This is a genomic window from Psychrobacter sp. NC44 (assembly GCF_904846655.1).
Lineage (GTDB): Bacteria > Pseudomonadota > Gammaproteobacteria > Pseudomonadales > Moraxellaceae > Psychrobacter.
The window spans coordinates 57,672-100,404 of the sequence record NZ_CAJHBN010000013.1; the positions used below are offsets into that span (position 1 = coordinate 57,672).

At 43.0% G+C, this 42,733-nt stretch carries 37 protein-coding genes (1 of these 37 running past the window's edge); 15 read left to right on the plus strand and 22 right to left on the minus strand.

The annotated features are described in order from the left end of the window. Both JMX95_RS10265 and JMX95_RS10270 read left to right on the plus strand, forming a co-directional pair. Nucleotides 1–1,005: the 3' portion of an acyl-CoA dehydrogenase C-terminal domain-containing protein gene (locus tag JMX95_RS10265; RefSeq protein WP_201560765.1), read on the plus strand. The gene continues 816 nt to the left of window position 1, outside the view; only the last 1,005 of its 1,821 coding nucleotides appear in the window; its start codon lies off the left edge, out of view; it ends in the stop codon at nt 1,003–1,005. Between the two features lie 191 nt (nt 1,006–1,196). Next, nucleotides 1,197–1,679 carry a hypothetical protein gene (locus JMX95_RS10270; protein WP_109590695.1) on the plus strand — a complete coding sequence of 161 codons (483 nt, stop codon included), beginning with the start codon at nt 1,197–1,199 and terminating at the stop codon, nt 1,677–1,679. A gap of 37 nt (nt 1,680–1,716) precedes the next feature. Here JMX95_RS10270 and JMX95_RS10275 read toward each other — a convergent pair whose 3' ends face one another. Both JMX95_RS10275 and ybaK read right to left on the minus strand, forming a co-directional pair. Next, nucleotides 1,717–2,091 carry a 5-carboxymethyl-2-hydroxymuconate Delta-isomerase gene (locus JMX95_RS10275; RefSeq protein ID WP_109590693.1) on the minus strand — a complete coding sequence of 125 codons (375 nt, stop codon included), beginning with the start codon at nt 2,089–2,091 and terminating at the stop codon, nt 1,717–1,719. 87 nt (nt 2,092–2,178) lie between these two features. Then, the gene (ybaK, locus tag JMX95_RS10280; protein ID WP_109590691.1) at nt 2,179–2,667 is read right to left on the minus strand and encodes a Cys-tRNA(Pro) deacylase; all 489 of its coding nucleotides are present in this window, start codon (nt 2,665–2,667) and stop codon (nt 2,179–2,181) included. A gap of 258 nt (nt 2,668–2,925) precedes the next feature. On the opposite strand from ybaK, the gene plsB reads away from it, so the two are divergent. After that, nucleotides 2,926–5,724: a glycerol-3-phosphate 1-O-acyltransferase PlsB gene (gene plsB, locus JMX95_RS10285; protein WP_109590689.1), complete on the plus strand. Its 2,799-nt coding sequence runs from the start codon at nt 2,926–2,928 to the stop codon at nt 5,722–5,724. Nucleotides 5,725–5,870: 146 nt separating this feature from the next. Here the strand turns inward: plsB and ettA are convergent, their stop codons facing one another. After that, a complete protein-coding gene (ettA, locus tag JMX95_RS10290; protein WP_045443195.1) occupies nt 5,871–7,532 on the minus strand; it encodes an energy-dependent translational throttle protein EttA in 1,662 nt (553 codons plus the stop codon). A 437-nt stretch (nt 7,533–7,969) separates the two neighbouring features. Between ettA and JMX95_RS10295 the strand changes: the two genes are divergently transcribed. The 4 genes from JMX95_RS10295 (at nt 7,970) to JMX95_RS10310 (ending at nt 11,878) form a co-directional block, all read left to right on the plus strand. Continuing rightward, entirely contained in the window at nt 7,970–9,193 is a 1,224-nt protein-coding gene (locus JMX95_RS10295; RefSeq protein WP_109590764.1) for a flavin reductase family protein, read from the plus strand. Nucleotides 9,194–9,343: 150 nt separating this feature from the next. Further along, nucleotides 9,344–10,693 (plus strand): fatty acid desaturase family protein, encoded by a 1,350-nt coding sequence (locus JMX95_RS10300; RefSeq protein ID WP_109590687.1) that lies wholly within the window; start codon nt 9,344–9,346, stop codon nt 10,691–10,693. Nucleotides 10,694–10,915: 222 nt separating this feature from the next. Continuing rightward, nucleotides 10,916–11,209 carry a GNAT family N-acetyltransferase gene (locus JMX95_RS10305; RefSeq protein WP_109590685.1) on the plus strand — a complete coding sequence of 98 codons (294 nt, stop codon included), beginning with the start codon at nt 10,916–10,918 and terminating at the stop codon, nt 11,207–11,209. Nucleotides 11,210–11,584: 375 nt separating this feature from the next. Further along, nucleotides 11,585–11,878: a 4a-hydroxytetrahydrobiopterin dehydratase gene (locus tag JMX95_RS10310; RefSeq protein WP_201560766.1), complete on the plus strand. Its 294-nt coding sequence runs from the start codon at nt 11,585–11,587 to the stop codon at nt 11,876–11,878. A gap of 113 nt (nt 11,879–11,991) precedes the next feature. On the opposite strand, the gene JMX95_RS10315 is transcribed toward JMX95_RS10310, so the two are convergent. Further along, complete coding sequence (locus JMX95_RS10315) at nt 11,992–12,147, minus strand: DUF1328 domain-containing protein (RefSeq protein ID WP_021814049.1); 156 nt, start codon at nt 12,145–12,147, stop codon at nt 11,992–11,994. Between the two features lie 571 nt (nt 12,148–12,718). Here JMX95_RS10315 and JMX95_RS10320 point away from each other — a divergent pair. The 3 genes from JMX95_RS10320 (at nt 12,719) to JMX95_RS10330 (ending at nt 16,175) form a co-directional block, all read left to right on the plus strand. Continuing rightward, nucleotides 12,719–14,011, plus strand: coding sequence for a saccharopine dehydrogenase family protein (locus JMX95_RS10320; RefSeq protein ID WP_109590682.1), 1,293 nt, complete (start codon nt 12,719–12,721; stop codon nt 14,009–14,011). Between the two features lie 474 nt (nt 14,012–14,485). After that, nucleotides 14,486–15,325, plus strand: a complete 840-nt coding sequence (locus tag JMX95_RS10325; RefSeq protein WP_109590680.1) for a hypothetical protein — start codon at nt 14,486–14,488, stop codon at nt 15,323–15,325. Nucleotides 15,326–15,779: 454 nt separating this feature from the next. After that, the gene (locus JMX95_RS10330) at nt 15,780–16,175 is read left to right on the plus strand and encodes a hypothetical protein (RefSeq protein WP_109590678.1); all 396 of its coding nucleotides are present in this window, start codon (nt 15,780–15,782) and stop codon (nt 16,173–16,175) included. A 175-nt stretch (nt 16,176–16,350) separates the two neighbouring features. Here JMX95_RS10330 and JMX95_RS10335 read toward each other — a convergent pair whose 3' ends face one another. Then, nucleotides 16,351–18,900, minus strand: a complete 2,550-nt coding sequence (locus tag JMX95_RS10335; protein WP_109590676.1) for a Tex family protein — start codon at nt 18,898–18,900, stop codon at nt 16,351–16,353. A 511-nt stretch (nt 18,901–19,411) separates the two neighbouring features. On the opposite strand from JMX95_RS10335, the gene ompR reads away from it, so the two are divergent. Next, nucleotides 19,412–20,170 carry a two-component system response regulator OmpR gene (gene ompR / locus JMX95_RS10340; RefSeq protein WP_055123637.1) on the plus strand — a complete coding sequence of 253 codons (759 nt, stop codon included), beginning with the start codon at nt 19,412–19,414 and terminating at the stop codon, nt 20,168–20,170. A gap of 122 nt (nt 20,171–20,292) precedes the next feature. Continuing rightward, nucleotides 20,293–21,528 carry a CobW family GTP-binding protein gene (locus tag JMX95_RS10345; RefSeq protein WP_201554980.1) on the plus strand — a complete coding sequence of 412 codons (1,236 nt, stop codon included), beginning with the start codon at nt 20,293–20,295 and terminating at the stop codon, nt 21,526–21,528. 62 nt (nt 21,529–21,590) lie between these two features. Here the strand turns inward: JMX95_RS10345 and JMX95_RS10350 are convergent, their stop codons facing one another. The 4 genes from JMX95_RS10350 to ubiG form a co-directional block, all read right to left on the minus strand. Further along, nucleotides 21,591–21,857, minus strand: a complete 267-nt coding sequence (locus JMX95_RS10350) for a DksA/TraR family C4-type zinc finger protein (RefSeq protein ID WP_045443167.1) — start codon at nt 21,855–21,857, stop codon at nt 21,591–21,593. Nucleotides 21,858–22,018: 161 nt separating this feature from the next. Continuing rightward, a complete protein-coding gene (locus JMX95_RS10355; protein WP_109590762.1) occupies nt 22,019–22,855 on the minus strand; it encodes a YciK family oxidoreductase in 837 nt (278 codons plus the stop codon). 99 nt (nt 22,856–22,954) lie between these two features. Continuing rightward, complete coding sequence (locus JMX95_RS10360; protein ID WP_109590670.1) at nt 22,955–23,665, minus strand: HAD family hydrolase; 711 nt, start codon at nt 23,663–23,665, stop codon at nt 22,955–22,957. 75 nt (nt 23,666–23,740) lie between these two features. After that, nucleotides 23,741–24,580, minus strand: a complete 840-nt coding sequence (gene ubiG, locus JMX95_RS10365) for a bifunctional 2-polyprenyl-6-hydroxyphenol methylase/3-demethylubiquinol 3-O-methyltransferase UbiG (protein ID WP_109590668.1) — start codon at nt 24,578–24,580, stop codon at nt 23,741–23,743. A 449-nt stretch (nt 24,581–25,029) separates the two neighbouring features. Between ubiG and JMX95_RS10370 the strand changes: the two genes are divergently transcribed. Then, nucleotides 25,030–25,650, plus strand: a complete 621-nt coding sequence (locus tag JMX95_RS10370) for a thiol:disulfide interchange protein DsbA/DsbL (RefSeq protein WP_109590666.1) — start codon at nt 25,030–25,032, stop codon at nt 25,648–25,650. A 201-nt stretch (nt 25,651–25,851) separates the two neighbouring features. Here the strand turns inward: JMX95_RS10370 and yjgA are convergent, their stop codons facing one another. The 8 genes from yjgA to mazG form a co-directional block, all read right to left on the minus strand. After that, nucleotides 25,852–26,370, minus strand: coding sequence for a ribosome biogenesis factor YjgA (yjgA, locus tag JMX95_RS10375; RefSeq protein WP_045443152.1), 519 nt, complete (start codon nt 26,368–26,370; stop codon nt 25,852–25,854). Between the two features lie 100 nt (nt 26,371–26,470). Beyond that, nucleotides 26,471–27,436, minus strand: coding sequence for an RNase adapter RapZ (gene rapZ / locus JMX95_RS10380; protein ID WP_201560767.1), 966 nt, complete (start codon nt 27,434–27,436; stop codon nt 26,471–26,473). 42 nt (nt 27,437–27,478) lie between these two features. Continuing rightward, a complete protein-coding gene (gene panC, locus JMX95_RS10385) occupies nt 27,479–28,387 on the minus strand; it encodes a pantoate--beta-alanine ligase (protein WP_201560768.1) in 909 nt (302 codons plus the stop codon). A 41-nt stretch (nt 28,388–28,428) separates the two neighbouring features. Beyond that, nucleotides 28,429–29,229: a 3-methyl-2-oxobutanoate hydroxymethyltransferase gene (gene panB / locus JMX95_RS10390; protein ID WP_201560769.1), complete on the minus strand. Its 801-nt coding sequence runs from the start codon at nt 29,227–29,229 to the stop codon at nt 28,429–28,431. A gap of 149 nt (nt 29,230–29,378) precedes the next feature. Continuing rightward, the gene (gene folK / locus JMX95_RS10395; RefSeq protein WP_201560770.1) at nt 29,379–29,900 is read right to left on the minus strand and encodes a 2-amino-4-hydroxy-6-hydroxymethyldihydropteridine diphosphokinase; all 522 of its coding nucleotides are present in this window, start codon (nt 29,898–29,900) and stop codon (nt 29,379–29,381) included. After that, nucleotides 29,893–32,106: a polynucleotide adenylyltransferase PcnB gene (gene pcnB / locus JMX95_RS10400; RefSeq protein WP_201560771.1), complete on the minus strand. Its 2,214-nt coding sequence runs from the start codon at nt 32,104–32,106 to the stop codon at nt 29,893–29,895. Before pcnB ends, folK begins: the two co-directional genes overlap by 8 nt. A 166-nt stretch (nt 32,107–32,272) precedes the next feature. Beyond that, on the minus strand, nt 32,273–32,572 hold the full coding sequence (locus JMX95_RS10405) for a ComEA family DNA-binding protein (protein WP_227676043.1): 300 nt from the start codon (nt 32,570–32,572) through the stop codon (nt 32,273–32,275). A 71-nt stretch (nt 32,573–32,643) separates the two neighbouring features. Next, entirely contained in the window at nt 32,644–33,525 is an 882-nt protein-coding gene (gene mazG, locus JMX95_RS10410; RefSeq protein ID WP_201560773.1) for a nucleoside triphosphate pyrophosphohydrolase, read from the minus strand. A gap of 131 nt (nt 33,526–33,656) precedes the next feature. On the opposite strand from mazG, the gene JMX95_RS10415 reads away from it, so the two are divergent. Continuing rightward, the gene (locus JMX95_RS10415) at nt 33,657–35,144 is read left to right on the plus strand and encodes a phosphomannomutase CpsG (RefSeq protein ID WP_227676044.1); all 1,488 of its coding nucleotides are present in this window, start codon (nt 33,657–33,659) and stop codon (nt 35,142–35,144) included. 100 nt (nt 35,145–35,244) lie between these two features. On the opposite strand, the gene JMX95_RS10420 is transcribed toward JMX95_RS10415, so the two are convergent. The 4 genes from JMX95_RS10420 to galE all read right to left on the minus strand — a co-directional run bounded on the left by JMX95_RS10420 (nt 35,245) and on the right by galE (nt 40,362). Beyond that, a complete protein-coding gene (locus tag JMX95_RS10420; protein ID WP_413786835.1) occupies nt 35,245–36,627 on the minus strand; it encodes a UDP-glucose/GDP-mannose dehydrogenase family protein in 1,383 nt (460 codons plus the stop codon). Nucleotides 36,628–36,706: 79 nt separating this feature from the next. Then, the gene (gene pgi / locus JMX95_RS10425; RefSeq protein ID WP_201560775.1) at nt 36,707–38,374 is read right to left on the minus strand and encodes a glucose-6-phosphate isomerase; all 1,668 of its coding nucleotides are present in this window, start codon (nt 38,372–38,374) and stop codon (nt 36,707–36,709) included. Between the two features lie 3 nt (nt 38,375–38,377). Beyond that, nucleotides 38,378–39,262 carry a UTP--glucose-1-phosphate uridylyltransferase gene (locus JMX95_RS10430; RefSeq protein ID WP_201560776.1) on the minus strand — a complete coding sequence of 295 codons (885 nt, stop codon included), beginning with the start codon at nt 39,260–39,262 and terminating at the stop codon, nt 38,378–38,380. Nucleotides 39,263–39,315: 53 nt separating this feature from the next. Beyond that, entirely contained in the window at nt 39,316–40,362 is a 1,047-nt protein-coding gene (galE, locus tag JMX95_RS10435; protein WP_201560777.1) for a UDP-glucose 4-epimerase GalE, read from the minus strand. 168 nt (nt 40,363–40,530) lie between these two features. Between galE and JMX95_RS10440 the strand changes: the two genes are divergently transcribed. Then, nucleotides 40,531–41,511 carry a hypothetical protein gene (locus JMX95_RS10440; protein ID WP_201560778.1) on the plus strand — a complete coding sequence of 327 codons (981 nt, stop codon included), beginning with the start codon at nt 40,531–40,533 and terminating at the stop codon, nt 41,509–41,511. 66 nt (nt 41,512–41,577) lie between these two features. Here JMX95_RS10440 and JMX95_RS10445 read toward each other — a convergent pair whose 3' ends face one another. After that, nucleotides 41,578–42,672, minus strand: a complete 1,095-nt coding sequence (locus tag JMX95_RS10445; RefSeq protein WP_201560779.1) for a hypothetical protein — start codon at nt 42,670–42,672, stop codon at nt 41,578–41,580. Nucleotides 42,673–42,733: the final 61 nt, after the last annotated feature.

Below are 42,733 nucleotides of genomic sequence, written 5' to 3' on the forward strand. Positions count from 1 at the left end.
GCCGTTGGTTACTTAATTGGTGAGCCGAACAAAGGTCTAAAAGCCATGTTCACCTTTATGAACACAGCCCGTATCGGTACAGGCATCCAAGGTCTAGCACACACTGAACTGTCATTCCAAAACGCGCTGCCATATGCAAAAGATCGCCGTTCTATGCGTACCTTATCAGGCACAAAAGAGCCTGAAAAAGTTGCTGATGCTATCATCAACCATGCTGACGTACGTCGTATGCTATTGACCCAAAAAGCCTTTGCTGAAGGCGGTCGTTCGATGATTTATCATTCTGCGCGCTATGCCGATAAAATGGCACAAGGTATCATCAATGGCGATGATGAAGAGTTTGAAAAATGGGATGACAAATTGGGTTTCTACACACCAATCCTAAAAGGCTTCCTAACTGAGCTAGGTATCGAAGCGGCCAAACACGGTCAGCAAGTATATGGTGGTCATGGTTATATCAAAGAATGGGGCATGGAGCTAATCGCTCGTGATGCTCGTATCGCCACCATGTACGAAGGTACAACTGGTATTCAAGCATTGGATTTACTCGGTCGTAAAGTGATCTTGCAGTCTAAAGGCAAAATCATCCGTGATTACACCTCAAGCATCATGAAATGGTGTGGCGAGTATGCACTTGATAAAGACATGCGTAAATTCGTTTGGGCGCTCACCAAACTATGTGCTGAGTGGAACACACTAACTGTCCGCTTAATGCTAATGGCACGTAAAGATCGTGAAATCATCTCTGCTGCATCAGACGATTTCTTGATGTACTCAGGCTATGTGATGATGGGTTATCATTGGGCGCGTATGGCAGCGGTCGCTTATGACAAGCTAGAAAATGGCGGCGCTGAATCACCAGAATTCTACAAAGCTAAGATCCAAACGGCTGAATTCTACTTTGATAAGTTGTTACCACGTACCTCAGGGCATGCCGAAGCCATGGTTGCACCAAGTGACAGCATGACAGCAATGAAGATTGAGAACTTTGCTTTTCTAGACTAAGTTTTTTAGACTAAGATAGCATCACAATTAAGCAGTAATTAATAAGAAAAGCGCCTAGCATGTAGGCGCTTTTTTATGCTTAACTAAAAGTACAGACGTTCTCATTAAAGCCTATCGATAATAAATATACATCATAGATGAGAGATAACGAGTAACTCATTATAGATAAATAGCCATTTTAGGAGCCAATCATGTTACCCAGTGATCATCAAAAAACTTCTTTAGCCTCATTATCTATACGAGTGCTACTGCTCAGTACGGCACTGATCAGTTTTAGCGCAACTAGTGCTACGGAGCTGGCTAAAAACCCTGACACTCCTATTAAATTTGCCCAAGGCGCGATCAGTAGTACGGTCACTGGCAAATTAAGCCCCAATGAAGATGAGCGCTGGTATCGCTTTGATGCCACTAGCTGGCAATATGCCGTTATTAATATTGCACCACTTACTGGTACGCCTGAGACAGCCAATGTCGGCGTATTACATATGCCAAATGGTACGCAAGATGGCAGCAAAGGCGGTATCGTGTATCAAGGCTGCCTACCTGCAACCGGAGAATATCGCTTACGTATTGCCCGCAACTTGATGGCGACTGAAGGCAAAACGGCTGGTTATAGGGTTGAGATAATAATATTACCCACGTATGCCAGTAAATCGCTATGTGAATACTTATAGCGATTGATGAATCGTCGTTTCGGACGATATCAGCATTTTAGCTACCCAGCATTTTTTTATGATACACCGCGCTAATTTCTTCAACTTCCACACATATCTGTAAGGCTGCTCGCCCTGATTGCTCTGCGCCTATCTCCTGCTCTATCATCGTCACCAGCAGCCCTGCTAGCTGATTACGAATCACCATGTCACGACCAGTCATTAGTTTTAGATGCGCATAGATAAAGCCATACGTCTGCTCATCATCTTCAACGCCTACCAAAAATGTCTCAATGGGTACGATCCGTGCTTTAATATCAGTCGGCGTGCCAAAGTGCCCACTGTCCCATAATGCTTTATTTAACGCTTTAAGAAATGATTCTTCATGAGCAATACTGACATTGGGCGTCATTTGAATGGTTAAATGTGGCATGAATATTTCCTTATAAAATATGAGTGAGGGAGTAAAATATTAGCCATCGTTTCAGGCTTGATTGAGCAGCCCGTCATCAATAACTTTTTAGTCATCGATAATAGTACTAAAGCAAGCAGCAAGGGTCTCAGCTAATTGTGCTGGTGGCAGCTCAATTTCTAAACCACGGCGACCACCGCTGACATAAATCGTTGTCTGCTCTGCAGCCGAGCTGTCTATGATAGTCGGCAAGCGCTTCTTTTGTCCCAATGGGCTGACGCCGCCTAGCACATAGCCCGTACTACGCTCTACCTGCTTAGGATCCGCCATTTGCACTTTTTTGCAGATCAGCAACTTATTCGAAGATAGCGCCTTAGCCATTTTTTTAAAGTTTAACGTTTTATCCACGGGTAAGATAGCAACGGCAAGCGCACTAGTCTCTGTCGACACCACCAAGGTTTTGAACACTTGTGACACATCCACGCCTAGCTTTTCTGCCGCCTCTAAGCCAAAAGAGGCGGCATTACTGTCATGGACATAGTCGTGTAACTGATAGTTCAGAGCGCGTTGTTTGGCAAGATTAATCGCTGGTGTCATAATATTTCAGCTTATATCAATGATATTAATAGGTAGATTTAAACATAATTACTCTATAGTGACTCTTGGTTGTCGCCGAACTATTATTGCGCTAAATACATTAACTTTCAATTATTTGAGCTTATTAAGAGCGACTTAACTCACTATATAGTAACCAGACCGTATTAATATTAGCAGTATATACAGACACTATATATCGCTTTGGTGGCTTTTATGGCATCATAAGCGCAACATATTTGACTATTTTTGATACTGATTATGATACCGAAGTTCTTAAAAAAACGGATTTTTAAAGCGCCAGTCACAACCGACAGCACTTCTAATACTGACGTCAATCCAATCGCCCCCAAGCCTTATTCCAATGCGCCGATTAATCAAATTTATCGCAAGCTATCGGGGCAGCTACTCGATGTCGCTGTTAAACCTAAGTTATTGGGTGAATTACCTGAGTTCGATACCGACGATCAAACGCTAAGATTTTATGTGTTGCAAGATTATTCGCGCTCCAACAGTATTTTAATTGACCTGCAGACGCAAGAGCACAACCTACCACCAGCATTGGTTGGGGTACATGATGCCGCCCATAATATCAAAGAAAACGCAGCCATCATATTTTTGAACCATCCAAGCGCTAAAGACAGTCAGCTATCGCCGCGCCTGTCACGTTTGGTGTCTGCTGTTTTACAACATCCAGAGCTAAAAGTACGTTTGGTGCCCGTCTCTATTTTATGGGGACGCGCCCCAGAAAAAGAGGATTCACTGTTTAAGCTGCTGACCGCTGACAACTGGCAAGATCCTAGCATCACCAAGCAGCTCTTTAATATCGGAGTAATGGGGCGTGACACCTTTGTACAGTTCCATCCACCTCAAGATCTACGTACCCTTATCAATGATAGCCTTAAAGGTGATGAAGAAGGGTTTTCTATTTTTGATTCACTAGCCGTTGATTCAAAAGAGAACTCTATAAAAGAAGACACTGTAAAAGAAAGCTCTGCAAAAGACAGCAATTTAGACATCAACAGTAGCTTGGGCGATGCCGACGAAGCACCAAACTATGCTTTGGTAGCGACCGCTGACAGCAATCGTGAACTGGTACGTATGCTACAGCAGCGGCTTACGGTTTATTTAGACAAGCAGCGTGCCAGTATGCTCGGTCCTGATTTATCAGACAGACGCAACTTAGTAGACAAGCTAGTGTATTCACCAGCTATCAAACATGCGATAGAGGCAGAAGCCGTAGAATCTGGTATCAGTGTACGTGAAGCCCGTGTCTTGGCTAAAGGTTATGCCAATGAGATGGTCAATGACTATTCACATTCCATCGTGCGCGGTTTTTATAAGTTTTTAACGTGGTTATGGACACAACTCTATGATGGCGTAGAAGTCCATCATTTCGAGCGCGTACGTGAGCTTGCGACTGACTATGAGCTGGTTTATGTGCCTTGTCATCGTAGCCATGTCGATTATCTATTGCTATCTTATGTCATCTACAAGCGCGGTCTGAGCATCCCTTATGTCGCTGCTGGTGACAACCTAGATGTACCCGTATTAGGGCCATTATTACGCGGCGCGGTTGCCTTTTATATACGTCGTAGCTTTCGTGGCAATGCACTTTATACCGCCGTCCTCCGCGAATATATGCACACCCTTATTACACGTAACACACCGATTGAATACTTTATCGAGGGTGGTCGCTCGCGTTCAGGACGTTTATTACCACCGAAGATGGGCATGCTAGCAATGACAGTGCACAGTCAATTACGTCATTCTGAGAAGCCAGTGGTTTTCATTCCGACTTATATCGGTTATGAGCGTATTATGGAAGGTGGCACCTATGTTGGTGAGCTAAAAGGCAAGCCAAAAGAATCTGAATCTTTACTAGGCTTACTCAAAGTTGGTCGTAAAATTGAGCGTATCTTTGGTAATGTACATCTAAGCTTTGGCACACCGCTGCATCTTAGCGACTTTATGACAAAATTCGATGTGCCAGCCAATAGTTTGCCGACGGATCGCACCGATACCCCGCTCGATGATAAAGCCAGCGCGATGGTCGATAACATCGGCGTCAAAATCATGCAGCACATCAATAAGGCGGCGGTTGTGACGCCCGTTTCGTTATTATCATTGGTATTATTATCAGCGCCTAAAGCGGCTTTAGATGAAGAAATCTGTCGTGAGCAAATTGCCCTTTATCAAGGTCTTGCTCAGCAGTTGTCCTACTCAGATGATACCGTCATTACAGATATGAGTCCGCAGCAAATCATTGATTATGGTATCAAACTAAAGCTCATTGAACGTACGCCGCATATTTTAGGTGACATCATTCAGATTGCCGGTAAACAAGCGGCATTGCTCAGCTATTTCCGTAATAACATCCTGCATGTATTTATTTTACTGTCTTTCTTATCAGCATTAGTGGCGCGGAACGGTCGTATCGAGCGTAGTCGTTTGGACAATATTGCTAAGCAACTCTATCCATTTTTACAAAGTGAGCTGTTCTTATATTACCCAGCACATGGCTTGGCTGATACCTTGAACAAAAAAGTCGACAGCCTACTCTCGCATGGTCTAATTGTCGAATTGAGCGATGGCGTACTTAGCGTCCCTGAATCAAACAGCAAATGCTATCAGCAGCTGCAAGTGCTAGCGACGCCTGTCGGACAGAGCCTTGAGCGTTACTTTATGACGCTTGCCCTACTCGCCCAGCAAGGCTCAGGCAATCTAACCGAAAGCGAAGTCGTTGATCTGTGTCATCTGCTGGGTCAGCGCTTATCTGTACTATATGCAGACGATATTCCTGATTTCTTTGACCGCGCCTTATTCACCAGCTTCATCAGTGCCTTGACTCGTCTCGATTACTTGCAAAAAGATGATGAAACCGGCGTATTGACCTTTGATCATCGTATCAATGATATTGCTCGTCATGCTAAGTACGTGCTAACGCCTGACATGATGCAGATTTTGCAGCAAGTCGCCAGCTTAGATGAAGAAGAAATTACTCATGCGATTACTGAGATTAGTAATAAAAAGCAGCGTAAATTTGGGCGTAAGCGTTAATTTGTAACCAGCTACAATATTTAATGAGCTAAACTGAATATATCGAGCAAAAAAAGACCTCTAATTGATTAGAGGTCTTTTTTTATCTTCAAATTTAAAATTTCTAAGTAGCTGTTTTTTCAACAACTACTTTTTAAATAACAGTCCTAGGTCGAAATCTTTTTATATTTCATACGCTTAGGAGTGGCAGCATCACCCATCGTCTTTTTGCGATAAGTCTCAAACTCAGAATAGTTACCATCGAACCAAACTGGGCCTTCATCTTCGAACGCCAAGATATGAGTCGCGATACGGTCAAGGAACCAGCGATCATGCGAGACGACCATGACCGTACCTGGGAAGACCTGAATCGCATCTTCTAGCGCACGTAAGGTCTCAATGTCCAAATCGTTTGACGGTTCATCAAGGAGCAAGACGTTTGCACCCTGCTTCAATGTCTTAGCAAGCTGCAAGCGGTTACGCTCACCGCCAGACAATTGACCGACGTGCTTTTGCTGATCTGAGCCTTTGAAGTTAAAGCGACCGATATAAGCGCGGCTGGGCGTGGTGTAATCGCCAACTGTAATAATATCAAGACCGTCAGACACTTCTTCCCAAACGGTTTTGCTGTCATCTAAGTTGTCACGTACCTGACCAACATAGGCAACTTTAACACTTTCGCCCAAATCGACTGAACCCGTATCTGGCGTATCACGTTCGGTAATCATATTAAATAGCGTGGTTTTACCCGCACCATTTGGTCCGATGATACCGACGATCGCACCAGCTGGCACGTTAAAGCTTAGGTTTTCATAAAGCAAACGATCACCAAATGATTTGGAAATGTTATTCACTTCAATGACTTTATTGCCTAAACGTGGACCAGGCGGAATATAAATTTCAGCTGTCTCATTGCGCTGCTGGAACTCTGTTGAGTTCAACTCTTCAAAGCGCTGTACACGAGATTTAGACTTGGCTTGTTGACCTTTTTGGTTTTTACGAATCCAATCTAGCTCTTTTTTCAGTGCTTTAGCAAATGATTCTTCTTGCTTATTCTGCTGCTCTAAACGGGTGTTCTTTTGCTCTAGCCACTCAGTATAGTTGCCTTCATACGGATAACCATGGCCACGATCTAGCTCCAAAATCCACTGAGCGACGTTGTCTAGGAAATATCTATCATGGGTAATGGCAACGATTGTACCGCTGTAGTTCTGCAAGAACTGCTCTAGCCATGCAACAGATTCGGCGTCCAAATGGTTGGTTGGTTCGTCAAGTAACAGCATATCAGGGCGAGACAATAGCAAACGGCATAGTGCCACACGGCGTTTTTCACCACCAGACAGCTTACTAACATCCGCATCCCAAGGTGGCAGACGTAGGGCATCAGCCGCTTTTTCGAGCTGGGTATTTAAGTTATGGGCATCCCACGCTTGAATGATGTCTTCCATCTTGCCTTGTTCTTCAGCAAGCTTATCAAAGTCAGCATCAGGCTCTGCATATTCTGCATAAATAGCATCTAAACGTGCGAGCGCGTCTAAGGCTTCACGCATACCATCTTCGACATTTCCACGGACGTCTTTGCTGTCATCAAGCTGTGGTTCCTGCGGCAGATAACCTATTTTGGTGCCCGTTTGCGCGCGTGCTTCACCACTAAATTCAGTATCCACGCCCGCCATAATGCGTAGCAAGGTTGATTTACCTGAACCATTGATACCTAGGACACCGATTTTGGCACCTGGGAAAAATGATAAGTTAATATTTTTTAAAATTTCACGCTTAGGCGGAACAAGTTTTGACACGTTGTTCATCGTGTAAATATATTGAGCCATTAACACTCCGATAGACTGCATAAAAGAGGCGAGCAAATCATACTTAGCAATGATGCCAAGCGTGCTGCACCTCAAAATCAGGGTTACAAATTATAAGCCATTATCGCATTGTGGCGCATACCCTGCAAGCCAACAGATTGTTTTAACGATTGTTTTACGGCTTTTGTCACAGAGTGCTCAGCTTTGTAGCTAAAAGCGGTAACGAAACCTACTATCAAACCGTTTCGCTTAACATTCTGACTTATAACTGTTTTATAAAGACCACAAAAAATAGCATCAAAACTTTCGCAAATTTAATCAATAGCCATTAGCATGTTAGGATAGCTTAACAGATTCAAGCGACCTGACCTAAGTGATATCCGCTAAATTTGCGCACAGGTGAACACACTATTTATGATGTCAATCATTTTGATAGTATTAACAAAGGTACTGATAATATGACCAACGGCTATCGCCCTGAAATGATTCAACATGCGTTTATCGATTTTATTGGATCACACTTACAGCCGTTTTGGTCTTTCACTGTCCCAAAGCTGCGCCTTGTTGCGCGATATATCCTTAGCGATGACTTAATAGCGCTCAAATTTGAGACCAATCATGCTTTTCGACGGCAATTAGTGGGTTCGCAACGTGGTTGGCAGGGTGGGCAACATCTTAATTTAAGCGTTCTTATTGAAGGTGTGTATCATCAGCGCAGCTATTCATTATTAGGTTTGGCGCATCAACCGCTCTGGTGGCACGACGTTACTATTGGCAACAGTATTAATAGTGGCGCTCGCAAAAATCAACCACCTTACCTTGCGATTACCATTGCTATTAAGCCACAAGGCTTGGTTTCGGATTATTTAACCAAACATATGGCATTTGGCAGTGTCATCAACAGTAGTGTTCCCAGTGGCTCTTTCACTTTGGCACAAACATCTATAACAGTACAGACAAAATCAGCTGCCGAAAAGCCTGCTTTTTTATTATTTATCGCGGGTGGCAGCGGTATTACGCCCATGTTAGGGCTCATCACGCAAGCACTGGACAACGGACATCAGGTGACATTGCTATATTACAGTCGCACTGAAATGCTCCCGTTCAAAAACCAATGGCAACAACTGAGCACAGCGTATCCAGCTTTCACCTATCATCTGGTCAATACCGAGAAATCTGATACTTATTTGGCTGGCAAGCGACACTTGAGCGTAGACAGTTTGTTGGCATTGAACTTACCGCTGGCAGATACGCAAATATTTGCATGCGGGTCACAGGCTCTTTTAACTGGCTTATATAAAGCAGCGGCGAAGGTAACCTTACCGCACAATAAAAACCTGCGCGATAATATCATTGTAGAAAACTTTGGTCATGCGCTGCCTGATTTCAATTTTGATAACAAACAGGCGCTCGATAGAAAGAAATATACAGCACAACATACTGTTTATTTACGGGCGAGGCAACGGCAGTTTGACAGTAGCACGACATTATTGAATGCCGCAGAGGACGCAGGAATTCGCTTAGTGCATGGTTGTAGACGAGGTATCTGCCAGTTGTGTCGCTGCAATAAAGTCAGCGGCGTGGTCAAAAATATCTACACAGGAAAAATGAGCAGTGATGGTTATGAATCTATTCAAACTTGCATCAACATTGCCATGACTGATGTGGTGCTAGATATTTAGCAACACGGTGATAAAAATAAATGCTCATAACGGCTCATAAGATAAAAACACAGCCTGCTGTTACCTTATAGCCTACGGTAAAAAACTCAAACAACTTATTGAACCGAACCCAGTACCGACTCTCCGTACCATTTCGGTTAAGGATTATTTATGCGCTTGCTACCACCCGTCACTATGGCACAATCTGCTGTACCCGTTTTGACCCCACTAACTGATGCAAAACAGCAGAAAGCAAAGCAGTTGACTCGCTACCCAACGTTGACAGGAGCGCCCTTACCAAAGGCGCAATCTGATGCCCTCGCTCATGAATTAAATGTGCTTTACCGAAGCGTGATGGATTCGTTAGGTAGTGATGACGCACGATACATTAAACGAGTGTATGCCGCGGTAGTCTATAGTGAAATGACAGCGCGTGGCTTACTGGCAGCGGCTGGATGCCTGCAGTCAAAACGTAAAATTGTCGCGACTTGGTTATTGGGTACCTCACTACTGAGTCTCAGCAAAATTCTAAACAATATGGAGCTTGGGCATAATGTCATGCATGGTCAGTATGACTGGATGCAGCACCCGTATCTCAACAGCCAAAAGTTTGATTGGGACATTGTCTGTCCTGCCCCATTGTGGCAACACTCTCATAATTACTTGCATCATACTTTTACCAATATCGTTGGTCGTGACCATGATGTTGGCTATCACTTAATTCGCGTGACTGATGAGCAACCTTGGACGCCAAGCGACCGCCATAATATGTTGAAAACAGCGGTATTGGCTCTAGGTTTTGAGTGGGCGGTCGCCTTTCATGATATTCAAATCAGTGTCGACGAATACGCAGACTCCCCTGATAGACACCAAACCATGCAACAGAAATCTCGCGCATTATTCGCCAAAATCGCACGGCAAGTAGGCAAAGATCATATTGTACTACCCACGTTAGCAGGGCTGACATTAGGTCGGCGTAGTGCTATGACTACACTGAGCGGTAATGTTACTGCCAATATCGCTCGTAATCTGTGGACATGGGCGGTAATATTCTGTGGACACTTTACCGAACAAGCCCATATCTATACCCATCTCGATGCCGATGAGACTAAAGGCGACTGGTATGTGCGTCAAATTCTTGGCTCCAGCAATATTCAAGGCAGTAAGCTGTTTCATATTTTGACGGGTAATTTATCGCATCAAATCGAACATCATATCTTCCCTGATATGCCAGCCAGTCACTATGCTCGTATCGCACCACAATTACAGGCGATATGCCGCAAGTACAATCTACCCTATAATACTGGGCGCTTTGGTACACAATTCCGGCAAATGCTGGGACGTATCCGCCACTTTAGCAAGCCAAGTGCTGAAGAATGGCAGTCTTATTTGCAATCACAAACTACGTCAATCGCTGAAACAAATCATGCCGTAACAGAAAGACCAAAAGAGCTGCCCGCTATACGTGGATTGGGTAAGTATCTTCCCCCTGTCATGCGCCAAGCCTTATTTTATGCTTGATATGCAGCTCATATGGAGATCACTGGTAGACCCCTTTAGTCTTAACATTTACTCTATCGACTCTTACGCTAAAGAACTATAAATGTGAATCGAAAGGACTCATACTTTAGTGAATAATCTATTCGGTCATTCAAGCTTTTTTTATTTAAAAATACGCTTGATCAATACTAAAGAAAACCAATAATATTTAATGATAATAATCAATAATAACGGAGAATATCCATGAAAAATCAAAGCTCTGAACAAAAACTAACCATCACCCATGATGAACAGGCTAAACGCTTTGAAACCTCTATTGACGGTTATACTGGCTATATTAGCTATCAAGAGCGTGACGATACATTAGTTTATGATCATACTATCGTGCCTCATGAGCTAGGCGGGCGCGGTATTGGTTCAGCATTGGTCAAGCATGCCCTCAACTATGCTCGTGAACAGAATAAAAAAGTGATACCACAGTGCTCATTTGTCTCGTCATATATCAGCAAACATCCTGATTACCAAGACTTGCTATAGTCCACTCTTTAGCGATGAGCCATAGAAAATGCAGCATACTAATAAGCATCACGATTTATTTAGAAGTATTTTAAGCATTTATTATGGTTCAGCTTGGCTAATAAAATTGAAGCGTTAATACGCTACTACCCTCCTATTTATTTGCTATCTGCCCTTGTATATTTATCTTTGAATATATGGCAAGATAGCAAATATAGGCGGGTTTTCTGACCTATAATGCAGATAGAACAAAAGGTCTTTACAGTGATGTAATAGCGTCAATGATATAGCTGAAAAAGAGGATTGAAGTTTCGTACAATAGCTCTGACAGCTACAATGTAGTGCCTGATATAGTTTTTAATAAACCAAATCAACATAATAATAAAGGTGATTAATATGAGTAGTTTATCTGATAAGCAAGTAAATTTGCAGTTAGAGGAATTGCCCGGTTGGCAGCGCGAGGGCAATGCTATCGCAAAAACATATCACTTTAGCGATTTCATCGAAGCCATAAGCTTTATGAATCAAGCCGCGTTCCATGCGGAAGCGCTCGAGCACCATCCCGAATGGCGCAACACGTATAACGTGGTAGAGGTGCGCTTGACTACTGGCGATACTGGCGGTATAACCAGCCATGATATTCGTCTGGCTAAACGGATGGAACACATTGTTCAGCCGAAACGTTTATAGTAATGTGTTTTTTTATAATGTTTATAAAAATTTTTCATTAGTAAATACATTCTTAAATACCAAAAAAAGTCCTCAATTGAGGACTTTTTTATTTAACAATCTACAGGTATTGATTACATCTTGCGGCTTACAAATGCCACAATAAATAAAATAACAGCGACTGCTAAGAAAATATATGCCAAATTAGCAGACAATCCTGCGACACCGCCAAAACCCAATAAACTTGCTAACAGTGCGATCACGGCAAAAATAATAGCCCAGCGAAACATAACCTTCTCCTTAAAAATTATTATTAGAAAACCAGATATTTAGATTGATGCAATGGACAATTATTAATAAGAAATAACTACTATTATTAATGAGTACCTTGCTCTCTCTAAGATTCCTTTTTCTTTACTTTTTGTTTTTTTGATATTTATTAATTTTTTAATCATTAATACTGCTTACGACCATAGATTAGCAATATTTATCTTTAGAAAACGTTCATTTTGGTAATGATATCGGTAGGTTATGTAACCTTTGTAGCAAATCTTAACATCGAACCTTTTTTTCATCCCTTTATGGGAGTTATGTGTATAGATGGTTAGTTATTACTTAGCCGTCAACATTTCCATCATATAATCTGCTATAAACAGTAACTTACAAGTCATTTTTACTGGTCAAAAATACTTTAATATATCTTTTTCAGGCAGATATAAGTCATGACTCATTTAGTCATGACTTATATCTATAGTTAACCTGATTGCTATCAAAAAATCAGACCTCAAACTCTGACTGTTAAATGGCAACAAATTTTAAACGTCACACAACTCATCAAAATAGCTATTAAGGATAATAAATATGGATACCAATACCAATACGGATACCTCGAACAATACACGACAGCGCAGCGATGAAAAGCGCCCTTACGCGGTCGTCTTATATGGTGCAACCAGCTTTGTTGGTCAAATTACAGCACACTATTTAACAGAGTTTCTATCTAATACTAAAGACAAAGATGGCGCCGATGTCACGTGGGCGATTGCTGGGCGTGATGAAGCAAAACTGAACGAATTGCAATCTAAACTTGGCAGCACTGTCGATATTATTCTTGCTAATAGTGACGATGCGGACAGCCTTGATGAGATGACCAAACAAACCCAAGTCATCATTTCAACCGTCGGTCCTTATCTCAAATACGGTGAGCCGTTGATCAAATCTTGTACCACTCATGGGACAGATTATGTCGACCTCACCGGTGAAGCCATTTTCATCAAAGACATGATGGACAAGTATCAGGACGCGGCAAAGCAAAGCGGCGCTCGTATTGTCAACTCGTGTGGCTTTGATTCTATTCCATCGGATTTGGGCGTCTACTTTACCCAAACCCAAGCAGAAGAGAAATTTGGTCGCGCTTGTGATGTGATTCATATGCGTGTCAAAGCGGCGAAAGGCGGTCTATCAGGTGGCACCATTGCCTCGATGGCGACTATTTTTGAAGAAGTTGGAAAGGACAAGTCACGTCGTAAGCAGGTAGCAAATCCTTATCTACTCAATGATGACAAAGATGCGCCAAACGTGCGCCAAGCTAATGTCAGTAAGCCAGAATACGATAGTGAGCACAAACGCTGGCTTGCGCCTTTTGTCATGGCCAGTATCAATACCCGTATCGTGCATCGCACCAACCAATTGCTTGGCTATGAATATGGTCGTGACTTTAAATATGACGAAGCAATGTGGATGCAAGATGGTGTGAAAGGTCAATTATCAAGCTATGCAATGAGCGCCGGCTTGTTTGGATTTGCCACTGCTATGATGGTCAAACCGAGCCGTGAATTATTAGCTAAGCACGTGCTACCCAAGTCAGGTTCTGGTCCGTCTGCAGAAGAGCAAGCAAACGGCTACTTTGACATTCGCCTCTTTGGGACAACGGCTAATAAAGACACCATCCATACGAAAGTAACGGGTGACAAAGATCCAGGTTACGGCAGTACCTCGCGTATGCTAGCGCAAGCAGCGTTATGCTTAGCACAAGATATTAGCAAAGAAGAAGTCGGTGGTGGTTTTTGGACGCCAGCCTCTGCCATGGGTAATCATCTACTGGCGCGTTTAGAAGAGCATGCGGGTCTTAGTTTTGAAGTTGTCGATTCGTAAGATTACCCATTTATAAATCGAAGCAATCTACTTCTTAATATCTAAGTAATGACCGTATCTTAGCAACGAGATACGGTTTTTTATTGCCTATTCTTTCTCATTATTCAGATTGCAATTTTTTGAGCGATTGTTAATAAATAATAATAACGTGATTCTTTAGTAAATAATATTGGCACTTCTTGCCTTTTTAATACATTAAGCTACACATTTCTAGAGTAATGTCACAGCCATATTGCAGTGAATGACGTAGGATAAAAAAGGTTAGGCAACTTTTTACCCCATATCTTTTTACCCCATATTACATAGCAGCTTTGAAACGAATAATTGGCTCATTAACATTTCATTTAGACTTTAAACGCGTCAGAGTAATTTTCTAGTGCAATAAAAATCATATTAATAAAAATTAAGTTTTACTTATTTATCATAAATTTGAAATAAATCAATAGACTTCAATCTAATTAAAAGGACATAACAATGAAAATCAATATATTAACCGCTGCTGTGATGACATCTGGTCTTGCTATGTTTGCAAGCTCTGCTAACGCCGCTATGACTACCGATAGCCACGGCAATGTTGGCTATGACAGTTATGAGGAGTGTGTCACCGCTGTCAAAGACGGTTCGGCCAAATTTTATACCCCTTATACTTATCAAAACCCAAAGCGCCAAGCAGGTGAAGCAACTGTCAAAAAAATGCGTTTGTCTGAAGTAATGATTCCTCAAACAATGGTCAATGCAAACAACTTAACAGCCAGTGATTACTCAGCAGGTGCTTGTGATTTAGGGGTTGGGCAGTCAAATGGTCGCTATGGTGTTTCGGGTGCATTGGTTGGGAAATACGTCCCTATCGCCGCTGATATGCCTGTCAACGTCTATATGGATAAAGCTGGCAATCCAGTACGTTTAAGCATGCAGCAGTGCGATAACCACTTTGGTGCCAAGTTTCCAACGCCTATTATGAGCGAAACAAAAGAAGCTACAGCACCAGAAGCACAACTCGCGATTATCGAAGATCGCCTTGTAGAGCCTGTCATCGTTGAAACCACACGTGTTATCCGCCCTACTAAATATAGTGTCAAAGAAGTCATCATTGTGCCGAAAGATCAAATCAAGCGAGTAAACACAGCGTCAGGTACAGCCATTGCTATCGAAGACGAGGCTAACCGTACTGTAATCGTTGGTGAAGAAGCAGATGCGGATGTCATCGACAATACTGAAATCAACCAAACCTTCCCAGTCATTCGTGTTCCTAGTAGCAGCACTCAACAACGCGTCGTTGATCCAAACACTGGCAAGTATATCGTTATTGAATAAGACTCTAATGAAATATAAACGAACAAGATTCATTGAGACATCATTGTTATAAGAATTAGAGATAGGAAAGTAGAAAACAATGCTATTTTCCTATCTGACAATAACCATACAATAGTTGCACAAAGTCACCTGCTAACATCCGTCTGTTAGAATTTTAATCTATGGACTACTGAACTAACGCTTGTTTAGTTGGTATTCTCCCCTTTAGATTTTTATCACTGATTTAGGTCAGCTTATAAAGCTCTTTATCCAAATCCATCATGATAGTCTCTTAATGGTTATCATGATTTTATTTTGTCTATCAATTAAATGTTAGATATATTAAATATATAGATTTGAATTACTAAATGAATGTGTGATATGCAACTGCTGTATACAGCAGTTAGCAACATAAGCGTCAAGTTTGAAATTTTTTAAGCTGACATTATAAGATTGTAAATTAAGGAATTGATTAATGAAAAAAAGTACTCTATCTTTATCGCTACTGATCGGCGCTGCGCTCACTATCCCAAGTTTGGCTATGGCAGCACCTGCTGATACTGCGGCAGTAGATGTGCAAGCAGCGGCTACCGCCACCACACTTGAGACGGAAGGTGACAATACAAATAATGCATCAGCAGACAATCAGTCTAGCCCATTTCAGATTAGTGAGACACAGATTATCTCAAGAGCAAGCGTTAACAACAGTGCTGAGCAACAGCCGATGACTACTGAGCTTCAAGCTGAGCAAGAAGCAATGGCTGCCGAGCAAGAGCTGATTCAAGATTCTGAAGAAGCGATGCAAGAAGAAGACTCGTTAGACACACAAGAAGAATTACAAGAAGCTGAAGAAGCCACAGAAGAATTATAGAATATGAAATAAAGTACGATATGAACCCCGCTGTTAACTGAAATCACGCAGAAGAGGTTATTCAGCGAGTTAAGTTTTGAGTAGTTATTAGTGTTCATTAACAATTTCTATTTTTAGATACATTCCATAAAAAAGGCAGCCTAATGGCTGCCTTTTTTATCACTATTGATATTAACTATTTTTTGGTTTTAGTCACGCCAGCTTCCTGTAACAGCGCCCCAAACGTACCCATTTTGCTAGGTGCTTCTGCTTTATCAGCCCTTGGCGCTTTGCTACGATCGTTATTAGCATTGTCTTTATCCTGACGATTACCGCGAGATTTCGACGGGCGCTTATCAGTCGCTGGACGGCTACTGTTTGGGCGTTTGCTATTTGTATGATCGCTACGTGGACGACTGACTTTCTCATCATTACCAGTACTTTCAGCCGATTTCGCTGCTGGGCGCGCAGGCTTTTCAGATTCTGGCTTCATACTAAAGCCAATACGACCACGTTTTTCATCGATAGAGATGACACGTACCGAGACGATATCGCCCGGCTTGACGCGATTCATCGGGTCTGCAACGAAGTCGTTGGCCATCTGAGAGATATGTACCAAACCGTCCTGATGGACGCCAACATCAACGAAGCAACCAAAGGCTGTAACATTAGTCACTACGCCTTCAAGCTGCATGCCCTCGCTCAAGTCTTTAATACTGTTAACGTCTTCACGGAAGTTAGCAGTCTTAAATTCAGGACGTGGGTCGCGTGCTGGTTTGACTAGCTCCTCGATGATAGCAGTTACACTAATATTGTCATCATTAGCAGCCAGTGCAGTGCTATCTATCGTATTTAGTACGCCGTCATTGCCGATGACTTCTGGCAATGCTTTACCAGTTTGTGCCAATAAGCTATCGACCAGCGCATAGCTTTCTGGATGCACACCAGTGGCATCAAGGGGATTACTACCACCATGGATACGCAAGAAGCCTGCTGCTTGCTCAAAGGTCTTAGCGCCTAAGCGTGGGACATTTTTCAATGATTCACGACTGTCAAAAGCACCATGCTCTTTGCGGTAGGTAACGATTTGCTGGGCGACGTTTTTATTCAAACCTGCAATATGCGCCAAGATAGCGGGGCTTGCGGTATTCACATCAACGCCAACGGCGTTTACGCTGTCTTGTGTGACTTTGTCTAGGCTATCTGCTAATTGAGTTTGGTTAACATCATGTTGATATTGACCAACGCCGATCGCTTTTGGGTCAACCTTAACCAATTCTGACAATGGATCTTGCAAGCGACGCGCGATAGAAACCGCACCGCGTACAGAGACATCTAAATTAGCCAACTCATCACTCGCAAGCTCACTGGCAGAATAAACTGACGCGCCTGATTCATTCACGATAACGGCTTTGGCTTTTAACTCAGAGTTGGCGGCCAAAATCTCTTTAATCATCGCATCTGTTTCGCGGCTCGCCGTACCGTTGCCGATAGCCACTAAATCAACATTATAAGTGCTTAATAATTCATCAATGACTTTTTTAGCTTCGTCCATCTTATTATCAGGAGCAAACGGATAAACGGTTGCAACAACTGGCTTGTCTTCGCTGTCTAACATCACATGACCTTGGGCATCGACAATCGCCATTTTAACGCCATGACGAATACCCGGATCGACACCTAAAATCACTTTACGGCCAGCAGGTGCTGACATGAGTAAATGCTGTAAGTTATTGGCAAATACATCAATCGCATCGGCTTCAGCGGTTAGACGCTTTTCTGTCAATAAACGATGCTCAATATGCGGACGCCATTTCTCTTTCCATAAGCTGGTCGCCGCTTCTGTCAGAAATTCTTGACGTTCTGCTGGCGCTTTGGCATCAATCTCAAAGTGCTTAACAATTTTTTCAATAAAGGGTGTATCTTCGCCTTCGATTTTTAAACCCAAAACGTTTTCTTGGCGACCGCGTAGCATCGCTAATAAACGATGATTAGGCAGACGCGCCAAGCTTTCACTATGTTCAAAGTAGTCTTTGAATTTTTCGCCAACTTCGCGTTTTTCTTCACTGGCAACAGCTGAGACGATACTGGCTGTTTTGGCGAAGCCACTACGCAGATTATCGAGTAAATCCAACGCTTGCGTCCACTCATCAACGATGATGGCTTGTACGCCTGCCAATTGCTTGTCGATATCGCTGAAGTCGACTTCAATCTCATTACCGCTATCATCGGTAATGCTCGATTGAGCTTGATAGTCTGCTAATGCGTCAGTTGGCGTAATCTCTTGCGTTAAGACCGCTTGTGCTGCCACATCAAGACCGGCAGCGCGTGCTTTAGCAGCTGGTGAGCGGCGGCGTGGACGATATGGCAAATAGATGTCTTCAAGCTCAAGTTTCGACGTCGCATTATCAATACGCGCCTGTAGCTCGTCGGTCAAATTGCCCTGCGTGCTGAGCAGCTCAGTAATTTTAAGGCGACGGGTGGCCATGTCACGCTCATAATTGAGTGACTTCTCTAGAGCTCGCAATTGCGCATCGTCAAGATTCTGCGTCTTTTCTTTACGGTAACGGGCAATAAATGGAACGGTCGCGCCTTCATCGTAAAGTTTGACAAACGCATTGACTTGAGCAGTCTTAATGCCAAGCGCGCGAGCAAGCTTGTCGTGAATATTCGCGTGTGTGGTTGCATCCAAAACCTGTGCATTTGTCGAGGTTTGAGATGGCGTTAAGGTATCAGTGCTACTCATAGACGTATCAATCGTTGAGAAATGTAGTTTTGCATTATAGCAAAAGCTGCATGAATAAAAATCCTTTTTATCTTTTCGTTATTTATCGCTAGTTTTATGACGAAAATCGTCTCATATCATAGGTTCTGTCGCTTTGTTAAACAAACGCATACAGCATTTGTCCTGATGGGTGATGCAATTAGTGGTGCAATCTTATACACTAAAGTATCGAAGGCGCAAATATTGGTACGCGCTGACGCATTGAACAATAGTATTCAAATTTATGATGGATTGAGACGGACCTTTACTTTTGACCACTCATTGAATAAAGACAGTTTTTTTGCTCAGGTTTTTTTGTATAGTCGATTCAAGATAATTTAGCGATGAGGACAGCACGTTGAGTCTACTATAAATAGTAGACTCAACGTGCCTGACACCGTATTTTCTTTATATCATTTTAACTATATAACCTTTAGCCTTGACTGTTAACGATAATTTCTACTAATAATAATTTTTATAAGAGGATGCCTGTATGTCTGAAAATAACAGCCCTGATACCTTAACTCAACGAATTTTAGTCGTTGATGACGATGCACGCTTGCGCTCTTTATTACAGCGCTTTCTAGAAGACGACGGTTTTGTCGTTCGTACCGCTCATGATGGTAGTCAAATGGACAAACTGTTACAGCGTGAGCTTTTCTCGTTGGTGGTACTCGATTTGATGCTGCCAGGCGAAGACGGCATCAGTATCTGTAAGCGTCTACGTGAAGACAATGGTGACATTCCTATCATTATGCTGACAGCCAAAGGTGGTGATGCCGATCGTATCGCTGGTCTAGAAGCGGGCGCAGATGATTATCTGCCAAAACCATTTAATCCAAAAGAGCTATTGGCTCGTATCAAAGCGGTATTACGTCGTCAAAATCGCGAGCTGCCTGGCGCACCAAGCCATCAGCTTGAAGTGGTTGAGTTTGGACCGTGGACGCTTGATTTATCGACACGTACGCTTAAACGTGACGGCAATGTGGTCACTTTGACGACAGGTGAATTTTCGGTGCTAAAAGCACTGGTGCAGCATCCACGTGAGCCATTAACCCGTGACAAACTAATGAACCTTGCGCGTGGTCGTGAATGGGGTGCGATGGAGCGTTCTATCGACGTACAGGTATCACGTTTGCGTCGTTTGATTGAAGACAACCCGTCACAAGCGCGTTACATCCAAACCGTTTGGGGTGTAGGCTACGTATTCGTTCCTGACGAAGCTGAAGTAGAAACCGTTAAAAGTGAGTAACTTTTGACTATGTGTGTCCTCATTTTGAAAATTTCGATTATCGATTGAATTGAGGACACACGCTAATATCATTTCCTTTTAATATAGGCCGTGTTTGATTACTCACAAATACGGCCTATATGATGAGTGTCTCTGTGAAAAAACCTATTATTTTCCAAAACATACCCTGCACCTTGGTGACAGGGTTTTTGGGTGCTGGCAAGACCACAGTGATTAATCAGCTGCTTGCTATCAAACCTGCCGATGAGCGCTGGGCATTACTAATCAATGAGTTTGGTCGTATCGGTATTGATGGTGCGCTGCTGGCAAGCGCGCAAGATAATATTGCGATACGCGAAGTCAGTGGTGGCTGTATTTGTTGTACCAGTCAGCTGCCATTACAAATTGCTATCAGTCGGCTACTTAGTGAGCATCATCCACAGCGGTTGCTCATCGAACCTACAGGGCTTGCTCATCCACGTGAGCTTATCATGCAACTCAGTGCACCGCATTGGCAAACAGCGCTCAATATGCAAGCAGTAATAACGGTATTGAGTGGCGTACAATGGCAGCAAGACAAATATCGTCATCATGACGGTTTTCAAGCGCATGTCCGTGATGCCGATGTGTTAGTCATTAATCGCTATGCTCAATTAAGCGATAGCGAAAAACAAGCACTGCAACAATGGATAGCCAAGCTCAATGCACAGGTAAAAATTATTTGGGCAGCATCTGAGCAGATATCTCATGATACAAATGACTCATCCAATATTCTTTTATCAGAATCAAGCGTGTCAGAGTTGAAAACTCAGCTAACCAAGCCCAGTCAGGTTATCTCGAAACAACGCACAGTCAATATTGTTCACCCTCAAAAATCTATTACTAGCTTGCAACCACAGAGTAATGCCCTATCGATATCGACCACCTTGTCATCCAACGCTTTTACAAACAAAGATGATTCGCAGACCGACACAGATATTGAGCTACCTTATCGTTATCATGAGAAACAGCAAGAGTTACAGTTGGCGGGTTGGCGACTGCCAGCGCACTACATATTAAAAGCGGATGAGTTACAGAGTTGGTTATTAGCGCTACCGAACTGGCAACGTATCAAAGGTGTGGTTCATACGTCTGATGGCTGGCTACAAATCAATTTTACCCCTGACAGCTTAACCACCAGTACGGTCAGCGCACAAGTTGATAGTCGGCTAGAGATTATATTACAGTTGGAGGCAAATGCTAATAACGACAACGATACAGCGGTAGAAAGCGACCGCTCAGAAGAAAAAGATAGGACAGCATTTTTATCTTCTATAGAGACGCTACCTTCTATCGATTGGGATACCTGCGACCGTGAACTAATGGCACTGGTTATATAGTAATAGACAAAAAAAGGGCAGACATTGCTGTTCGAGATAGCAATGTCTGCCCTTTTTCTTTTTTAACGTAATTGGCTGTCTTTGCTACCGCGCCGGTTAAACAACTCGGCGGCTCTCGCCTCTTGTTCAAGTTCTGTCTGACAGCTGACGCAATGCTGAATACCAGGCACTGCTAACCGCCGTGCTTCTGGAATAGGCTTGCCGCATTCATCACACATCTCGGCACTGATGCCAGTTGGCAACGCACGTCTTGCCCGCTCTAATGCATCATTTACCGTTGCATCCATTTGCTCATGCTCAGCACCATCTCTTGACCAACCACCTGCCATAACTTCATCCTATTTACGATAATCAGATATTACAAATCGCTTTAATAACAAATAGATGGGGTTGTTTATAATTAATTGCAACCTACTAGAGCATGCCTCAATCTGAAAGTATGCGAATAAATGCGCTAAATAATGACATTTTCTAGCAAAAAATCACATGGCTAATCTTTTGGCTGTAGCTCAACCACTTGCCCGCGTACCCCGATACTGGCATCACTCATCAGACAAACATAGCCTGCCATGATATCTTCAGGCGTTTTTAAGCTCATAGGACTCTCTCCTGGATAAGCATGGGCGCGCATATTGGTACGAGTGCCACCAGGATTGACACAGTTAAAACGTAAATTAGTCGTATTCTGCGTCTCTTGGGTAAAGATATCACTCATGCCTTCTACGGCTTGCTTGGACAGCGCATAAGCACCCCAGAATGCGCGAGGATGTGTACCGACCGTGCTAGAGGTGAAAATAATAGAGCCATTCTCAGCATCTTTAAGTAGTGGTAGCAGCGCTTGGGTAAGCATAAACGTCGAGGTAAAATTAACCTTCATAACTTGTGCAAAAGTATCGACGTCATACATCTCAAGTGGGGTTAGCTGCCCAAGCATACCCGCATTGTGCAAGATACCATCGAGCTGACCGACTTCTTTATTAATCAACCCCTCTAACTGCTGCATCTCAGCATAAGTTGCTCCTTCTAAATTCATCGGTAGCATGGCAGGCTGTTTGCCGCCAAGACTTTCAATCTCATCATAAACATATTCAAGCTTGCTGCTGGTACGTCCCAATAACAGGACTGTCGCTCCATAGCGAGCATAAGTCAGCGCGGCAACGCGGCCGATACCATCACCTGCACCTGTGACCAAAATAGTCTTACCGTCTAAACAATTATCAGATGGTACAAAGTTGCGAATATCGTTATGAGTTAACGGTTGAGTTAGACTTTGAACGGTTTTTTGGTGGTCTTGCTGACTAGCTGACTGGTTAATATTGTCACTCATGGCATTGCTCACTGCTTATCGTTTAATAGTTGGGATGCTAAGTATTTATCGTATTTCTTTAAAAACACAGAGTGTGGCGAACTCGATTTATAATTTTATTTATAAATAGTCAAATTTACCAGAAGAGAGCAACAGTTTATTTAATTGCTCAGGCGTATCAGTAATATAATCTGCACCCCATTTCTTCAGGTTTTTTTGATCTTCAGGCGGAATATAACCATAAGCAGCTAGAATCGTCGGCATGCCAGCCGCGTTGCCAGCTTCAATGTCACGGATATGATCGCCAACATAAATCACGCTTTCAGCGGCGCCGCGAGGGATACCAAGCTTCTCTAACGCCGCATACATAGGCTCTGGGTCAGGTTTTGAGCGAGACACATCATCAGGACAGACCAAAGCAGAACAGCGCCTGTCTAACTGCATTTTGTCTAGTAACTTCTCTGCCAGATAACGCGGCTTGTTGGTCACAATACCCCATGGCACCCCTTTTTCTTCAAGAGCAGTCAACACATCTTCTAATTCAGCGAACACACAACTATCGACGCATATCTCAGCTTCATAATCATCTAAAAACTGTTGGCGAAACTCCTGCAAAGCTTCTTCGCTAACCTCAATTTGATCGTTATGACGTAGCATCAACTGTACCATCGCTGAGGCACCAGCAGAAACTTGCTCGCGAATTTCTGTTTCAGGGGGTGCTTGCCAATCATTTTCGCGGCTCATTTTACCGATAATACGGACAAAATCAGCAGCCGTATCGATTAATGTCCCATCGAGATCAAATAAAACCGCTTTTACAAATTGGCTCATAGTGAATGCTCTTAATATAGATAAGGTGTTGAGTGAAATAGTATGGCATGAAAACAACCAAATACGGCATTCAGCTTAAGCCAGTGGCTTGTGTACTGCCATCATGTAATTGACATCGACATTTTGAGCCAGCCAATAGCGCTTGGTCAGCGGATTATAATGCAAGCCAATGATATCTTGACGTGTGAATCCAGCATCAATTGCCATTTTGTCTAGCTCAGCTGGCGTAATAAATTTGGCATAGTCATGAGTGCCGCGATCGAGCAAGCGCAATACATATTCTGCCCCAACGATGGCAAATAGATATGATTTAGGGTTTCGATTGATCGTCGATAGCACACAAACACCGCCTGGTGCCAATAACTCAAAACAAGCCTGCACAATCGAGCTGGGATCAGGCACATGTTCGAGCATCTCCATGCAAGTCACCACATCGAACTGACCTGCCTGAGTTTTGGCTAGTTCTTCTACTGGAATATGCTGATAGCGCAACGTCTCATGTAAAGCGCTTTGCTCTGCATGCAGCGCTGCCGCTTTTAGGTTTTCGGTACCCAAATCAATCCCCGTCACATCCGCACCGCGACGTGCCATAGACTCTGACAATATACCGCCGCCACAGCCGACATCGAGCACTTTTTTTCCAGCCAAGCCGGTTTCAGCCGTTTTATGAATATCTGTATCAGCACTGTCATTTTGATAACTGCGCTTGACGTTGTCTTCTATCCAATTTAAACGCAGTGGATTTATTTCATGCAAAGTCGCAAATGCACCCGTCTTGCTCCACCATTCGCTTGCCAACTTATTAAACTTGTCGACTTCGCTAGGATCTACATTAATGGCGGTAGCCGTTGTATCATCAAGACTGCTGTTTGCTTGCTCATTCAAAGAAGGCGAGGAAGATAGAGCTGAGCTCATTGCATTTTTCCTTTATTGTCATTATCGTTATAATCATATACAGTGCACAATTATGTGCCTAATATTAGCATGAGAGCGGTAGCTTTGTCGTGAGTACATCGTCACCGATTGTGAATACTCTTAGCAAACGTTCATATTTTCTGTACCATTTTTTTAGAGGATAGATGCCTCAAACAGCCCAAAACCTAAATAATAAAACGCTAAAAAAATTCCAAAAAATGCGGTGAAATATGCCTTAAATAATGGCTCACAGCTTTACAACCATTAGTTAAGAATCGGATTCACAAGCAACCATGTTTTACGTTATTATAGTCGATACGTCACTATAGTTCGATTATACTCGACGCTGTCTCGTTTGGGCACTTTAAAAACCTGTGCGCTATACCCAAAACCATACGATACTAAAACATCTCAACAAACCCTAAGTTTTCACACCTCAAGGATAAAGTATGAAACGTGTCATCACACTGACTAGTCTGGCCATGGCCATTGGACTTGCCACTATGGGCGCACAAGCTGCCGACTATGTCGCCGGAAAAGACTATCGCGTGCTAGACAATCCAGAAAAAATCAGCGGTGATGCTATCATTGTTCGTGAGTTTTTTTGGTATGGTTGCCCGCATTGTAACGTTCTTAACCCACATATGGAAAAATGGGCTAAAAACAAAGACAAAGACGTTGCCTTTTTCAAAACGCCAGCAGCGCTTAACCCTGTCTGGGAAGCGAACGCTCGTGGTTTCTATGCCGCTCAGCTGCTAGGGTTTGAAGACAAGACCCATGACGCGCTATTTGATGCCATTCACAAAGATGGTAAGAAAATCTTTGACCAATCATCATTAAGCAAATGGTATGCATCGAAAGGCGTTAATGAGAAGAAATTCAATAGCCTTTATAATTCATTCGCCGTTGGTACGAAAATTGGTCGTTCACAAGCAGGCGCTAAGCGTTATCAGCTCTCTGGTGTGCCAGCAGTCGTCGTGCAAGGCAAATACGTTGTAACTGGTGAAAGCGCTACTGTACCTAAAGTCGTTGACTATTTGGTTGACAAAGTGCGTGCTGAAAAGAAATAGGTTAAGTACTAATATAAATTAAGTACCGTTATAAATTAGGGACTAGCATTTATCTATAAGTGTCATTTGTACCTAAATGCTCTTACCCATAAAAAAGCCAATCATCAAGTGATTGGCTTTTTGCATTTGTAGACTACATTAATTTATAAGTGGAGATATTGTATAAATAGTGCTCAAAGTTATTTAGCCGCTATCATCTTATTACTTTTCTTTTTTCAATTGCGACAAAATAGTGACTTCACGAATATAACTGGCTAAGTCTGCTTTAGACTCTGCCATCAGCTCATCATCTTGGGTATGCTTGGCGTACTCAATCCATAACAGTAATTGATACATACTATTTTGTTCAGATGCTTGGTATTGTTTAACGAACTGCTTAAGCGTCCCTTCATCATTAATATTTAAACGCTCAAACCAACTTTCTATTTTTGAGACCTGTTCTTTAGGGAAAAATGCATCAAATAATGCTTTTACCAATTCGTGGCGGTTTTCTTCACTAATCAGCTTACCAACGCGCTTGGTTTGGCGAATACGAGCATTAGCGCTGGTGATATCGGCCAATGCCATGAGTTCTGCCATAAAATAGTCACTGGCTGGCAGATTTTTGAGCTGCTTTTTCGATAAGCTGGCAAGTGGTATCGACAACTTCTGCAAGCGCTCATGGGCTTTTTTGAGTTCAGTGCGCGAGACGCGCATATCCTGTTCTTTCCAGTCAATCATAAAAGCTTTCCAAAATAATAAATAATAAAATTAACAGGGGCATGTCCTCATTTTAGGAATAGTCATAAAAATGAAGATATGCCCCAGTGTTTACCAATAACTACCAACGATTTTTTTCACGATGTTTCGCCAGCACTTTTATACTTTGTGGCATAACATCGGCAAGACGACGTTGTAAATTATCGGTGATGAATACTGAACGATGCTTACCACCAGTACAACCAATAGCCACTGTCACTGTATGGCGGTTATTGTGTAAAAATTCGGGCAACCAACGGGTTAAAAACTTATCTATATCATCAGTCATCTCAGCCACTTCTGGATAGTCGGCAAAGAATGCGGCAACTTCCATGTCTAGACCTGTCGAAGTACGCAATTCAGGGTTCCAATGCGGATTCGGCAAAATTCTCACATCAAAGACAAAATCTGCATCAATAGGACTGCCATATTTAAAGCCAAAAGACAGCAGATTAATCACAATCTGATTGTCCACGCCGACATGTTCACGCAAGCTGTCTTTCAATTGATGAATATTCAAATTGCTGGTATCAATTCTGATATCGGCATGACCTGCGATAGGCTCTAACAGCTCCACTTCTTTTTTAATCGCGGCAGGTAGATTAAAAGCAATATGCTTGGCATTATCACTATCGATATCCTGTGACATCAGCGGATGTACGCGGCGTGTCGCATTAAAACGTGCTATCAAAGTGCTTTCTTGCGCGGTCACGTACACTACTTTGACCGCATGCGCCCCGTATGTTTTTTTTAGGGATGCATGCATCTCTGCAAACTTGGATAGATCCGCTCGCGGTGTTCGAATATCAACACCAAGCGCAATACGACGAATCCCACTTTCATTGACCAATTTATACGCAGCATCCGGCAATAAGGATAACGGTAGGTTATCAATAGAATAATATCCTAAATCTTCTAAGATATTCAATACTGAGGTTTTACCTGAGCCTGAACGCCCTGATACCACTAGGATACTGAGCTTATCGGTTGCTATTTTACACGCTGCCTGCTCAGATTGACTGTTATTTTCACCCTGACTCACATCCATGATTCACCCATTCTAGTCCATTGCATCCTGCAAATTACTATGTCACAACGATTGATCCACCGTCACCAATTGATTGTCTAACAAACGTGCACGTCCTAGCCAAGCAGCGACTAGAATCATCAAATTCTCATTTTCTGCATTAAAAGTTACAGTATCATTAGTGAGAGACTCTAGCGTATCGGTTTTAATGTCTAAATAATCAATAATGAAGCCAGCATCCGTAATACGCTGATGCGTTTCTGCTAGCAACGACTGAACAGCTTGTTGGCTCTGTTCGCCTCTCTCTAACTGCTTTGCTAAATATTGTAGCGCTTGATGGATGACAGGTGCTGCCTCACGCTCAGTAGCACTTAAATATTGGTTACGCGATGAGAGCGCCAAACCATCTGCAGCGCGGACAATAGGTGCCCCTATAATTTCAATGGGATAACTTAAATCACGTACCAATTGCTTAATAATCGCTAATTGCTGATAATCTTTTTGTCCAAAAACAGCCATATCCGGTTGTACGATATTGAACAGTTTAGAGACGACAATACCAACACCGTCAAAATGCCCAGGGCGTGATTGACCACATAATTGAGTGGTAATAGCACCTGCAAGAACGGAGGTCGGTGGCGGTAAGACTGGGTACATCTCTTCAATACTGGGCGCAAACACATAATCAGTATCGACCGTTGCTAGCTTTGCGACATCCTCATCAAGCGTGCGAGGATAACTATCAAAATCCTCTCCCTCGCCAAATTGAGTAGGGTTGACAAAAATACTAACCACCACGATATCAGCATGTTGCTTGGCTATTTTTACTAATTCAAGATGACCGGCATGCAGATTGCCCATCGTTGGCACTAAAGCGATACGCTGTGGGCCATCTTGATTGTCATTTTTTTGTCCACGATAAGACTGTAAAGCCGTACGCAATGCGGAGATATGATGATGAATGATTGGCATGGTTAACTATTCTTCTACTGATAATCGTAAAAACTAAAATATTAGCTAAACTGGTGCTGCTCGGTTGGAAAACTGCCTTTACGTACTGACTGCTGGTAAAGGGCAAATGCGCCTTCGATACTGTGCGCGCTATTACGCTTATCGGTCAAAAAGTCATGAATAAAGCGCGGGACACGGCCGTGCGTCATACCTAGCATGTCATGCATGACCAACACTTGACCATCCGTATCTGCACCAGCACCAATCCCAATAACTGGTACTGCGACGGCTTCCGTCACTACTTTTGCAAGCTCAGCAGGTACGCACTCCAACACTAGCAGCGCAGCACCTGCCGCAACGACTGCTTTCGCATCAGCAAGCAATTTATCAGCCGCTCCGTCACCACGACCTTGGATTTTATAACCACCAAACACATTGACTGATTGCGGTGTTAATCCTAAATGCACACAAGTAGGCGTCCCTGCTTGCGCCAAAGTCGTGATTAAATCGCAAAGCTCACTACCGCCTTCAATCTTAATCACATGCGCGCCCGCCTGCATCAGCTGGCGACTATTGGCAACCGCTTCTGGCAGGGTTACATAGCTCATAAACGGCAAGTCAGCCAAAATCAGCGCGTGTTTATTGCTACGGGCAATATTGGCCGTATGGTAAGCCATGTCATTGACAGTCACGGGTAACGTTGAGTCATGACCCTGCACCACCATGCCCAAACTGTCACCGATTAAAATGGTATCAATCTCTGCTTTTTCCATCATTCGTGCAAACATCGAGTCATAGCACGTTAAGCAAGTGAACTTGGTGCCGTCTTTTTTGAATTTTTTTAAAGTAGATAACGTCGTCATATGATCCTCGATTAACCTTTAGTACCTTTTAGCACCTTTAGCTGTCTCTAGCTATTATTCTGATTGTGATCAAAACTGTTAGCAATCCTTTGGTATAGGTGATTTACCTTAAAAGAGGTGAACGCTGTCACTCTTTTATAATAGATTGGCTACAGTAATTTTATGCCTGTCCAATCTTTGCTAAGCGGATAATCATCTATCGATTTGCCAGCAATGGTAAGCGCTGGGGTTAACTCTCGCAGTGGTAATAAGACAAAATTACGCTCAAACAATCCAGCGTGCGGTACGGTTAATTGTAGCTCAGTGATTTGCGCCTCACCGTATAACAAAATATCGACATCCAAACTACGCTCACCCCAACGCCGTATTCGTGCACGTTTAGCATCTTTTTCTAACTGTTGACAGTAAGCAAGCAACTCAAGAGGCGGCAATATCGTCTCAAACCCAGCGACGGCATTAACAAAATCAGGCTGATCTTGCGGCCCCATAGGCGCTGAAGCATAAAACGAAGAAACACGAACCGCACGTATTTGCTTATGCTCTTGCATCGCTGCGATTGCCTGCTGCAAATGTTCTACCGGTGCACCCAAGTCGTTAGACAAATTGCTACCCAAACCTACGTAGCAGGTTACCCAATTCGCGTTGCCCGCATCGTCAGTAATATTAGACATTGTCAGTACTAGGTTGGCGACGGCGACGTTTCGATGGGATAGGGCCTTTATTGTCATTTACACTACTCATACCAACATTGCCGTTAGCAGCTTGGCTGGTTTTAGCAGACTTTGCTTCTGTCGTTTTGGCTGGTTTTTTAGCCGGAATATCTGTTTTATCAGTTGCTAGCTTAGGTGCTTTTTTTGCATACTTTGCTCCAGCTTTAACATCGTTGTTAGTCGTTACTTGCGTCTCTGTGTTACTAGCGAGATTTATACTCTCTACACTCGGCTGACGACGGCGACGCTTATGCGGTATCGGCTCGTTATTCATAATGACGAGCGATGGCGATCTTGCTATCGAACGAGCCACAGATGAAGGCATAACCTCTGACTGTGTTGCTTTTGGCTGCTGAGCTTGATTTGAACGATCAGGTTTACTGTCAGCCTTACTATAAGAGTTGGCATCAGAACTGGCATCCTGATTTTTTAGCGCTTTCTCAGCCGATACATTCTTCTGAGCAGGTTTTTTCTGCGCTGCCTCTTGACGATTATTAGGCTTATCACCATTTGATAGCTGCTTCTGCAATGGCGGTACGACTTTTTCGTGCTCAATTACAAAAAGTGGTGCAGGCTTGGAATGATGGCGTTTATTTGCCGCTTGGTTGCTGCTATTGGCAAGGGATAGCTGTCGTAACTGAGCAAGCTCATGACTGTCTTGACTTACTTGCTGCGATTCATAGTACTTGTTGTTACTGCCACCAGATTGCTTAACAGAGTCTGATTGACTGGCAGCGCGGCGACGGCGTGCTGGAATATTTGACGGGTCATTTACCATATTCTGATCATTCCTACCCTGCTCAGCAGTATCATTGGCTTTGCTATGCTTGGTATTTTTTTGATGAGATATTGAGTGATCGATGCTATTTGACTCTGAATTTTGACGATTACGCCCACGACCACGCTGCGCTTGTTGCCCTTTTTTATAGGCACCGCGACGAATATTTTCATCAAAATCATCAATGGCTTGCTGCTGCTCTCGTTCAGACAATGTCTGATAAGTCTGCCACCAATCGCCCATACCATTGGTCGACTCTGATAACGGATGCTCAGCATCACCGCATTGCTCACGCAATAACAAAAAGTCAAAACCTGCGCGAAAACGTGGATGCTCAGAGAGCTGAACGATTTGTTTGCTACGCGGGGCGGCAAGTCTTGGCTGCAGTATCCAGATATCACGGATAAACTGCTCTGCAAATTTAGGAATCGCGGTCTTGATACGTTGACGATCAATCACTTTACCAGCGGCGTGCATTTGCGCTTCAGCAAACGGCATATTGCGCTTCTTGGCTTTTGCCAACTGATGCAGATAGTTTTCCCATAATAGCGCGGCATAAAAGAACGCCGGATTGATGCTTTTGCCAGCAGCAATACGTTTGTCGGTATTAATAGCGACTTGATTGACCAGTGCACTCGGCTCAGATGGTGGATAGATAATTAAGCTATCAATCGCCCCTGACTCAAACAATAGCGGCAATAATGGCACCAGATAACCACCGGTAAACATTTTCTGGGTTTCATCATAGAGACGATGCGGTGATATTTGCTCAAGCAATGCCCAGTTGCCATCATGAAACTGATCGGCTAACTCGTCATCAAACTCAAAACCGAGCTTGGCTTTGAAACGTAAAGCACGCAACAAACGGACTGGATCTTCTTCGATACGCACTGGCGCATGGCCGAGCAGACGAATGATTTTATTATCAATGTCGTCAAGCGCACCGCAAAAATCATGAACCACACCTTTAAGCGGTTGATAATAAAGCGCGTTGATAGAAAAATCACGACGAGAGAAGTCTTGTTTGATATCACCCCAAACATTATCACGCAGGATCATACCGTCTTGATTGGTATTAGCATCATTGGTTGGTGGACCACGGAAGGTAGCAACCTCAATCAACTCACGGCCTGAATACACGTGCGCCAACTGAAAGCGGCGACCGATAATGCGGCAGCGCTTGCCAAAGACGTCTTTGATCTCATGCGGCTTAGCATCAGTGACAGCGTCAAAGTCTTTTGGACGTAAACCCAATAAGGTATCACGCACACCGCCACCGACGATATAGGCATCAAACCCAGCTCGGTTTAAGGTGGCAATCACTTCAGTAATGGAATTGGGTAATTCAGATTTATTCAGTTCTAACTGCTTGGCGGCACGCTCGGCCATGCATCTACTCCTCGCCGGTATTCTTTAACCATCCCTGATGAACACAGCGTTTATCAGGCGGATGTACCTGCTAGTTTAACAAATTTTGCGCCTAGTAGGTGTGTTATGACTGATACTTACGTGCTATTTTGTCAATATTGGGGTTAATTAAAGCAAAATACTGCCCTTAATCTTGTACGCGTAAACGTCCTCGATTTTTCTCAACCGTTTTTGCACCAATACCTTTGACCTTTGCTAACTCATCCACTGTCTTAAAATCACCAAACATCTCACGATATAAAATAATCGCTTGGGCTTTGCTGCTGCCGATACCATCTAGCGAAACTAGCTCGCCTTCACTAGCACGATTGATATTTACAGTGGCTTGGTCACGTACTTGTATTTTGGCACTTTCTTGCGCCAACAGATATTCATAAGCCCTTTGAGGATTATCAAAACAAGGCGCAGCTTGAACACTGTTCAACATAAAAACCGCCAATATTAGACTGAAAACAGCCATATTGACCAAGCTAACAAACGAGGCCGTATGATAAGCGTTCATGACGATCGTTCATGTTGTTTCGCCGCTTCCCATAACGCATCCATCTCGTTAATATCACTATCCTCTAAACGCTTACCAGCCGCAGCTAACTGTTCTTCAATATAACCAAAACGTGATTTGAATTTATGCACACACGTTAAAGTGGCTGCTTCTGCATCAAGATTGAGTTTGCGCGCCACATTCACCAGCGCAAACATACAATCACCCAGCTCTTTTTCAATATCGCTAATATTGGCTTTGCTTATGTCATATTCAGCAGCATCTTTTGATTTATCTATCAATTCAGCCTTTAACTCGGCAATCTCTTCATCTAGCTTATCTACTGCCCCTGCGACGCCTTCCCAGTCAAACCCTAACTTTGACGCCTGTTTTTGCACATCTTGCGCTTGCATAAGCGCACTGCCCGCTTTGGTATTGTCTAAACGACGTTTTGGTTTGCCTCGTGCCTCGCGCGATTGCTGCTCTTCCACTTTAATCTCATCCCAACGAGCTTTTACCGCCGTGTCATCTTCAAGGGTTTCAGCCTCAAACACATGCGGATGACGACGAATGAGCTTTTCTTGTAAAGTGGTGATAACATCGCTCATGCCAAAGCGACCTTGCTCAGCATACATCTGACAATGAAACACCACTTGCAGCAGCACATCGCCTAGCTCGCCTTTGATATCTTCATCGTCATCGCTTTGTACCGCTTCGCCTAGCTCATAGGCTTCTTCAATCGCATAGGGAATTAGGCTGTGATTGGTTTGTTTTTTATCCCACGGACAGTCAACACGTAGCCGTGCCATCAAAGCCAATAAATCGTCTAATTCACCGCTGACGACAGGCGTTCCTTGTGCTGGTGTAGGCGCTGCTATTTTATTGTCGAGAGTATTCATAAGGGAGGCTCTTATATTTTTGCTTATCGTTCAATTTAGCAGTTAGTGTATCATTGAACCTTGATTGGCTTATAATTGTGCTATCTATTTTATTATTTTACCACTGCACACGCGCAAGGAATTTTATCATTATGTCTACGTCTGCGACCATTCGTTATCAGCCAGAAACTGCATTTAATCCCATTATTATTGATTCATTTAAAGCTTATGATATTCGCGGCGAGCTTGGGGTAAATCTAAACGAAGCCATTGCTTACCGTATTGGTCGTGCTTTTGCACAGATTTTATTTCAGCGTTATGGTGCGGCGGTCGAGGCTCATGACAATGATATGGTAAATCTAAAACCTGCCATCGTTATTGGTAGTGACATTCGCCATTCAAGCGAGCAATTAAAACAAGCGACCATCGCTGGTATTCTCGATGCTGGTGTCGATGTGATTGACTTGGGCATGAGCGGTACAGAAGAGGTGTATTTTGCCACCAGTTATTATCAGGCGTTGGGTGGTATTGAGGTCACAGCCAGTCATAACCCTATTAACTATAACGGCTTAAAATTGGTTAAGGAACATTCAAAGCCGATCAGTGCTGATGATGGTTTGGCAGAGATTCAAGCATTGGCAGAGTCTGGGAAATTTACCGCTACTAATACTCTAGGAAAACTTCAATTACTAACTGATAAAAGCGCTTATATCAATCATGTCATGACTTTTATTGATACCGATAAGCTCAAACCCCTCAAATTAGTGATTAACTCAGGCAATGGCAGTGCAGGGCCTGTGGTTGACTTGTTGATTGAAAATCTTGCACAAGCTGGTGCGCCAATTGAAGTGATTAAACTGCATCATACACCAGATGGCAGCTTCCCCAATGGCATCCCCAATCCTATGATTGAAGCCAATAGAGTGGCCACTCAGCAAGCTGTTTTGGAAAACAAAGCAGACCTTGGTATTGCCTTTGATGGCGATTTTGACCGCTGCTTTTTATTCGATGAACATGGTGAATTTATTGATGGCAGTTACATCGTCGGCATGCTTGCCCAAGCATTTTTGAATAAGTACCCAAATGAGTCAATCGTCTACGATCCACGGGTCATTTACAATACTGAAGCCGTGATTAAAGAACATAACGGTAAGGCTGTCATCAGTAAATCTGGACATTCATTTATTAAGCAAGTCATGCGTGACTCTGGCGCTGTTTATGGCGGCGAGATGTCTGCGCACCACTATTTCCGTGACTTTTTCTATTGCGATAGCGGCATGATCCCTTGGCTGCTCACCATCGAGCTGTTGTCTGTCACCGGTAAGACTTTATCAGAATTGGTTACTGGCTATATTCAAGCATATCCAAGTTCAGGCGAGCTTAATTTTCGTCTCACCACTCATGATGCGCCAACGATTATTAGCGCTATTGAGGAAAAATTTAGCAGCGAAAATCCGACCAAGTCAACCCTTGACGGACTCAGTTTGAACTTTGGCGAGTGGCGCTTTAATCTGCGTGCTTCCAATACCGAACCACTGATCAGATTAAATATTGAAAGTCGTGGCGATAAAGAGTTATTAGCTATTAAAATTCGAGAGATTCAACAGTGGCTAGCGGCACAAGGTGCTGTACCAGCGTAAACGAATACGATTTAATATGGGTGATTTCGATTAAAAACCAAAAAAAGCTCGCTGATAATTATCAACGAGCTTTTTTAGTAACTGAAAAACTTGAATAAAGCTATTTAGACCGACCAATACCCATATAGTCGCCTACCAGACTATCGATCTGCAATCGTGTCAATGCATTTTGCGCATCAAATACTGGCATCGCGTGTTGATTAAGCTTAGCGATGTCTAGTTGATCTTGTGGCGACCAACTAATGATAAAAATCGCCTGTGCGGCACTTAGCTGCTGATAAGGATTATTAATCAATTGCAGTAATGATTGCTGCTGATAAAGCATAGCAAGTTCATCTTGTGCTTTATCGCTATACACCAAAGTACGAATATTATAAGACCATAATAACGCTAGCAATGGATGTATGGCTGAGCCTGCGGTACGTCCTGAGCCTGATTTATAACTACCGCCCCAAATCATCACCGTTTTATTGTCAATAAATCCATCAAAATATTGCCAGAATTTACGGAATATCAGCTCTTTTTGGTCTTCGTTGATGTGTATGACTGACTGCAGCAGCGGCATATCTAAACTGTGCGTTTGGCTGGACTGCTGTAACTTCGCCAGTTCAGTGGGTAGTGTGTTGCCACCAAAGCCCCAGCCTGCTTGCAGATAACTGCTGCCGACCCGCGCGTCTAACCCCATGATACGACTGACTTGCTTGATATCTACCTGTTGACTGTCCGCCAAGCGTGACATCTCATTCATAAAACTCACTCGCGTCGCCAGCATCGCCATGATACTGCTACGGGCAAACTCTATCGTTGCGATATCAGCGTGATGAGCGGCACGCGCATGCTGCATTAACGGCTTCAATACTTCTAGATGCTGGCTACTGTTGGCTGTTTTTTCACCAAGCAACCACAGTGAGGGATTTAACATTGAGCTATAAGCATCACCGTCTTGCAAGAATACAAACGGCACATAGTAGACCCAAGCGCGCTGCAAATTTTGCGCCAGTGCTGAGACAATCCCTAGTTTCTCAATGCCACTTATAATCACGGGTAGCGATTGCTGATGGCTATGGTTGAAAGCAGTAATCCAGCTTGCTTCTGCCCATACTGGCTTGATACTGTCTAAAAATAACCAATAAAGCGCAACGGTGCTTTGGTCGTCAACCTTACTAATCTCATTGCTCTCATTAATGTGACGACTGTCACTAAAATTTGTCGTTTCATAATATTGTATTAACGTGTCAGCGCTAGCCGGTAATGCTGTACTGATAATAACCTGCTGCTGCTCATACATCTGCCACAGTGCTTGCAAATGATGCTCAAAGCCGTATTGCTGTATTTGCTGCGTCAATAGCTCAATATCTGCATAAAGATGCACGCGCTGACCGAGACTTGCCAGCACCACGGCGCTAGTAATAGCCTCAATGCTATGACCAATAAGTACACAAACTTGCTTGCTTGCAGTGCTTTGTGGTTTAGATTCATGCATATATTTAGGTGTATTGTCATTTATAGAAGCAGTGCTCATGCGTTCACCTTTAATGATTATCGACTCAGTAGCAAAACGATTAAGATAGCTGCTGAATATGTTTTAACAGCTGGTTAGTGGAGCTGTCAAACTGACTCTCACCTGCTTGCTGCATGGCTTGATGTACGGACTCTGCCATTTGCTTGCCCATCTCGACGCCCCACTGATCAAATGGATTAATATCCCAAATGCTGGCCATGACATAGACCTTATGTTCATAAAGCGCAATCAGTGCTCCCAAACTGTGCGGCGTTAGCTCGTCGATAAGTAGCGTGGTTGAAGGCTGATTGCCACGGTAATATTTGTATTTATCAGCGGCAGAAGCTACTTGAACCTCAGACTCTTGAAGCGCGGCATTACCAAAAGCCAGCACTCGGCTCTGTGCTAGACAATTGGCTAAAGACAGCTCATGCTGCTGCTGTAATGGCGCGTTTTGCGATTGACCACTATAACGGCGCACACAAGCGATAAAGTCACAAGACACCTGCTGTGTGCCTTGATGTAGCAACTGATAAAAGGCATGCTGCGCATTGGAGCCAATCTCGCCCCACAGAATCGGACAGGTATCGTAGTCAATATGATCACCGTGCTGGGTGACCGATTTACCATTACTCTCCATCTCAAGCTGGGTTAAGTAGCTTGGTAAATAGCTGAGTCGACCATCATAGGGCAATACGGTATGAGCATTTACCTGTAAAAAGGTACTGTTCCAAACAGCAAGCAAACCCAACAATACTGGTAAATTTTCTGCAAAATCAGCCTGAGCAAAATGCTCATCCATACTATGAGCCCCAGCCAATAACGCTTTAAACCCATCTATACCGATACGAATGGCAATCGCCAATCCTATCGCTGACCATAAAGAAAAACGTCCACCGACCCACTCCCAAAGCTGCAGCTGATGCTCAGGATGAATACCCCAAGCACTCATTTTTTCACTATTAGCAGATATGCCAATAAAATGGCGACGTAATACACTGTCTTCTGTACCCGCACGCAGCTTAGCGGTAGCAAGCAGCCATGACAATGCTGTCTTAGCATTAGATAACGTGTCAACCGTGCCAAATGACTTGGACGAGATGATAAACAAGGTCGTTTCAGGATTGAGGTGTTTCAGCAAGTTATCAAGCTGAGTACCGTCCATATTAGAGACGAAATGTACTTCAATGTTGGTATCTGCCCACTCATCCAGCGCGGTCGTCGCCATAAGCGGCCCAAGGTCAGAGCCACCAACGCCAATATTGACCACATCCGTGATGGCTTTACCAGAAAATCCGCGCCATGTACCACTACGGACACGTTCAGATAAACGTGCTACTTGCGACAGACTATCATGCACATCAGCGACGACATTTTGTCCATCAACGTCTAGTTTGGCAGACTCTGGCAATCGTAGTGCTGTATGCAAGGCAGCACGCTCCTCGCTAGTATTGACCATCGCACCTTGCATAAGTGCATCAATTCTTGTGGGCAATTCACAGCTATTTGCTAAGGTTAATAATTTTTCTAGCACAGCATCGTCAATACATTGCTTACTATAGTCCATATATAGTGCACCAGCTTGGGTGCTAAAGCGCGTTGCACGACTGTCATCTTGTGCAAACAAAGCTGCCAATGACCACGGCTGCTTAGCCAGACTTTGCAACTGCTGCCAATATTGAGAGCGGCGAGCACTGCTATAAGCGCTATTGCCTTTTATCTCAGCCATTAGCTATTCATCTTCTGCTAATTGCTGCTCGGCAAAATAGATAAATGCCTGCATATAGGAGCGCATATCGCCTGCATCATAGCTGTCGCCGCGCATGGTCGTGACATTCACGCCGTATTCACTAATCAAGGCATCAATCGCATCGGTCAGCTGAATTTCACCACCGACCGACGCTTTGGTATTGGCCAAATAATCAAAGATTTGATTGCTAAACACATAGCGACCAACCACTGCTAAGCGTGAAGGTGCATCTGCTAAACTGGGTTTTTCTACAAAGCCAGCGACTTTAAAGCTAGCATTAACCTCTACTTTGTCATCGATATCGCCCGCATTGCTATACGTTTCATTTAATTGGGCGATGCCATACTTATGCACGTCGGCATCAGCGACTTTATCGACCAATATTTGCGAATGACTGTCTTTAGCAAAGGCATCAATCATAAAAGCTAAGTTATCAGCAGTCATATCACCCGTAAAAGGATCGAGTACCACGTCGGGCAATAATACGGCAAAATCATGCTCGCCTATAATAGGGCGCGCAGCGAGTACCGCATGTCCCAAACCTAGCGGTTTACCTTGACGTATCATAGACACCGTTACATCGTCTGGTAACCAGTTTAAGCTATCGGCTAACGCGTCTTTATCTTTAGCACGCAATTGATTATCCAATTCAGCATTGATATCGAAGTAGTTTTCAATCGCGCTTTTTTGCGCATGTCCGACCAATACAATATGCTTGATACCGGCAGCGATCGCTTCTTCAACAACATAATGAATGGCGGGGCGATTACCTAATGGCAACAGCTCTTTCGGCACGGATTTAGATAGCGGTAGCATACGAGTGCCAAAGCCCGCGACGGGAATAACGGCGTGGGTAATTTTTGTCATAATGTTTAAACTGTCTTAAAAAGGAAAGATTAAAAAAGAATATTTTATAAAATCTAAGTGGCGTTATAGCCGTTCGGATTCATACTCTGCCAACGCCACGTGTCTTGGCACATCTCAGTAATTGATAATTCAGCTTGCCACTTTAACAGATCTTTCGCTTTATCAGCACTGGCATAACAGCTGGCGATATCACCTGCGCGGCGGTCTGCAAACTGATAAGGAATGTCCTGCTCCGACACTTTGGAAAATGCTGCTACTAACTCTAAAACAGAAGTCCCTTTACCTGTACCTAAATTAATCGGTAAAAATCCTATGGAATCTGTCTTTGCTGTCCTTGTTTGACTTTCTAAATAATTCAGCGCTGCGACATGACCTTGCGCCAAATCAGTAACATGGATAAAATCACGCACGCCAGTACCATCAGTAGTTGGATAGTCATTACCAAAGATACTGAGTTTTTCAAGCTTACCGACGGCTACTTGAGAAATATAAGGCATTAAATTATTTGGGATATCATTGGGGTCTTCGCCAATCTGCCCTGATGGATGTGCGCCTACCGGATTAAAATATCTTAAAGGAATAAGGTTCCAGCTAGCATCGGATACCGCTAAGTCTTCTAGAATATGCTCGACCGTCAGTTTACTTTGGCCATAAGGGTTGGTACAAGAACGCGGTGAATTCTCGTCAATAGGCAGCGATTCTGGGTCACCATAAACCGTTGCTGACGATGAAAAAACAAGATTTTTGACATCGTACTCTGCCATGACCTCTAGTAAGGTAATCGTACCACTAACGTTATTGTCGTAATACATCAGCGGTTTCGCAACGGATTCACCAACCGCCTTTAATCCTGCAAAGTGAATGACACCAAAGAACTGATGTACTGAAAATACTTGTCTAAGTGACTCAGCATCGCGGATATCGCCTTCGATAAAATCAATCGATTGCCCAATAAGAGTAGAGACACGATTAATCGCTTCACGACTACTATTGGATAAGTTATCGTATACCACTATGTCGTAGCCTGCTTGATGTAAGGCTATACAAGTGTGCGATCCGATATATCCTGCACCGCCTGTGACTAATATTTTTTTATTCATTTACTGACTCATTATTTTTCGAAACTATGGTTTTTCGAAACTATGGTTTTTCGAAGTAGGTATTCGTCTTTACTCGTAAATGCAACTATACTGGTAACGATAGAACATTGCCAACGTAAATGTCCCAATCTTGCACATCTGCTACCAATTTAAGCCAGCAATCATATTATGAAATTTAACGCTTACATCCAACCACTGTTATTAGGTTATTATAAACATTATCGTCAAACAGAACAGCGTTTAGCGTTAGTCGTCGGTATGCTGCCATGGCGTGATATGGTGGGTGATTGGGTGTTTGAAGACTCTCATATTCAGATACAACGTCACTTTGACCAATACTATTTCAATAAATGGCTAAAGCCTTTCATTCGGCGTGTTAATCCGGTTATTTATATCTGGGGTTATAAAGCACCTGATTATTTTATTGACTATATACGCGAGCAAGAACTAGATATCTTCTTTTTAGAGGATGGCTTTATCCGTTCAGGCCCTGACGATGATAGTAGTGCTGCGCCCCTCTCTATCGTGATGGACAGCCAAGCGCCCTACTTTGATACCACTCGCCCTAACGACTTGACTGATCTCATAGCAAACTTTGACTTTGAACAGGATGGCTATGATGAGATACTGGCAAAAGAGATGCTAGATTATTACGCCTCACATCGCGTGAGCAAATACAATCATCAGCCTTACGTCGATGTCGTACCCATATATGGAATTAAGAATAAAAAGCGTATTTTGGTATTAGGCCAAGTGCCACATGATGATTCATTGAAATATGGTGGTGGTATTGGCATTACGCTGCTTGATGTAGTCAACAAGGCGATTGAAGAAAACCCTGATGCGCAAATTATCGTGAAACCACATCCGATGACGCTTGATGATCCCTATATCGTTTCTGCACTCACTGAGTTAGATTGTCTTATCCTCACCCAGTCTATTCATTTGGTCGATGCGTTAGAGACCATCGATCACGTATATACGATTACCTCATTGGGTGGGTTTGAGGCGTTATTAAGAGGCAAAAAGGTCACCGTATTAGGGCGACCTTTTTATATGAGAGAAGGCTTCCCTTCTATAAAAACAGACTACCGACGAAGACTATTTGTAACAGTGTATTTGCATTATCTCAATATACATCATAGCTAATGTCCTTTTTAGATAATATTAATACATCCACTATTTCCGTATTCTCCAATAATAATATTTCTGATATTAGATAAGGTTAGAAAGTAAACGAATTTTATTGAGTTCTGTGATTTTCCATAAGCGTTCTTTTTCTCGGCGTATTTCTGATACAAGACTAGCTTCATTCTTTATAAAGTAATTAAGTCTTTCTATCATGCCATCAACTACCTCCTCCATCTTATTAATATCAGGATGGAATCCATTTTTAGCTAGGTAAATCGGGTTGTTAAAGTAGTCAATAGGCATTGGCATTCTAGCTACATTACCCGTTAAAAAAAGAGATGGTGTTTCGAAAGACATAAAGGGTAAAAAAGAATGCAGTCGCGCACCGAATGCAAATCGATACCCTGAGAAACGACTAAAGATACAGTTAATACCTTCCCATTCGTCCTGCATTTTAACTTGTCCTTGAGCGTAGTCGAACTCCGGACTACAAATAAAATTAGCTAAATCCTCACTAACATCAACTTCATCAAAAAGATCAAAAACATATGGGTTTATATCCTGAGTATGATTGGGAGAAAACACACAATCTAGCCCTAATGATCTAGCATAAGTAATAAATCTTTTAATGGGGTGCTTCTCGACATTCTCCGAGGTAATCGACTTCAAAAATGGAAAGTTTACTGCAATTTTATCTAATTTATCATGTCTAGAGGATGCCATAGTATCAATGAATACTGATGGGCATGGTTGAAAACTTAATTTTGAGACATCTTCTGATTGGCAAATAGTCTGTAAACGCATCCGGTCATAATTTCCTCGTACAAAGGCGCCACTAGACATAGAGATTAAATCAGATATAGTTTTTTCACTATTAAGCGAGAATGGTTTTTGGTTTTTGTTAGGATTAAGAGGTGTATTTGTGCCAGTACCAAAGAATGTAACATTTTTACCTTTTTTACTCCAGTCATCTACGCGGGACTGCGTCAAATGTCTAATGAGCCATTCATCTGGTTTCTTTTCAGGAGTATACGACCCTGATAAAATCCCACCTGGGCCGATAATAATATTCTCTTCTACATTTTCCAGCTTATCGTTTCTTATATGATGGTATCTAAAATCAATTTCACCTTCAAATAGCTTTTCAATTGTTTTGTGGATTAATATAGTAAAACCCACTTAAAAGTGTTATAAAATAATTATCAAATCCAATTGCTATTATAAAGACCATGACTTACTC

Coding starts and splice junctions, on each gene's coding strand:
- JMX95_RS10270 (WP_109590695.1), top strand. CDS start 1,197: ATGTTACCCAGTGATCATCAAAAAACTTCTTTAGCCTCATTATCTATA.
- JMX95_RS10275 (WP_109590693.1), bottom strand. CDS start 2,091: ATGCCACATTTAACCATTCAAATGACGCCCAATGTCAGTATTGCTCAT.
- ybaK (WP_109590691.1), bottom strand. CDS start 2,667: ATGACACCAGCGATTAATCTTGCCAAACAACGCGCTCTGAACTATCAG.
- plsB (WP_109590689.1), top strand. CDS start 2,926: ATGATACCGAAGTTCTTAAAAAAACGGATTTTTAAAGCGCCAGTCACA.
- ettA (WP_045443195.1), bottom strand. CDS start 7,532: ATGGCTCAATATATTTACACGATGAACAACGTGTCAAAACTTGTTCCG.
- JMX95_RS10295 (WP_109590764.1), top strand. CDS start 7,970: ATGACCAACGGCTATCGCCCTGAAATGATTCAACATGCGTTTATCGAT.
- JMX95_RS10300 (WP_109590687.1), top strand. CDS start 9,344: ATGCGCTTGCTACCACCCGTCACTATGGCACAATCTGCTGTACCCGTT.
- JMX95_RS10305 (WP_109590685.1), top strand. CDS start 10,916: ATGAAAAATCAAAGCTCTGAACAAAAACTAACCATCACCCATGATGAA.
- JMX95_RS10310 (WP_201560766.1), top strand. CDS start 11,585: ATGAGTAGTTTATCTGATAAGCAAGTAAATTTGCAGTTAGAGGAATTG.
- JMX95_RS10315 (WP_021814049.1), bottom strand. CDS start 12,147: ATGTTTCGCTGGGCTATTATTTTTGCCGTGATCGCACTGTTAGCAAGT.
- JMX95_RS10320 (WP_109590682.1), top strand. CDS start 12,719: ATGGATACCAATACCAATACGGATACCTCGAACAATACACGACAGCGC.
- JMX95_RS10325 (WP_109590680.1), top strand. CDS start 14,486: ATGAAAATCAATATATTAACCGCTGCTGTGATGACATCTGGTCTTGCT.
- JMX95_RS10330 (WP_109590678.1), top strand. CDS start 15,780: ATGAAAAAAAGTACTCTATCTTTATCGCTACTGATCGGCGCTGCGCTC.
- JMX95_RS10335 (WP_109590676.1), bottom strand. CDS start 18,900: ATGAGTAGCACTGATACCTTAACGCCATCTCAAACCTCGACAAATGCA.
- ompR (WP_055123637.1), top strand. CDS start 19,412: ATGTCTGAAAATAACAGCCCTGATACCTTAACTCAACGAATTTTAGTC.
- JMX95_RS10345 (WP_201554980.1), top strand. CDS start 20,293: ATGAGTGTCTCTGTGAAAAAACCTATTATTTTCCAAAACATACCCTGC.
- JMX95_RS10350 (WP_045443167.1), bottom strand. CDS start 21,857: ATGGCAGGTGGTTGGTCAAGAGATGGTGCTGAGCATGAGCAAATGGAT.
- JMX95_RS10355 (WP_109590762.1), bottom strand. CDS start 22,855: ATGAGTGACAATATTAACCAGTCAGCTAGTCAGCAAGACCACCAAAAA.
- JMX95_RS10360 (WP_109590670.1), bottom strand. CDS start 23,665: ATGAGCCAATTTGTAAAAGCGGTTTTATTTGATCTCGATGGGACATTA.
- ubiG (WP_109590668.1), bottom strand. CDS start 24,580: ATGAGCTCAGCTCTATCTTCCTCGCCTTCTTTGAATGAGCAAGCAAAC.
- JMX95_RS10370 (WP_109590666.1), top strand. CDS start 25,030: ATGAAACGTGTCATCACACTGACTAGTCTGGCCATGGCCATTGGACTT.
- yjgA (WP_045443152.1), bottom strand. CDS start 26,370: ATGATTGACTGGAAAGAACAGGATATGCGCGTCTCGCGCACTGAACTC.
- rapZ (WP_201560767.1), bottom strand. CDS start 27,436: ATGGATGTGAGTCAGGGTGAAAATAACAGTCAATCTGAGCAGGCAGCG.
- panC (WP_201560768.1), bottom strand. CDS start 28,387: ATGCCAATCATTCATCATCATATCTCCGCATTGCGTACGGCTTTACAG.
- panB (WP_201560769.1), bottom strand. CDS start 29,229: ATGACGACGTTATCTACTTTAAAAAAATTCAAAAAAGACGGCACCAAG.
- folK (WP_201560770.1), bottom strand. CDS start 29,900: ATGTCTAATATTACTGACGATGCGGGCAACGCGAATTGGGTAACCTGC.
- pcnB (WP_201560771.1), bottom strand. CDS start 32,106: ATGGCCGAGCGTGCCGCCAAGCAGTTAGAACTGAATAAATCTGAATTA.
- JMX95_RS10405 (WP_227676043.1), bottom strand. CDS start 32,572: ATGTTGAACAGTGTTCAAGCTGCGCCTTGTTTTGATAATCCTCAAAGG.
- mazG (WP_201560773.1), bottom strand. CDS start 33,525: ATGAATACTCTCGACAATAAAATAGCAGCGCCTACACCAGCACAAGGA.
- JMX95_RS10415 (WP_227676044.1), top strand. CDS start 33,657: ATGTCTACGTCTGCGACCATTCGTTATCAGCCAGAAACTGCATTTAAT.
- JMX95_RS10420 (WP_413786835.1), bottom strand. CDS start 36,627: ATGCATGAATCTAAACCACAAAGCACTGCAAGCAAGCAAGTTTGTGTA.
- pgi (WP_201560775.1), bottom strand. CDS start 38,374: ATGGCTGAGATAAAAGGCAATAGCGCTTATAGCAGTGCTCGCCGCTCT.
- JMX95_RS10430 (WP_201560776.1), bottom strand. CDS start 39,262: ATGACAAAAATTACCCACGCCGTTATTCCCGTCGCGGGCTTTGGCACT.
- galE (WP_201560777.1), bottom strand. CDS start 40,362: ATGAATAAAAAAATATTAGTCACAGGCGGTGCAGGATATATCGGATCG.
- JMX95_RS10440 (WP_201560778.1), top strand. CDS start 40,531: ATGAAATTTAACGCTTACATCCAACCACTGTTATTAGGTTATTATAAA.